This is a genomic window from Mycobacterium sp. 050134 (assembly GCF_036409085.1).
Lineage (GTDB): Bacteria > Actinomycetota > Actinomycetes > Mycobacteriales > Mycobacteriaceae > Mycobacterium.
The window spans coordinates 1-57,671 of record NZ_JAZGLV010000014.1 but is presented as its reverse complement, the minus strand read 5'-3'; the positions used below and the strand labels follow the sequence as shown (position 1 = coordinate 57,671).

The following is a 57,671-nucleotide window of genomic DNA, read 5'->3' as shown; positions in this document are numbered from 1 at the left end:
GCGTAACGGCCAGCCCGCGTTCCGAAGACGGGAGGCCCCGTAAAGCCTTGGACGGCTGGAGGTTAACCGCTTGCCGAGGTCGCGGTGGGTCAATTCGCAACGCAGCGGAAACATTTGGATTCGATATGGCGTCGGCTCCACGGGTTGACCCGCGGTTGACGTCCCGCCTACCTTCGAGCACAGCAGGTGTTGCCGGTCGAACAGCGTCGTCAGTGGGCGAACACGCACAGGCGCACCGCGGGGCGGGAGCCCGCCCAACACGAGGGAGGGGCGATGCTGCGCATCGACGAATCGGGCGGTCAGGCCCCCGCGGGCTCGCCGGTGTCGCGAATCGGCAACGTGTATGCCATCATTCGGCACGACCTGCCATCGTCACTGGTGGTGTTTCTCGTCGCACTGCCCCTGTCGCTCGGCATTGCGATCGCCTCGGACGCGCCCGTGCTGGCGGGCCTGATCGCCGCGATCGTCGGCGGCGTCGTCGCCGGCTGCATCGGTGGATCACCGCTGCAGGTCAGCGGGCCCGCGGCCGGACTGACCGTCGTGGTCGCCGATCTGGTGGACGAGTTCGGCTGGGGCGTAACATGTTTGATCACGATGATCGCGGGCGCGGTGCAGGTTGTGTTGGGGCTCAGCCGCGTTGCGCGAGCGGCGCTTGCGATCTCACCCGTCGTGGTCCATGCCATGCTGGCCGGCATCGGCCTCACCATTGCGTTGCAGCAGACGCACGTGCTCCTGGGCGGCAAGTCTAAAAGCTCCGCGTGGGACAACGCCGTCGGGCTGCCGGGCCAGATCGTCGGCGCCCACCGCCCGGGTGTCGTGCTGGGGGTGGCGGTGATCGCGATCTTGATCGCCTGGCGCTGGGCGCCGGCCCCGTTCGCTCGCATTCCGGGTCCGCTCGTGGCGATCGTGACCGTGACGGCGGCATCGGTGGTCTTCCCGTTCGACGTGTCGCGGATCGACCTCGAGGGATCGGTGATCGACGCCATCGCGCTGCCGAAGCTGCCCGAGGGCGGTTGGGGAGCCGTCGCGCTAGGTGTCCTCACGGTGGCGCTGATCACCAGCGTGCAAAGCCTGCTGACCGCCGTGTCGATCGACAGGATGCACAGCGGGGCGCGCACCGACTTCGATCGCGAGCTGATCGGGCAGGGCGCGGCGAACATGGCGTCGGGCGCGCTGGGCGGGCTTCCCATCAGTGGCGTCATCGTGCGCAGCGCGGCGAACGTCAACGCGGGCGCAAGGACCCGCGCCTCGACGATCATGCATGGGGTGTGGATTCTGCTCTTCACCATTCCGTTCGCGGGACTCGTCCAGCGGATTCCCACCGCCGCCCTGGCGGGATTGCTGATCGTGGTCGGGATGCAGCTGCTGAAGCCCGCCCATATCGAGACCGCACTGCGCAACGGCGACATCGCGGTCTATGTCGTGACCGCCGTCAGCGTCGTGTTTCTCAATCTGCTGCACGGCGTGATGATCGGGCTCGCGCTCGCCGTCGCAATGACGGGATGGCGCGTGGTCCGGGCCACGGTGGAGGCCAACTCGATTGGGGGCGAATGGCACGTCACCGTCGAGGGTGCGTGCACGTTCCTCGCCCTGCCTCGCCTGACCCGCGTCCTGGCGTCCGTCCCGGAGCGTTGCGTCGTCACCGTCGAGCTGTTGGTCACCTACCTCGACCACGCGGCGCGTCAGGCGATCGGTGATTGGGAGCGCCAATACCGTGCCACCGGCGGGACCGTCCGCATCGTGCCCGGTCCCCAGGACAATCCGTCGGGGGCTGACCGGCCCCAGTTGATGTTGGTCGACGCCGTACCGGCTACGGAGTCGCGCTGAGCCCGGTCACATGGGGCTGGCCTGCTGAGCAAGGTTCAGCAAGACGTAGGCGATGCAGAGCAGGAAATTCAGCACGACCAGGACCAGGCCGGCGAACATGAGTGAACGGGTACCGCGGCGCTTGAGGCGCTTGTACTTCGCGCGGCGGGCGTCGCGGTTCAGTTCCATGGCGATCAGCGCGAAATTGACATCGGTCACCTCGGTGTCGGCGACCGGTGCCCCCGCCAACATCGCCCGGAGCCGCTCGGGAGCGGTTCGCACGCCCACTCGCTCGAAGCAGTTGCACAGCCGCCGCGCCCTCCGCGGGCCCAGGGCCGAATATCGCATCCGAAGTTGATGCGAGAGTTGCCGCCGTTGGTCGCCCCAGGGGTTTGACGGGGTCGTCACAAGCGGGATTCTAATTCGCTTCAACCGGATTTCGGGAGTCCCCGGCGGAATCCCCCGATGTCCTTTCGGGCGCGGCGCCCCGGGTCATTCGCTGTGAAGCGGGCGGGTTCAGGTAGCGCTCGAGGTTGCGGTGGGTGTTGATCACGCGCCGCTCCTCGCCGGAGAGCACCAAGTGGGTGAAGCCCGGCTGGTGCATGCCACGCTGCAGTCCCGCCAGAATGCGAATGTCCTGGGTGAGCACCAAGCCGGGTTCGGCTTCGTCGGCGGCGGTGCGGACGTCCGTCGGCTTGTTCCGCGTAGCCCCCGGGGGCATCCGAACCATCAGGAACATGACTAGCTCACCGCGATCCGGGTCCGGACCCGGCCGGGAGCACATGATCGTCAGGTGGTCGGCGCTGGTCAGCAACGTCAGGTTCGGGAACACGTTGTACTGGTGCAGTCGGGTCATCCGATCGGTGTCTGCCCAGTCGAGGCTCACGCCGCGGGCCGCCGCGAATGCCCGCGTGCGGGCGGCGATCAGGTCGGCGACCGTCTGGCCGGGTCGGCGCTCGCCGGCGGGGAAGGGCGTGCCCGCAGCCGCACCCATCAGCGCACCCTGGGTCTCGACATAGGCGTCCCAGACATCCTCGTCGGTGAGCGTGCCGGCCAACCGCGGGCTCGGCGCCCCGTAGGGCTGGTCGGATTTGCCGGTGTGGCCCCAGATCCGCTGCGGGGCGTGCACGTCGTCGACGCAGCGCAGCAGCTCGGGATGCAGCGTCTGGATGTGGTAGGTCTCGCTGTAGCCGTCGGCGATCGTCTTCCAGTTGGCGTCGACCTCGATGGTGAGCGTCGCGTAGCAGCGGAAGTCGACCAGGCGGCACCAGGCGATGTCGTCGGGCACGGCTTCCAGGTACTCGGCCAGCGGCATCGCCGCGACGTCCAGGTTGACGAAGACGAGGCCCTCCCAGGTGTCCACCCGGGCGGGCACCAGCGGAAAGTCGGACAGCCGCAACGCGCCGAACCCCTTCCGGCCGGGCACCCGGACCAGCGTGCCGGCCAGGTCCCAGGTCCACCCGTGGTAGCCGCACTTGATCTCGCGCAACCCCGAACCCGAACCCACACACAATGCGTTGCCACGATGGCGGCAGGCGTTCTGAAAGGCGCGCAACGCGCCGTCGTCGCCGCGGACGATCAGGACGGCGTAAGGGCCGCAACGATATTCGAAGAAGTCTCCGGGTTGGGCGACGTGGTCGGACATGCAGGCGAGCTGCCATACCCGCGGCCACATTCGCTCGATCTCGAGCGCGGCGAACGCCGGGGAGTAGTAGCGTTCGGCCGGCACCAGCGTCGGGCTTTCCGGCGGGATGCCGATCGCATCCTCGTCGCGGGTGCGGGCCGGGTCGCCGGTGGGCACGTGCGGCGGATCCTCAGCGCGCCCCACGCACCAGCCGGCCGGGCCGCGCCCCGGTGTCGACGTCATTGCGCCGCGTGACCGTCCCGCTGACGACCGTCGCCTTGTAACCGCTTGCGCCCTGCAGGATCCGGTTGCCGCCGGCGGGTAGGTCGTAGGCCATCGCCGCCGGGTGCAGCCGGATCGAGTTCATGTCGATGACGTTGATGTCGGCCTTCTTGCCGGGCTCGATGGTGCCGCGATCGGTCAGGCCGAACAGGTGGGCGGTGTCCCTGGACTGCTTGCGGATCACGTATTCCAGCGGAAGCTTCTCGCCGCGGCGGCGGTCCCGGGCCCAGTGGGTCAGCAGAAAGGTGGGGTACGAGGCGTCACAGATCATCCCGCAGTGGGCGCCGCCGTCCGAGAGCCCCAGCACGCCCGCGGGGTGCATGAGCATCTCGCGGATCGCGTCGCAGTTGCCGTCGGCGTAGTTGTAGAGCGGCAGCATCAGCATGGCTCTCGCGTCCGACTCGAGCATCAGGTCGTAGAGGGTGGCGAGCGGATCCTCGCCGCGCGCCTCGGCGATCGCGGCGACCGTGCGGTCGGGCGTCGGCTCGTAGTCGGGGTGATCGCCGAGCGCGTAGAGGCGGTGCAGGGAGTGCTGCACCAGGGCAAACATCCCGTCGAACAGCAGGGTGGGATCGACGGGCAGGTCGGCCTCGGACAGGATTGCGGCCTTCACCGCCGGCTCCGCGAGGCGGCGCGCGAGCTCGTCGCGGCCGCATTCGGTTTTGAGCTTGCGGTAGGTGGGCCGATGGCTGAAGCCGTGATGGCCTTGGAACCCGATCATCATGCCGAAGGGGCGGGCCGCGATCTGCGGGTGCAGTCGGCTGCCCGCCCGGTGTGCGGCGGCGGAGAGGTCCAACTGCTCGCGCCAGAGGTTGGGGTCGGCATCGACCTGGATGAGGGCGAAGGAGACCGGCCGGTCGATTTCACCGGCCAGCCGCCGCATCCATTCCAACTCCTTCTTGGGCGCGACGATGTCCTCGCCCGCGACCCCTTGCGGCGCGAGCTCGAAGACGGCCTGACCGCCGGCCGCCATCGCGCGGCCGAGGCCGAACAGTTCGTCCTCGGCGGCGTAGGTCCCGGGCACGGGTTCGCCGTCCATGGCCCGGTGCCCCAGGGTGCGCGAGGTCGAGAACCCGAGCGCGCCCGCCTCGATCGCCTCCCGGACGAGCCGGCCCATCGCCGCGATGTCGTCGGGCGTCGCCGGCTCGTTGCGGGCGCCGCGTTCCCCCATCGCGTAGGCGCGCACGGGGCCGTGCGCGACCTGGCTGCCTACGTCGACGGCGAAGCGCCGCTTGGCGATCGCGTCGAGGTACTCGGGGTAGGTCTCCCAGCCCCACGTGATGCCCTCGGTGAGCGCGGTGCCGGGAATGTCCTCGACGCCCTCCATCAGCTTGATCAGCCAATCCTCCCGGCCGGGGCGGACGGGCGCGAAACCCACACCGCAGTTGCCGGTGACCACCGTCGTGACGCCGTGACCGCTGGACGGTTCGAGCAGGCTGTCCCAGCTCACCTGGCCGTCGTAGTGGGTGTGGATGTCGACGAAACCGGGGGCCACAACCTGGCCCGAAGCGTCGATCGTCTCGGCCGCCTCGGCGGCGGCCAGACCGACATCGGAGGCACCGCGGCGAATGACGTCGACGATCTTGCCGTCCTTGACACCGATGTCGGCGAGATAGCGCTCGGCGCCCGTCCCGTCCACGACGGTGCCGCCGGTGATCTTCAAGTCGTACATGGGACCTCTTCCTCGTTGACCAGGTCCACCGGGCGCCCCGCCGACGTGAGAAGAGCGGCGAATCGGGTGCCGACGATCATTACGCGACGCAAAGTAGCGTAACTGCAGACGATATGCCCGGCGCCGGACCGAGTCAATGACCGCCAGGACCGGGCCGCCGGCGCGGGCTTACCCCCGTCAGCCTTCGCGGCCGTGCCGCTTCAGCCCCGTCCAGGTGAGGGTGACGCGGGTTCCGTGCGGGGTGCGGTCGATGGTCAGTTCGTCGGCCAGGGCTTCCATCAACGGAATCCCCCGACCGCGAAACTCTTGCCGGCCGCCGGCCGGTTGCGGAACCTTGGTACGCCAGCGGCCGTGGTCGTTGACGGCCACGACGAGCGCGTCGGAACCGGCGTCGTAGGTCGCGTTAACATCCAGCGTCCCGGGCCGCGCGGCGCCGACGTAGGCGAACTCCGCGGCGTTGGCGATGGCTTCGTTCACCGCCAGCAATACGTCGTTGAACCGTTCGGCCCCGAGTGAGAAATGGCCACCGAGCCAGTGCGCGAACCCGGCCCGGGCCTGAGCGGCGTTGTGCGCATCGGCGGAAACGCGCGTGCGTACGAAGCGCGGTCGGTCGTCGGTGTCGGACATGTCGTGCGGCTGACTATCGGAGCATCCCATCGAATCCGGCTGCGTACCCACCACTCTTGACGCTCACCGATCGGCGAGATCGCTCATCGCTGCGTCGAGCGTGCTGTAGAGGGGGAGCACGCTGTCGATTCCCATGAGTTTGATGGGTCTGCTGGTGGCGGCCCCGTGCGCCACCACGGCGAACCGGGTGGGCGGCACAGCCTCCGCCTGCGCGGTGACCAGCACCGTCATTCCGGCCGAGGCGAGGAAGTCCACCTTCGACAGGTCGACGATCAATGCCGCGGGGCGGGCCGCCAGCGCGGTCTGTATCGCCTCGGACAGCTGCGGCGAGCTGAGCATGTCCACTTCACCCGAAACGGTGAGCACCACCGCTTCGTTTACTTGTTGCTTCCCCACTTGGAAGGGCGTCGGGCCAACCGATTCCCCGAATTGTTCGACCATGCTGTTCTCACATTCGTCCCCCGTGGGACACCGCTCGCTATCAAAGCTACCGCTGATCGAGGGCTGTTGATTCAACCCCGCGGAATCCACTTTTCCTGTGGAGCGAACGCGACCCCTGATTCCGCTCAGTGCTGCGCAGCCGCACGCGTTGAGTCGATTGTAGGGCACGCGGGTTGACGGGCTGGCGACGCTGCGTCGGTGCGCCTGACGGTGCATTCGTGACCGTCGCGGCAAACCCGCCGCGGGTCCGGCCCCGCGCCTCGTCACGTGTCATCGAACGGAATGGCCCTTCGGGACGTGATCGGGGCGTGTGCGGCGGTGCCCGCACGAGTTGCGTAATGCGTCAGCCCATGAGTCATTGATCCCAGCGGGGTGGTGCCCCGCAAGGAGCGCGGAGAGGACGGCCCCATGGAGCCGAGTGATCAGCCCGACGAACGCCAAGACGAACCGAGTAAACCCCGACATCAGCTTTTCGCCGCGCTCACCCGCCGGCGCGCGCTGCTCGGGATGACCGCGGTAGCCGGGTTCGCCGCGGTCGATGCGGGCGCCTTCGCCTACGCCGGCGGCTGGCTGCGCCCCGACACGCTGACGCCGAGCCGGTTCGCTGACCGCTTCGAGGCGGTCTACGGACGCCACGACGGATTCCGGCGCAACCACGCCAAGGGTTTGAGCGCGACCGGAACTTTCGCCAGCACCGGCGCGGGCGCCGCGCTCTGCCGCGCGGCCGTCTTCCAGCCGGGCACCATCCCGCTGGTGGGCCGGTTCTCGCTGGGAGGGGGCCTGCCCGACCAGTCCGACAAGCCCGACACCGTCCGCGGGTTGGGGCTGCTGTTCCAGGCGAAGGGACAGCAGTGGCGCACGGCGATGATCAATCTTCCGGTCTTCACCGACAGCACCCCGGAAGGGTTCTACGAGAGGTTGCTCGCCTCCAAGCCCGTGCCGGCCACCGGCAAGCCGGACCCGCAGCGGATGACGGAGTTCCTCGACCGCCACCCCGAGACCGCCGCGGCGATGAAGATCATCAAGCAGGCGCCGCACGCCGCCGGTTTCGCCGACAGCGCGTTTCACGGCCTGAACGCTTTCTGGTTCACCAACGGCGCCGGCACCCGAGTCCCCGTGCGGTGGTCCGTCGTTCCCCAGCAACGGACCCAGGGCGCCGGACAAACCGCCGCCCCGGCGCCGTCGTCCGGCAAGGACTACCTGTTCGACGATCTCATCCGCGCGGTGGCGCAGGGTCCGTTGACGTGGCGGCTCCTGCTGACCGTCGGCGAACCGGGCGACCCGACGAACGACGCCACCAAGCCGTGGCCGCCGTCGCGCCGGTCCGTCGACGCGGGCACCATCACCATCTCAGCGGTGCAGACCGAGCAGGGTGGCAACGCGCGCGACATCAACTTCGACCCGCTGGTGCTGCCCGACGGCATCGCCGCTTCCGACGATCCGTTGCTGACCGCCAGGTCGGCCGTCTACGCCCGTTCCTTCACCCGCCGCGCCGAGGAGCCCAAGTCGCCCAGCGAGGTCCAGGTCAGCGAGGTGATCAAGTGACCACCGATTCCACGGCGGCGCCGACCCGGTTCGCCCTTCCGTCCAGGATCCTGCACTGGCTGATGGCGCCGATGGTGATCGCCCAGCTGCTCATCGGCGTGGCCATGATCGCCTCGCTCGCCTGCTATCCGCTGCTGCTCGCGGTCCACCGACCACTCGGGATCTTGATCCTCGTCTTTGCCGTGGTGCGCCTGGCCAACCGGCTGACACACCGCCTCCCGCCGTTTTTGGCCACGATGAGCGCGGCCGAACGCCGCATTGCGACCTGGTCGGAGTATCTGCTCTACGCGTTGCTGCTGGCGCAGCCCCTGGTCGGGTGGGCGATGCTCTCGGCGGCGCGGTTCCCGGTCACGCTGGTCGGCCCGCTGCGGCTACCGGGCATCACGCCGCACAGTCTCGACTTGTACGCGATGCTCCGGGAGGTGCACGGCCTGCTCGGCCTCCTGCTGTTCCTGGCATTCACCGCCCACGTCTGCGCGGTGGTCTTCCACACGGTGGGGCTGCGCGACCGGCTGCTCGACCGCATGGCGCTCTGGCCCACCAAATCGGAGGCGCCGACCGACGGAATATGATCGGCACGATTAGCTCGAGGGGACCACGAGGGAGTGGAGAGCCATGCCGAACGAGAAGCAATCCGACCGGATGACGTCGGGCAAGGGGTTCGTCGCCGCGCTGGACCAAAGCGGCGGCTCGACGCCCAAGGCGCTGCGTCTGTATGGCATCTCCGACGACGCGTACTCGGGCGAGAAGGAGATGTTCGACCTCATCCACGAGATGCGTTCGAGGATCATCACCTCGCCCGCGTTCACCGGTGACCGGGTCCTGGCGGCGATCCTGTTCGAGCAAACCATGGATCGTGAGATCGAGGGCCGGCCGTCGACCACCTACCTGTGGGAGACCAAGGGCGTGGTGCCGATCCTCAAGATCGACAAGGGCCTGGCCGAGGCGTCCGACGACGTGCAGCTGATGAAGCCGATGCCGGGGCTCGACGACCTGTTGGACCGCGCGGTGGGCAAGGGGGTGTTCGGCACCAAGGAGCGCTCGGTGATCGGCGGCGCGAACGCCGACGGGATCGCCGCGGCGGTCGCCCAGCAGTTCGAGGTGGCGGCCCAGGTGCTCTCGCACGGACTGGTGCCCATCATCGAGCCCGAGGTGACGATCTCGATCCCGGACAAAGCACAGGCCGAGGAGATGTTGCGCGACGAGATCACCAAGCACCTCGAGAACGTGCCCGACGGGCAGCGCGTGATGCTCAAGCTGACGCTGCCCACCGAGGCCAACCACTATCGGACCTTGGTGGACCATCCGAAGGTGATGCGGGTGCTCGCGCTGTCCGGCGGCTACTCGCGGGACGAGGCCAACGCGCTGTTGGCCAAGAACACCGGGGTGATCGCGAGCTTCAGCCGCGCGCTGACCGAGGGCTTGTCGGTGGAGCAGTCCGACGAGCAGTTCAACGCCACTCTGGACAAGGCGATCCAGTCGATCTATGACGCCTCGATCGCCGGCTGAGGCCGGCGGGGCCCCCGAGTAGTGGTGGCGGGCTAGTAGTGGTGGCGGGCCATGCGTGGGCGCGTGGCTTCGACCTCGTCGGACACCAGCGCCGGAACCATCTCGCTGGTCACCAGGCCCTCGCCGCTCGTGACTTCGTCGACGATGTCGAACGATTCGGCGATATTCGCCGGGGTGTCGATGACGATCGTCACGACGGGTACGCGCCGGTCCACTGACAGCAGCTTGTCGCCGTGGGGTTCCCGGTCACCCTGGAAGCCCCAGATGCCGCGCAGCACCGTTGCGCCGTCGATGGCGTCGCGCCGCCACAGGCGCTCGACCAACGCCCGGTGAATGGGGACGCCGCCGTGGCGGGCGGACTCCGAGGTGTAGACCATCAGCTTCTGCCACAGCGGCAGGCCGCGCTCGTCGACACCGGGCAGCGCATGGGGGCGCTCCAGCAGTTCGCCGTCGCGCTTGCACACCCGGACGCGCTCTACGGTGATCATCGGATGTCTGAGCAGGCCGCCGAGTTCCGGTAGCACCCGGCCGATGCGCTCGCCGGATCCGACGGCGATGATCATCACGGGCACGTCGCCGTTGCGCCCGAAGAAGTGGGCCCGTTCACGCCGACCGCCCAGGGTGCCGTCGACGCCCAGGAAGACCGATGCGCCTGCGAGTTGGCGCCGGTACATCAGGTCGCAGATCGCGACATGGGCCGGAACACCGTAAACGCGCTCCCTGCGGCCCACGTAGATCGTCAGCTTGACGGCTTCGTGCAGCTCTTCGTCGAGTTTCAGCGGGTCGATGCCGTCGCGCAGCAGCCGGGCGCGTTCGAGGGTGAGCAACCCCCGCTGCCGGATCGCGAGCACCGGATCGAGCAGGGCCTCGATCTTCGCTCGGGTGTCCACCGCGACGATCGCCACCGGCGGGTCTTCCGACAGGCTCAGGGACCGATCGCACCTGAAGTGTCGTCCCGTCCCGAAACCGCCGATGCCGCGGAGCACGACGCTCGTGGCCAGCTGGTGCTCGCTAAAGAGGCCGAGCAGCACGTCGGAGACGAAGCCGTCGTCGGTGCGCCGCCGCTCGGCCTGGTACGCGGTCAGCTTCAGGCAATCGTCGTCCACGGCCGCTCCTCATAGTGCAATGCAACAAGTTCTCGCGCTGGAGGTTTCCTGTCGCTTGGCTGAGATGGTACTTCGCGCAGTCGCAGCGGGGTTATCCGAGTCCAATGGGCTGACGTAACCTCGTGAATGTGCCTTCGCCCGAACCGATTTGGGAGGATTGCATGAGATCGCTGTTTGCACTGGTCGGTATCTGCGCCGTCGTCGGGCTCGCCCCGCCCGCGTACGGCGACCCAAGCCAGCACAACGACGCGGGGTTCCTGGCCGCTTTGCGGGAGGACAAGATCGGCTATGCCGACCCCGGCCGCGCCATCGATGCGGCGCAAGCAGTGTGCACCTGTTTGAACAACGGGGAATCGGGACTGGGCCTGGTCCACGATGTGAAGACCCATAACCCGGGGTTCAGCATGGACAGCGCGGCGCAGTTCGCCGTCACGTCAGCGCAGTTCTACTGCCCCCAGCAGCTGGCCAAGGCGCCGGCGCGGTAGCGCGACCTCACCGCGCGCGACCCAGCGCGCCGACGATGATGCGCGTCGTGAGTTCGGCCCGGCGCCTCGAATAACCCTGCGCGCCCGAAAGAATGGGGTACAGGGCGCCGCCGACGATAGCGTCCGCCGCCGAGTCCGCTATCGTGTCATCGATCCCCGCGGCCAGCAAGCGGGCCCGCACCCGGTCGTGCAGCGGCGCGCTGAAGCCGGCGCGCAGCTTGACCGCCGTGTCCTCGTGCTCCATGCACGCGACGGTCAGGATCCGCAGCATGGCCGAGCCGCGGCCGGTGGTGAGGCTGCCGACCAGCTTGCCCACCCACCGCACCAGGTCCGCGACCAGGTCATCGGAGTGGTTGACCGACCCGAGGATCTTGTCGGCGTCCTCGAGCATGACGTCCGCGACGAGTGCGGGGCGGCTGGGCCACCAGCGGTAGATGGTTTGTTTGCCCACCCCAGCGCGCGCCGCGACCGCCTCGATGGCCAGGCCGTCGAAGCCGCGTTCGAGCAGCAACTCGCGGGTGGCGGCGACGATCGCGGTGCGCGACTTCTCGCTGCGGCGCCGCGGGGAGCCGGGCCGCTCACCCGCCCGGGAGGAATCGGTCGGCATTCGATGGTCCTCGTTCCCTCGGTTCCGGCCCGGTGGCGCGGTGGCCCGCGCGCTTTACTTCTCTCGAGCGGCGCCGTAATCTCCCCACAAGACGAGACGGTCCGTCTTGTAAAGGGAGGATATCAGTCCGTGCGGCCAAAGCTAGCCCCCCGGCGGGCTTGCTCGAAGATCACGTCATGACGCTCGGCTTGACGCCCGAGCAGCAGGAACTCGCCACCGCCGTCGGGCAATTCGCGAGCCGGCACGCCCCGATCGCCGCGACCCGGGAGACGTTCGATGCGTTGGCGGCCGGAAAACTGCCCGACTGGTGGGACGCGTTCACCGGCAATGGATTTCACGCCGTTCATCTGCCGGAGGACGTCGGCGGGCAGGGTGGGGGGCTGAGCGACGCCGTGTGTGTGCTGGAGTCGGCCGGCAAGGCGCTGCTGCCCGGCCCGCTGCTGCCGACGGTCGCCACCGGAGCCGTCGCGCTGCTGGCAGCGGCGAGCCCAGCCGTCGACCTGCTGATGCGCGAGCTCGCCTCCGGCGCACCGGCCGCCCTCGTCCTTCCCGATGGCGGCGACTTCCGCGTACGTGCCGAGGGTGGAGACCGGTGGGTCACCGGCGTCTCCGAGGTCACCGCCGGCGTGCATTCGGCGCGCACGATCCTGCTCGGCGCGCGGACCGAGGGCGACGACGTGTTGTGGACGCTCATCGACACCGGAACTCGCGGTGCCACAGTCGAATCGGTAGACGGCACCGATCTGGTCACCGACGTAGGCGTTCTGCGGCTCACCGACTACCACGCGCCAGACCGCGACTGGCTCACGGGCATCGACCAGGACCGCGCGCAGTGCGTCGCGGTGGCGCTGATCGCGGCCACGATGGCCGGCATCGCGCAGTGGTGTGTCGAAGCGGTCACGGCGCATCTGCGAATTCGGGAGCAGTTCGGCAAGGTGATCGGCACCTTCCAGGCGCTGCAGCACAACGCCGCGATGTTGCTGGTGAGCAGCGAACTGGCGACCGCGGCGGCCTGGGATGCGGTCCGGGCCGTCGACGAGTCCGTCGACCAGCACCAGATCGCCGCCGCCGGGGCGGCGCTGATGGCGATAGCGCCCATACCCGATCTCGTGCTGGACGCTCTGACGATGTTCGGTGCGATCGGCTTCACCTGGGAGCACGACCTGCACCTCTACTGGCGACGGGCTATCAGCCTGGCGGCGTCCATAGGCCCGGCCAGCCGCTGGGCCAGGCGCCTGGGCCGGCTGACCTGCACCCTGCAGCGCGACATGGCGGTCAACCTGGGAGACGCCGAGCCGGACTTCAGGTCGACGGTCGCCGGGACGTTGGATTCGGCTCTGGCGCTTCGCAATGACGGGCCCGGGAAGCAGGGCGATTACAAAGAATTCGCGACGGGACCGCAGCGGACGGCCCTCGCCGAGGCGGGTCTCATTGCTCCGCACTGGCCGCCGCCGTGGGGAGTCGGGGCGAGCCCCCTGCAGCAGCTCATCATCGACGAGGAGTTCGACAAGCGACCCGGCCTGGTCCGGCCCTCGTTGGGCATCGCCGAGTGGATCCTGCCTTCGGTGTTGCGCGCGGCGCCAAAGGCCCTGCAGAAGAGGTTGATTCCGCCCACGCAGCGCGGCGAGCTCGCGTGGTGCCAGCTGTTCAGCGAGCCCGGGGCCGGTTCGGATCTCGCCGCCCTGACGACGCGGGCCACCAAGGTCGAGGGCGGCTGGCAGATCAACGGGCACAAGATCTGGACATCGGCGGCGCACCGGGCGGATTACGGGGCGCTGCTGGCCCGCACCGATCCGGAAGCCCCCAAGCACCGCGGCGTCGGCTACTTCCTCGTCGACATGCGAGCTCCCGGGATTGAGGTCCAGCCGATCAAGATGGCGACCGGTGAGGCGCACTTCAACGAAGTCTTCCTCGACGACGTCTTCGTGCCGGACGACATGCTGCTCGGTGACGCGACCGGTGGCTGGGATCTCGCGATCGCGACCATGGCCGAAGAGCGTTCGGCGATCAGCGGTTACGTCAAGTTCGACAGGGCCGCCGCGCTGCGCCGGCTCGCGGCGGAGCCGGGACCCGACCGCGATGACGCGCAACGCGCGCTCGGCGAGCTCGACGCCTACACCAACGCGATCAAGGCGCTCGGCGTGCGGGAAACGATCCGGCTGCTCGACGGCCAGGCCTCCGGGCCCGCGTCGAGCATCGCCAAGGTCGCAATGAATGTGCTCTTGCGGCGGACGTTCGAGGCCACGCTTCGACTGACCGGGCGGTTGGCGATGGTTGCCGACTCCGACCCCGCGGTGGTCCGGCCGTACCTGCATCTGCCGGCCGAGTTGATCGGCGGCGGCACCCGGGAAATTCAGCTGAACATCATCGCGCAGCTGATCCTGGGCCTACCCCGGAAGTAAGCAGGTTTGTCGGGCTACCGCAGCTCCTCGGTCGGTACCCCGTAGCGATCCTGGTCGCTGGGTTCCACGACATGGTGGGGGCGCAGTTCGCGATGCTGATGCCAGGCGTCGCGATCACCGTAACGGCCATCGCCGCGACGGCGGAACTCGAACGACGAACAAGCCACCTCATGGTGGAACGACTGTTTGGCCATCCCGATGTTGGCCCACAACGCCACGACCCCGACCAACAGCATTGGGGATGTTTGCTGCCAGCACGATATCAACCACTTTTACATCGGGAGGTCTTGTTGCTCTTGAGCGGACAAGATCCCGATCGCCGGGGCGGCGGGCACGATCGCGTTCCCCCTCGCGGGGCCGTGGCCGCTGCGGGCAATGAGCCAGGGGGGCAGTCAAGTTGCGTGGATTGCTGGCCCCGATAGTCGAGCGGAGCGACGCGGTTTGTCGCCCGAAGTTCACTTTCATAGTGCAGTCCGCGTTGCTTTAATGAAACCCGCCGGACAACTCGCCTCACGCCATGTCTCCTTTGACCTAGGAAGTCTGCGGGCGTATGGGACGGTTCAGCTGGCTGCATAGAGGGCGCGAATGACACTGCAAATCCCTGAGAGTTTGCAATGGTTGGCGTATCTGACCGGTTCGCAGTGGCCAAAGGGCGACGAGTCGGCCATGTTTCAGATCGGAGAGTATTGGCACGGGACGGCCGACGGACTCAAGGCGTTGATTCCGGAGCTGGATCAGGTCAGTCGCACGGTGGACGCGGTCTTGACCGGGGAGGCCGGGGCCGCCGCGCAAGCCGAGTTCGCGTCGTTGCTCAGTGGGGACAACTCGATCGAGCAGGTGGTCGAGGCGATAGCGGCGGTGGGGGATTTGGCCAGCAACGCCGGCACCCAGATCGAGTACACCAAGCTGCAGATCATCTTTTCGTTGGCCATTGCCGGCGCGGAGATCGCCTATGCCCTCGCTTGCGCCCCAGCCACTTTCGGGGCGTCGTTGTCGTGGATTCCGCCGGTAGAAGCGATAACCATGGCCGCAGTGCGCCAGCTGGTGGCGCAGCTACTCAAGCGACTGGCTGCGGAATTGGCGAAGGCGTTGACGCTCACCGGGCTGAAGGTCTTGGCCAAACACGCCGCCAAGGAGGCCGTGGAGGAGGTTATCCAGGAGTTTGTTCAAGAGCTCACTATCGAGGGGATCCAGAAGGCCGAGGGTCACCGGAGCAGCATCGATTGGAAGCAAGTCGGGATGAACGCCGCCGGTGGTGCTGCCGGCGGGGCGGCCGGTGGCCTGGTGCACGGTCCGCTGAAACATGCTCTCGGGGATTCGAGCAGCGTGCTCGGCAAGGCCACCAAGGGGGCGTTGGTCGGGTACGGATCCGGCCTGGTGGGCAACGTGTTCGGGTCGATCGCCTCCGATGGCGGTCTGACCGCGGGCGGGTTGGATCCGCTGTCGGTGTTCGGTGGCGCCTCCACCCAAGCCATCAGCGGTGCTTTGCACGGAACCGGGCATCCTCATCCCGACCCCTCGACCGCCGGGCCCGCCGGGTTGCCACCCCACGGCGACCTGCAGCTCGGCGGCCCGGGACTCGACGATAAGACCGGTCCGGAGATCTCCGATGACGGCACTGAATCCAGCAGCGCGGAGAAGCCCGACACGGCGAACACGAACAACGTCTCGAGCCCGCCGCAGGTGCCGCAGGACCCTCAGACGGCGGCGCCACCCTATTCGCCCGAAAGGCTGCCCGCCTACACGGCAGCATCGGGAAGCGCGACCACCGACGCGGCCGATACCCACGGCTCTCCGGGTGGGTCAACGAACACGGCTGGCGGCGGGGGTTCTGGGGACACCGGTGCAGGCCATGCGTCCAGCTCGGCCGGTGGGTCGAATACTTCTGGTTCAGCGGGCAATCGTGGCGCCGGTTCGCCGGCTGGGGTGCCGAACACTCGTGTGGCGCAGAGCGTTACCGCCGGTTCGAAAACCGCCGCTATAGGTGCCACCAGTAGCGGCTCGAGTGGCAGGACCGCACCGGTCACGCCTGCTGCGGCAACGTCCACGTCGAACGCTCCCGCCCCAAGCACCAGCGGCCTGTCAGCGTCGCCTGCGTTGGATGCCACCAGCCCGGAGCCGGTGGCCCCGCCGGCGTCTGTTGGCTCCAATGGTCTCAATCCCGGGCGCGGCCCAGGCGCGGAGGGCCCACTGTCCACGACCCTCTCGGGTACGGCCGGCTCGGACGGGCTGTCCGTTCTGGCTGAGCAATCCGCGCGGGAGGGCGACAACGACTTCGGCGACCGTTTCGAGGCCGTCGCCGACGGGCATCAGGGAGACGGTCTGCTGGCCGGATGGGGTACTCAGGTCCGCCATGACACGCGCCAGGTCCAGTTGCGCTGGGAGGCCGAACCATCGCACGAGGGCAGCGATGCTGCTGGCAGCAAACCGGCTGCGATCACGCCCAACAACGCGCCGGTTCAACCCCGGACGGCAACGGACACTGGGCGAGCGCCCGGCGGTCCGATTGGAGGCAGTGGCCTGACCGGCACCGGGCCGACGGCCACGGCGGCTACAGCGGCGATCCAATCCGCTCACGCGTCACCCGCTGCGGCTGCAGAATCCTCGAGCGGTGCGAAGGCGGAGTTGCAGGCCCTGGGCGGCACTGGTCGGCCGCGAGGAACACAAGATGCTGATCTGCGGTGGATCGATTCGCAGTGGGAGGCGGTGCGGGGGGATCCGGAGTTCCGGGCTCGGTTGGCGCAGGTGCATCGGTGGTTGTCACCGGGTGGCGCTGAGCTGACTGAGGAAGGTTATCGGCTGGAATACCGCCGCGACCAGCCGGCGGCGCAGGCGGCGTTGCGGGTGTTGTACATGTGGCATCGTTCCGGTCAGGATGCGGCGCGGGAATTCGCGGCGGGCCAGCGGGTGGTTCGGGTCCGCGGCGGCGCTCAGCAGGAGCAACGGAAAACGTTCTCCTCGGATATCGATTCGGAGGGCCGCTCCGACAGAGCGCATCTCGACGGAAATCACACCGATTCAGTTGTGCCGGCCACTCATTCGTCGGCCGATGCGTCACGCGAATCTGCAGATCGGGTAATGCAGAAGGACGAGGCTAGGGCCGGGCAGGTCGAGGCCGGCGCCGAGTCCCCCAAGAGCATTGGCGCGAGAGGTGATACGGGCGCCGCTAGAGACGACCCGGACCTGGTGCCCATCGCCGGTGACGGGTGGTGCTTGTTATCCGCGGTAGCGCTTAGTACGCCGCCGGAGCATTGGCCGGTGCATTGGGTGTCGGGGTCGTCTTCTCCGGCGTACGTGCATTCGATGGCTCTGGACCAGGCGTTCAGCGGAAATGTGTCTCCCGACGGGGTCGGGCCGTTGGAGTTCGCCAGGTCCGCCCTGCATGCGCAGGTGTGGCAGTTCGTCCTCGATCGCGGCGGCCACAGGTTGCCGGACCCCGCGGTGGCGCTGTTCCGGGGCAACCCCCAGGAGCGGACACGTCTGCAGCAATGGGTGTTGCGTGCCACCGAGCAGCAGCTGCGGGATCGTCTCTCCGAGTTGGGGTTGGACGAGAACCATCCCGTGGATTCGGAAGAGTGGTTGTCTCCCGACGAGTTGCGCGGGCGCTACGTCGCAGAGCGGACCCGACAGCTGACCGACGAGTCGGTCGAACCAGGGGCGCGCCAAGCTGCGCAACAAGCGGCGCGTCGCGAGGTTGGGATCCACCGCGACAACCGAGTACACCCGGATCCGATGGTGGGTCGACAGGGCCAATTCCGGTACCTGCGGGACCGTCGCGCGGTGCCGACGATTCGCGACCTCCATGGAGTCGAGGAGTTACGTGCGGCGGTGCGGGCCGCCAGTATGCGACGGCTGACCGATATGGAGTATGCGCACCTGCTGGAGGCAGTGGACTCATGGGGAGAATGGGGGTGGCAGACCACTTACGGAGAGATGTTCTCCACATTGGTGGCACATACGTTGAATGTGCAGGTGCATGACCTCGTCAACCACTCCACTGTTGGTCCCGAAAATGCCCCTCGCACAGTCAATGTAAGGTATAACGGTCACAATCATTACGACGGCAACCTGCCGACTGGCACGCGGAGCGGTAGGCACGGTCGCACAGACAGCCCGTTGGAAGCGCATATCCGCCGAGCCGTGGATGCGGTGTTGCCGGGCCGTGATATCGAAGAGGTGACACGGCCCGAGGCGTCCGGTAGTGGGGCGGGGGCCGGGCGAAGCGGGGTGAATCCTCTGGTCGCCCTCGGAAGGGCGACCACTGCCTACAAGGACATCGCCCGGCGCGACGATGCCGCTTTCATCCGTCTGCTGCGTGAGCAACTGACCGACCCGGAGACGGGCAAGACGGTCTTGACGAGTCTGATGGAGGATCTGGACGATCTGAAAGTCGTTGTGGCAGCGGCCCCTCGCCATTCGCTCTCCGATTCGGAGCAAACGGCGTATCGAGTGCTGCACAACTCTGCGGGCCCGATCATCGACCAGGCGCTGGGCTCGGCGCACGCGTTACTCCGAGATGAAAGCGCCCTCAACCGATTTCGAGACATCGTCCCCACAGTCCTGCCGATGGGACTGTCGTATATCGGGCCGGCTTTGCAGCATCCTCCGTCGTTCAACTTCATCAATTTGGTTGCGGGTACGCACCTGAAGGCTGTGCTCCAGATGGGCGGCATGGCATTCCATTCAAGTTACAGTCGGCGTCTGCTGAGTGAAACCGCCTTCAACTTGGTACTTCCGTTGGCTGTCCCGGGAATCATTGATTTTCTTCCGCACGGGAAGCTGACGGATGGTGAGTGGGCCGCTCTCTCCGGTTCCTTGCAGGGGGCGATCTATTTCGGAGCCGGATTTGCGGACTATATCCCCGCCTTGGCGAACAAAGCTCTTTCACTGGCAATTGGTTCTGGCATACCTCTACCGAAAACCGACTACCATGCGTTGACTCACGGCGAGTTGCGCCTCATTTCCGAGTCCGATACCCCGCCAATGGCCGATGTCGATGGGTCGGAGAGCCAGCCTGCCCATCTGACGCAGGAAGCATTGACTCGTGCGGTCAACAAGATACGTGCGCGTTTCGCCATGATCGAGACTGCGTTGGGGATGTTTGAAGAACGTGGGGCCCATGTCTCGGAGAGCACGGATCGCCAGGTTTCATTGATCGACAAGGATATTCTGAAGCTGGAACGCCTGAATGCCAGATTGGTTGACGCACCGGACGAGCACAGCCTAGACAATGCCGGTTTTTGGCCCAAGTTGGGGTACTCGGCCATCACCGCTGGGATTCGGGGAGGTGGGCTCGCCGCGTCCTTGCTCTCGCACAATCCCTCAGGAGCGGCCATTGTTGTGCCGGGTTCTTCGTATCTGATCATCCGCTCGCTTACCGAACTGCTCGACCCGAACGTTACTGCGCATGATGCGGCCACCTCGTTCAACCATTTCACTCCACCGGCGTTGGTGGCGATCCTCCCGGCTGCGGTCAACTTCGCTACCCACGGCCGCCAATTCGAAAGCCTTCAATCAGCGGCACCGTGGCTCGCGTACTCGCTCATAGCGAACGGATCCTACAGCGACTGGGTCAGTCAGCGCCTGTCACAAGGGATGTCGGCCGGCATCGCAGCGGGCCAGCGCAGCTATCCCGCTTTTCGCGACGCGGTGAAGTCCTGGCTCGCGAGATGGGGCACGTCCGCGGGACCGCACGACACCAGTGGCGGGGATTCACCGCCGAGTGATGACGATGAATGGCGGCAGGGAATGGGGGCCCCTGGCGTGCCGGGCGGGTTTACCCCGGATTCCACCCATCCGCGCCACGGCCAGGCAACGTCGGCGGGTGACGTCTCCGCTACCGGGGGGCCGCAGGATACGAGTGCCGAGGATTCGTCACGCAACCATGTCGAGGCCGCTCCGGATCTGCCGTCCGGCAATCGGCCCCAGGTTGTGGGCCGGCTGCGGCACGCCCACGCAATCGCCGAGAGCTCCCCGGCGTCGACTGAACACGACAGCACCACGCCACCGATCGGTTCGACAACGCACCCTGACCCGGGGGCTGGGTCGGATACCACCACTGAAGACAGTTTCCCGTCGTCGATGCCGATCACCCCGGTCCGGAATTTTGGCGGGTCATTTCGACTGGGGCCGCAGCCATTCTCGACAGTGTCACGCGCCGCGGAGGGCGGCCCGGAGTCGACACCTTCCGCCAGCGATACCGAGGACGACGTTACCGAGGACGACGTTGCCGATCACACCTTCGAGGCTGACCACGAGCCCGACATCACCATCCCAGGCCGGCTGCCTCCAACGACGCTGACCGCCTCAGCGCGACCGCAGTTCGCCCGACCATCACCAGTGGGGCCCGAGCCCCCGTCGGCAGTGGTACACCCGGCCGCGGGCCACTCGCCGCTCGGTCGGGGCGCGACAAAGCGAGTCCGATTCCTCGACGTCAGTAGCTCGTCGAGCTCAGGCGACAGCTCGCCTGACCTGAGCACGGCTAGTGATTCAGGCGTGACGCCACGGACGATCGGTACCAATCAACGGTTGTCAGAGAGCCGACAGCCGGATCCGAAGCCGAAGTCGAACTGGCTCGCGTCGCTGCGGCGTGACCCGGAGGCCGAGTCAGGCGTCAGTTTCCTGGATATGACAGGGTCTCGCGGCGATCACGTCATGGCGCGGGATGTGCCTGGTTTCGAGCCGAACCAGGCGGTCGATTCGGGCACCCGATTGGCGGCCCATGCTGCCTTGCGCCGGCGAGCGCTATACATGAATCCGGCCTTGGGTGGACGGCCCGCGCTTGCTGATGTGTACGCGATACGTCATCCGCTGGGTGATGCGCCGCAGGCTGTTGTGACAGCGCGGCTGAATGCCCGTTGGTGGCAGGGTTTAACGCCGGAAGACCGTGATGCGATGATTGCCGCCCATCCGGATCAGGTGGGTAACGCCGAGGGCCTGCCGCCGCGGGTCCGAGATGAGGCCAATCGCAGGGTATTGCGGGATACGTTGGCTCGAGAGGCGGCCAACAATCTGCGGTGGATCAAGCCGATCAAGCGATTGGATGCCGTCGACAACGCATTACGGAGAGCGGCAAACCGTTTGAGCCGCACCGGCGATGGGCCGCCGATGGTGTTGGCGTTCAACCCGACGGCCTTTAGGCACGACGGCCGCATCCTGGTCGCCGTCGGCGGCGACCCCTATGACTCGGCGTCGGTGTCATGGATCGTGCCCGGCATGACCACCACCATGGCCAGCCTTGACGATCTCCTTAATGACGCCGTCAACCTGGTGGAATCCGCTCGGGTCGCGGGGGCTGAGGATCCGGTGGCGATCGTGTGGATTGGCTATGACGCGCCCAGTGGTTGGCGTTCTGGCCGAGTGACGCTGCAGTCGGCCGCGAACGCGGGCGGTGAGATCCTGCACGCCGATATCAAAGCGTTCAACGCGGGGCGGGACGCGAACTCCGCTGCTGGCGTTCACTTCTCGGACAACCATGTGTTTGGTCATTCGTATGGTTCGACGACCACGGGGTTTGCGGGACGGGGTGGTCGGCTGGCTGGCCAGATCCGGACCGTGACACTGTTGGGTTCTCCCGGAGCGGGACCGCTCCGGCACGCCGGAGACTTCGGCATCGGAACCAATGTCTTTGTCGCCAGCTCTTCACGTGATCCGGTGACTGCGCTCGGGCGTACTCCGGACCCGAGTGCGACGATTGGTCAAGGGATCGATCCCGCGCTGGAAGATTTCGGTGCACGACGTCTGGCGTCTGAGTTTCCGAGGTCCATGGACACTGTGTCGACAGTAGCCACCCATGTGTCGTATTACCGGCAGATCGATGCGATGGGACCGCGCTCGCAGTCCTTGACCAACTTCGGGCGGATCGTGGCGGGTCAGCACGATCGACTCGAACTGCACGACAACCGAGTCGCTGGGCAGCCGCTCCTCGGGATTCGGCGGACGTTCGAACCGGCTCAGGGCCCGCCCGCGGGCCGTCGGTGGTTGGGTGTGAAGTGGGGCGCACCGGTGCCGCACGCGACTGCTCCGGTGGGGCCCTCCCATGTCGCCCCGTCGGATGAATCGTCCGAGCTTCGCTTCCGGGAGAAGGCCAAGAAACTCAACGACTTGGAGGCCGGGATCGTCCAGGCGCGTGCATCCGAGATCGCTGACCAAGCCAGTAGGCAGTATTGGTCCGACCCAGCAAATGCGACCCGCCTGGTGGTGCACGTGGAGGTGGGTGGGAACGGGCGGCGATGGCCATTTCAGGGATGGCCATTCAGCGGCAGGGCGGTGGCCGTGGGTCAGATGCGGGCCATGGAAACCCGCAAAGCCCTGGAGTTGGAGGTTCGCCGCCTACTCGTGCGACGCGGGGTACCCGAGTCGATCGTGACGTTCAGGGAGGAGTCCCGCGGCAGGGGCCTCCCCGATAGCGCTGGCACGGCGCACGATCTCGAGTCGGACGAAGTGGCGCGACGGGTGGTCGTGATTCGAACCGAGGTAGCTGCACCGGTCGCGGACGGATTCCGCGTCGGTTTCGCAGAGAGGGAAAAGGTTCTCGGCGACGTGCAGAAGGATGAACTCAAACCCTTCATCGCCCGCGTGGTCGATGAAGCGGCTCGCCGGCACGCGGCAAACGAAGGCGGCCTGGTCGTGCACGTGGACGGTGGCGGCAACGGTGGGAATCGGTTGGAAAATGCGGATGCGGTCGGCTTGACGCGAGCCCGCAATACTCGAAGATTCCTGGAGAAGGAAGTGATATCACGCCTCGCGGAACGTCACATCGACACGGGCATGGTGAGGTTCAGCCAACCCACGTCGCGCGGGCGATCGCTACCCGGCGGCGCGGTCGCCACGGGCAATCGTCCGGCAGATGCGGCATCGCGGCGAATCGTCGAGATTCGGCTGGAAGATGCCTCGACGCCAAGCGATGTCGGTCTACACGCATCGGTGGCCGACGACCATCCTCCGGTCGACCCGTCATCGCCCGCCACCCGGTGCGACCAACGAACCCCCACAGACGAAATCGTCCCGTCGCGGCCAACCAAACACGCTGCGGCAGCAGAGTCGTCCGATATTGGACCACAACCACAAATCGCCCAGGTCCGGGCAGCTCCGCTGAGGCCATCGTCGTCGGGACGCAGCTCTCTCGGCCGCAACACGACTGACGGTGGCCAACTCTTTGCCGTCAGTCGTCGTCGGGGCCGAGCGAGCTTGACGCCGAGTCAGATTCCGAGGTCGAGTGACAAGTCGGACTGACACCGAACCGGGCAGTCCCCGCGTGCCGGCGCAGCCGAACCAAGTGCGTTTCCGCGCCCCGTTTTTGGTGCGGCGGAACATCGCGGTGGTGGTGCCGGCCGGACACTGTCGCTCGCAGCGGTTGCGCTACCAAAGCTGCAAGGCCTGCGGCGCGGCGGACTTTCCGCCGAGCGAAGATTGCCGCCAATGTCTTTCAGCGCAGCTGAGCTCGGCGCAGAGCGCCGGGCGCGCGACGGTGTACAGCTGGGCGGTGGTGCATCGGCCGGTGACCGCGCAGTTCGAACCGCCGTACGCGCCGGCCATCGTCACGCTCGACGAGGGCTACCAGATGCTGACCAACATCGTCGGCATAGAGCCCACCGACCTGAAGATCGGCATGCGCGTCGAGGTGCAATTCCATGCGGTGGCTCCCGGGCCGACGCTGCCGTACTTGACGCCGTCATCGTGAGCCCGCAGGGGTGGGGGGCCCACACTCGTGGTACGCGGTGCCGCGGGACTCGCGCTCCCAGAGCGTTTCCCCGTCGCGCACGGCGGTCGCCTCGGCGATCAGCTGGCGCTTGAGCACCTTGTGGGTGGCCGTGCTGGGCAGGTCGGCCGCGATGCGGACGTAGCGTGGGCGCCCCTTGGGTGAAAGGTCGGGCTGCGCTTTGAGGAAGGCCTCGAATTCATTCGGCTCCAGCGACCGGCCCTCGTTGAGCACGATTGCCACCATGACCTGGTCGCCGACGCGCTCGTCCGGCACGGCGTACACCGCGACGCGGTTGATTGCGCTGTGGCGCAACAGGATCCGCTCGATGGGGGCGGCGGCGAGATTCTCCCCGTCCACCCGCATCCAGTCGGCGGTGCGGCCGGCCAGGTAGATCCAACCGTCGGCGTCTTTGTAGGCGAGATCTCCGGACCAGTACATGCCGTGGCGCATGCGTTCGGCGTTGGCATCCGGGTCGTTGTAGTAGCCGGTGAAGAAGCCCGAGCCTGCCGCATTTACCAACTCGCCCACGGCGTCGTCGGCATTGACCAGCGCCCCGTCGGCGTCGAACTGGGCGACCGCGCACTCGGTGACCGTGTCGCTGTTGTACACCGCTACCCCGTCGATGCCCCTGCCGATGGAGCCTCGGGGGGTGCCCGGCTCGCGTATCACGATGACGGCGTTTTCGGTCGATCCGAAGCCGTCTTCCACCCGAACACCGAAGCGGCGGGCGAACTCCTCGATGTCCTTGTCGTTGGCCTCGTTTCCGAATGCCACCCGCAACGGATTGTCGGCGTCGTCGTCGCGTTCGGCGGTGGCCAGGATGTAGGCCAGGGGCTTGCCGACGTAGTTCATGTAGGTCGCGCCGTAGCGGCGCACCTCGTCGAGGAACCGGGTTGCCGAAAACTTCGCCGGCACGATCGCGGCCCCCGAGCAGACCGCGGGCGCCCACCCCGCGACGACGGCATTCGAATGGAACAGGGGCATCGACACGTAGCAGGTGTCTTGCGGGCTCAGTGCAAACCGCTCGACCAGGTTGAGACCGGCGAACGTGGCCATCAGATGCGACACCTGGACCGCCTTGGGGCTACCGCTCGTCCCCGAAGTGAAGATCATCATGAACGCGTCCATGGCCGCGACCTGTCGATGAGGAACGAGTTCGCCTGCCCCGCCGACGAATTCGGCCCACTCCGGCGTCGACACATCCAGGATCTGAGTCTCACCCAGATCCAGACCGTCCAGCAGGGGCCGATGTTCGGCGTCGGTCACCACGAACTGGCAGTCGGCCCGCCGGACGTCGGCGGCGAGCGCCTCGCCCCGCCGGGTGGTGTTGAGCCCGCACAGCACGTAGCCCCCCAAGCCGGCGGCCGCCATCTGTGCCAGCATCTCGGGCGTGTTGCCCAGCAGCGCGCCGATGTGCAACGGTCCGCGCTGGTCCGCGGCGTCGATCAGGGCGGCGGCCCGGCCCGCCGCACGTTCCAGGTATTGCCGCCAAGACCATTGCAGATCATCGTGTTTCACGGCGACCGCGGGGTCGTCCAGGCGCTTGCGCAGCAGCGCCTGGATGGTGTCGTCGGTCATCGGGTCTACCCACCCACCATCATCAGGCCGCCGTCCACCGCCAGCAGTTGCCCCGTGATGAAGCCGGACCCTTCGCCGGAGAGGAACACCAGCATCGGGCCGAGGTCGCGCGCGGGATCGCCCAGCGCACCGCCCAGCGGGATCATCATCTTCATCTGCTGGTCGATCAGCGGGGCGGCGTCGGGGCCGAGGAACTCCCGCAGCCGGTCGGCCCCGGCCGTCTGGACCGCCGGCGCCAGCGCGTTGACGGTGACCTTGTCGGCGGCCCAGGCCTTGGCGGCCGATCGCGTCCAGGCCTGCACGGCGCCCTTCGTGGCGGCGTAGACGGCCGAGATCGGGCTTCCCATAACGGCTTCCGACGAGCCGAAGTTGATGATCCGGCCGCCTCCCCCCTTCATCGTGGCGTAGGCGGCCTGATTGGTGAGGATCGTGGCCCTGACGTTGGTGTCCAGCAGGAACGCGATCTCGTCGGCGCCGATGTAGCCGGGAATGCCCGCCTGCCACAGCCCGGCGGCGTTGACCAGGACATCGAGACCGCTCAGCCGGTCGGCGGCTTCCCGCACCATCGCCGAGACGGCGTCCGCGTCCCGGACGTCGCACTGCAGCCAGGTGGCCTCGAGCGCCGCGGGCGGCTCGGTGGTGTGGTAGGTCGCGGCGACCCGGGCGCCCGCCGCGCCGAGGACCTCCACGGCGGCCGCGCCGATGCCGGTCGCTCCGCCGGTGACCAGGATTCTTCGGCCCTGTAGCGGTGTCTCCATGCCGGCAACGCTAGCCGCCGAACGTCGAGTTGTTGCGTGAAAGCCGGCGGAATCAGCCGAATAACTCGACGTTCGGCGCAAGGGAGGGCGACTCGGCGCAGGGCGGCGATTCCCCGCGGGCGGTCCGCCTACGCGCGGACCGCGATCGTCGACAGCAGGTCGGCGAGCCGGTGCGGGCGGTCCACCATCGAAAACGTCCGCGCTCCCTCGATCACTTCGAGCCGTGCGTTGGGAATGGTCGCGGCCAGTCGCCTGCCGTCCTCCTGTTCGAAGAACGCGTCGTCGGCCGACCAGGCGACGAGGGTGGGCTTGTCGAACTCCGGCAACCGGGCTGCGACGGCCGTGGTGACCTCGGTGCGCAGCGAAAGGGTGAGCTGGCGCAGGTCTTCCGCGACGGCCGGGTCGGACAGCGCGGGCCGCACCCAGAGTTGGGTCAGGTCGTCGATGTCGCGGTGTGCCAGCCCGTCGTAGGCGCGCCTGCGCGCGACCGGCGCGCGCATGGCCTGGATCGCGGTGCGGAACACCGTCTTCGACTTCGCGGCGAGGATGACGGGCTTGAGCACGGGGGGCGGGAAGTGTTCGAAGGCGTCACAACTCGTGAGTACCAGTGCGCCGAGCCGCTCCGGGTGGTGCACCGCGACCAGTTGCGTGACGACGCCACCGGTGTCGTTGCCGACGAGAACGACGTCGTGCAAGGCGAGGGCGGCCAGCGTCTCGGCGACGATCCCGGCCACGCCGGTGATCGTGCGGTCGGCGCCGGAACGCAACGGTTCGGGGTGCGCGCCGAGGGGCCAGGTCGGTGCGATGCAGCGCAGACCCACCTCGGCGAGGTGTCGTGCCACCTCACGCCACAGCTGGCCACCCATCATGAATCCGTGGACGAACACCACGGGCCTGCCGTTTTCGGGTCCGGACGCTTCGTAATGAATGGTCCCGGCACTAATGTCGATCTTCGGCATGGTCAACTCCCACTTCGAACACACTTACAAACAGTCTGTCTGTTCGTAAGTTACCAACAGGCTGTATGGAAAGCAAGAGACGGACTCAGGAGGAGCGCTCCGCGGCGACGCGCGACGCGCTGGTAGCGGCCGCGCGCCGGTTGTGGGGTGCGCGCGGTTACGCCGAGGTGGGTACCCCGGAGATCGCGTCCGCGGCGGGCGTCACGCGCGGCGCGATGTATCACCAGTTCGCCGACAAGGCGGCGTTGTTTCGCGAAGTCGTCGAAGTCGTCGAGCAGGACGTGATGGCCCGCATGGGTGCGGTCGTGGCCGGGTCCGGGGCAACCGACCCCGCGGAGGCGATCCGGGCCGCGGTCGACGCGTGGCTCGAGGTGTCTGCCGATCCCGAGGTGCGTCAGTTGATCCTGCTCGATGCACCCAGCGTGCTCGGCTGGGCGGCGTTCCGCGATGTTGCCCAGCGGTACAGCCTCGGCATGACCGAACAGCTGCTGACCGAGGCCATCAGGGTTGGCGAGCTGGCCGGTCAGCCCGTCCGCCCGCTCGCCCACGTGCTGATCGGCGCCCTCGACGAGGCGGCGATGTTCATCGCCACCGCCGAGGATTCGGAGCGTGCGCGGCGCGAGACCTCGGAGGTGCTGCACCGGCTCATCGACGCGATGGTGCGAGGATGATTCGTCCGTGCCTTGTTGCGGCGCTCAGGGTTTGACCCACGCCAGCCGTTGCTCGAGTTCGGCGACGCGAGCCTTCAGGGCGGCGTTCTCGTCCAGCAATTCCTCGCGCGCGAGCCGGACGCGTTCGCGCACCGATTCGGCACCGTACTTGGGCGGAATGTTGCGCCGGCAGTTGTTGTCGAATGCCTCGACGGCGACGACGACGGCGCGATCGCAGTCGGCGTGCACGGCGCCCTGGCGAACGATGAGCAGGCGCTCGATGAGGTCGGGCTCGGCGGACCGCTCGACGATCCGCGCGCGCCCGTAGACCTTGACCCTGGTGCGGGTCGGGTAGTCGACGAAGAACAGCGCCACCCTGTCGTCGGCGTCGAGGTTGCCGACGGTCACGTATTGCTCGTTGCCGGAATAGTCGGCGAACGCGATCGTGGCCGCGTCCAGGACGTGCACGAAACCCGTTGGGCCGCCGCGGTGTTGCACATAGGGCCAGCCGGTCGGGGTCACGGTGGCGATGAAGAAGGAGTCGGTCGCCGCGATGAGCGCGGCGGTCCGCGGCTCGAGCACCTCCGGCGGCCCGATGTCGTCGCCGCGGCGCCGGAATCGGCCGTAAGCGTGAAGGCTGCCCGCCGCCCGCTGCCTCGCCGCCACCGGCGCGGAGAACGCGATGGATCCGTAACGGGATGGAGTACTCACCTACTACAGGGAAACAGCGGAAAACGCCGGCGTCCACGACGATCTCGTGACCACTGGTAAGTTCGGCCTCCGAATGCCGCCGGAATCAGTCGCCGCCGCGGTCGCGGGCATCGGGTGTCGGTGGTTCCGATGCGGCCACCCCCCACAGGACCTCGAACAGGTTGCGCTGCATCTCGACGAACTCGACGCTCTCCACCACCAGCGCAAAGCTCTCCCGCTTCGACGAGATCATCGCCACCGCCGCGTCGCCGATGATCATCGTCATGGTGAAGAGGTACTCGGCGGGCACGTATCGGGTGCGCCGGTACTCCTCGTCGCTCGATGGCCAACCGCCCGGCAGGTCCTTCTCGGGCGATCGCAGCACGTGCAACCAGAGTTTGCGTTCGCGCCGCCCGGCGACGTACTCGTCCATCGCCTCGACGCCCGGCACGGTCAGCAAATCGCGCATCGACAGGACGCCCCGCAGGGGGGACGGCCAATCCAGCGTCTCGAACAGCGCCGTCCTGATCCCGCTAACCCCCTCCAGATACCGCACACGCGGAGCCGTGCCGCCCTTGGCGTACACGGCGCGCAGTTGGGGGATCAGCGATTCCAGCATCCGCCGCCGCTGGCTCCACTCGTCGAGCAGATGTTGCGGATCCGCCGCCCGCACGATTGTCGTGGGGCGACCGCCGGCCCGCCCCCCGCGGTGGCTTCCCCCCTCGATCAGGGAAACCAGGCCCCGCTCGGCCAGGCGCTTGGCGATGTCGTAGGCGTTCGTCCGGCTGATCTGTGACGCCGCCGCGATTTGGGCGACGGTGGCCGAATCCATGCTGAGCGCCGCGAGATAGAACCGGGCCTCCTTCGGTTCGAGACCGGCTTCGACGAGCTCAGCCCACATCGCGCTTCTCACTCACCTCTGTCGCGGCCGCGACGGCGCAGCGTCAGTCCGGCCTAGGGCCCCACGGAAAGTCAGGATCTGTGGAGCATATCGGGTGCGCGGGGCTCAATGGCTCACCGGTTTCTCCACGCCGACGCCCGTAAGGGACCGCACCTCCATCTCGGCCTGCTTGGCGGGGTCCTCCCTGGCGCGCCAGCCCAGTTGCGTGCCGACGACGCCGAGGGCGAACCCGAGCGGGATCGAGACGATGCCCGGATTGGCCAACGGGAACCAGGCGAAGTCTGCATGGGGGAACATCGCCGCCGGGTTCCCCGAGACGGCGGGCGAAAAGACGATGAGCACAAGGCAAGTCGCGAGGCCGCCGTAGATGCTGAACAGCGCCCCGACGGTGTTGAATCGCTTCCAAAACAACGAGTACAGCAATGTCGGCAGGTTGGCCGACCCGGCGATCGCGAATGCCAGGGCCACCAGAAAAGCCACATTCTGTCCCATGGCGAGGATGCCCAAGACGATGGCCACGATGCCGATCACGGCAACGAGGGCCCGCGAGACGCGGACCTGCTGTTCTTCGGTGGCGTTGCCACGCTTGATCACACCGGCGTAGACGTCATGGGCGAGCGAGGTCGCGGCCGTGATCACCAGCCCCGAGACCACGGCGAGGATCGTCGCGAACGCGACCGCGGCGATCACCCCGAGGAAGATGCTGCCGCCCAACCGATATGCGAGCAGCGGGGCGGCCGAGTTCTCCTTACCGGCGGTCGACAGCACCGTGTCCGGGCCCACCAGCCAGGCCGCGCCGTAACCGATGGCCAGCGAGAACAGATAGAAGACGCCGACCAAGCCGATCGCCCAGGTGACCGAGCGGCGGGCCTCCCGCGCCGTGGGAACCGTGTAGAAGCGCATCAGCACGTGCGGCAGGCCGGCGGTGCCCAGCACCAGGGCGACGCCCAGCGAGATGAAGTCGAGCTTGGTGGTCGGTGTGACGCCGTATTTGGCGCCGGGTTCCAGCAGGTTACGTCCGGCGATCCCCTTGGTAAGGGATCCGTCCGCCCTCGCCTGCGCGTGGGCGAGCAGCTGGGAGAAGTTCCCGCGCACCGCGAGCACCACGAGGAAAAACATGATGGCGGCTCCCGACACCAGCAGCGCGGCCTTGACCATCTGGACGTAGGTCGTGCCCTTCATGCCCCCGATCAGCACGTAGGCGATCATCAATGCACCCACGACGGCGACCACCGCGGACTGGCCGACGCGGCTGTTGATGTTGAGCAGCAGGGCGACAAGCCCGCCGGCGCCTGCCATCTGGGCGAGCAGATAGAACAGCGAAACGGTGAGCGTGGACAACGCGGCCGCCGTGCGGACGGGCCGCTGTCGCAGCCGATAGCTGAGGACGTCGGCCATCGTGAAGCGCCCTGTGTTGCGCAACAGTTCGGCGACGAGCAACAGCGCCAGCAACCACGAGACGAAGAAGCCGATCGAGTAGAGGAAGCCGTCGTAGCCGTACACGGTGATGGCGCCCGACACGCCGAGGAATGACGCCGCCGACAGGTAGTCCCCGGCGATGGCGAATCCGTTTTGCGATCCGGAGAACTCACCGCCGCCGGTGTAGAAGTCGGCGGCATTAGTGGTGCTCCGACCCGCGCGGATCACCAGCGCCAGGGTGATGACGACGAAGAACGCGAATACCGCGATGTTGACCGCCGGGTCGCCGACATGAGACGACGCCGCGAGGGTGACGCTCACCGGACCGCTGCCTCGAGCTTGGCGCGGATGGCCGCGGCGCGGGGATCGAGCGATCGGTTGGCGAACCGGACATAGAGCGCGGTGATCACGAAGGTGGAGGCGAACTGACCGAACCCGAGCACCACACCGAGGTTGATGTTGCCGCAGACCCTGATCGCCATGAACCCGTGCGCGTACATGGCGAGCAGCATGAAGGCCAGGTACCAGCCGAGGAAGAAGGCCGTCATCGGGAACGTGAACCTGCGCAACCGCCGCCGGAGATCCCGGAACTCCGGGGTTTCCTGCACCTTCTGGAAGGCCTGCAGGTCGGGCATCCCGGTGGGGGCGTCGATGAGGGGCTGTGGCACGTCTACCTCCGGGTGCAGCGGCGGGGTGTCGAAAATACTCGACCGGGTGGATGAGTGGCCTATCCAGTGATGCGGACCACTATAAAGTCCTCCAGGGCATCCCGCCAGCGTTGCGATGGGCAGATTGGACGACGGTGATGTCGATCGATCTCGACATCACCGTTGCGAGCTGCGACTTAAGGCGTGCCGGCCGGATTTCTGTCGAAATGACTCGACATAGTGGCGCTCGATTTTGCGGAGACACGCGGTTGACAGCCGTTCAAGTGGACGTATCCTGGCAATACGGTGTATTTCCGCGCCGGAACTACTGTCGAACTATCCTGACAACCTTGTCGCCAAATAGCTCACTCAGCTCAAGGAGCCCCACGTGTCCCTACCCCCGCTACCCAAGGTGTCCGTCGCGGCCGTCCAGGCGGCGCCGGTCTTTCTGGACCTCGAGGCCTCCCTCGTCAAGGTCGAGGAGGTCGTTCGCACCGCCGCTCGCGACGGGGCCCAACTGGTGGTTTTCGGGGAGGCGTTTCTCGCCGGGTTTCCCGCCTGGAACGCCGTGCTGCCTCCGATCGATCAGCACCCGCTGCACGAACGCTTGGTCGCCGCGTCCATCGTGGTGCCCGGTCCGCACACCGACCGGCTGAGCCGCATCGCCCGGCAAAACGGTGTGGTGCTTTCCGTCGGCATCAACGAGCGCAACCCGAACAGCCTTGGGCAGCTGTGGAACTCCAATCTGGTCTTCGACCGGAACGGCCGCCTGGTGAACCACCGCCGCAAGCTGGTGGCCACCTGGTACGAGCGCCTGACGTGGTCCCACGGCGATGCCCACGATCTGCGGCCGGTGGAACTCGACGGGTGGCAGGTCGGCACGCTCATCTGCGGCGAAAACACCAACACGCTCGCGCGATTCACCCTGCTCGCACAAGGCGAGCGCGTGCACCTGGCGACCTACCCGCCGGCCTGGCCGTTCGACGGGCGCACCGAGAACTTCGAATACGACCTGGCCGAGAGCATCCGGCTCCGCAGCGCGGCGCACGCATTCGAGGGCAAGGTGTTCGTCGTCGTCGCGGCCACCACGCTGGACGAGGTGGCACTGCGTGAGATTGCCCAGGGCGACAACAGAATCGAGAGGGCACTGACCGCGGCGCCGCCGGCGTCGATGGTGGTCGGTCCCGACGGCCGGCTTGTCGCGGGCCCGCTGACCGGTTCCGAGGGGATCCTGCACGCGGAAATCGATCTGCAGCGCGAGGTTGTGGCCAAGCAGGCCCACGACATCGTCGGGACCTACAACCGCGCGGACATCTTCCAGCTCTCCGTCGACACGCGCCGCCCCGCGATACTTCGCGTGGGCCACGATGCGGCGGAACACCCTCCGGTTAACGGCGCCGCGACCCACACCGACGCTTGGCCGCTCACTGACGAATACGCCCGCACCGCAGTGGAATTGCGCCCGGGCGGCGCGTCCGTCGGATCCGCCTAGCGATCCGACGGATTCCCGTCGAGTCCCCGGAGCAGATCGACATCGGAGACCAGCTTGAGGTGGTCGTCCATCGCGGCTGCGGCGGCCTCGGGGTCCTGTCGTCGGACTGCCTCGGCGATGCGCCGGTGACCTTCGAGCGATGCCCGGGGGCGTCCGCGCTGCGACAGCGACTCGATGCGGCTCTCGCGGATGAGTTCCGCCATCTCGCGCATCAGCTTCGCGAGCAGGGCCGAGTGCGCCGCCACGGTGAGGGCCTCGTGGAATCTTTCGTCGCCCGCGACGCCGCGCTCGCCGTCGGCGATTTCGGCTTCCATTGTCGCCAAGGCCGATTCGATCGCCGCCAGCTCGTCGTCGGTACGTCGCGCCGCGGCCAGTGCGGCGATCTTCACCTCGAGCGCCTGGCGGGCCTCGATGATGTCGGGCAAGCGGTCGGCGTGCTCCCGCAACGCCGCGACTGCCCGTTCCTCGCTCGGCCGCCCGACCAGGACGGCTCCGTCGCCGTGTCTAACCGCCAACACGCCCTGCACTTCGAGGGCCACCAGGGCCTGGCTCACCGAGGCGCGGCTGACGCCGAGTTTCGCGGCGAGCTCCCGTTCGGCGGGGAGGCGATCCCCGGGAGCGAGTCCGGCGTCGTCGATGTAGGCGCAGATCTGTTCGACGATCACCTCATAGAGGCGGGGGCGGCTTACTGGACGAAGTTGCTGGGCCACTGGGTCACTCACTCTCCTCGCAGCAAACGGTACCCCACTTGGCGATCGGGGAGCGCAAAGCGGGTGCGAGCGACGTCGACTTGACGGCGGCGCGCCCGGCGTGGCTAGATTGGCTAGTCCACTGAGTCACTAGGCCAGCGGACGGGAAGTCCAACATCGCGCCAACGACGGAAGTGGGGGACATGACCCGCGTGATCGAATCGGACCGGGCCCTCGCGGGGGTCCTCGTGATCGACCTGAGCCGTGCGCTGGCGGGTCCGCACGCAGCGATGATGCTCGCCGACCTGGGCGCCGACGTGATCAAGGTCGAGGAGCCCGCGGCGGGGGACGACACGCGTGGTTGGGGGCCACCGTTCATCGAGACCGACGGTGGACAACTGGAATCGACGTATTTCCTGTCGGCCAACCGCAACAAGCGGTCGGTCGCGCTCGACCTGAAGTCCGACGAGGGCGTCCGGGTGCTCGAGGCGCTGGTGCGCCGCGCCGACGTCCTGATCGAGAACTTCCGCACGGGCGTGCTCGACCGGTTGGGGTTCTCCACCGAGCGGCTGGCCGAACTCAACCCGGGACTGGTCATGCTGTCGATCACGGGATTTGGTCATGACGGCCCCGAGGGCGGCCGCGCGGGGTATGACCAAATCGCCCAGGGCGAGGCGGGTTTGATGTCGCTGACCGGCTCCGGCCCCGACGACATCCAGAAGGTCGGCGTGCCGATCGCCGACCTGCTGGCCGGCATGTACGGTGCCTTCGGCGTGGTGTCGGCGCTGCTGAATCGGGCGGCGACCGGCCGGGGCCGGGTGGTGCGCACGTCGCTGCTGGCCGCCGTCGTGGGCGTCCACGCGTTCCAGGGCACGAAATGGACCGTCGCGAAACAGGTGGGTCGCGCGCAGGGCAACCACCACCCGTCGGTCTGCCCCTACGGCCTGTTCCCCACCGCGGACGGCGCGGTGCAGATCGCGGTGGGCAGCGAGGGCCTGTGGCGCAAATTCTGCGCCGGTTTCCACCTCGACCCGGACGCTCCGGGAATGGCCAGCAACCCCGAACGCGTCGACAACCACAAGGCCGTCAACCAGGCCGTCGAGGCCGCGTTTGCCGGCTGGGACACCGAGAGTCTGCTGGACGAGTTGAAACGCATCGGAATCCCGGCGGGCCGGATCCGCAGCATCGACCAGGTCTACGAGTGGGAACAGACGCGGTCGCAGGGCCTGCTCGTCGACGTCGAGCACCCCACGTTGGGCCGCATCACGCTCCCGGGGCCCCCGCTGCGCTTCTTCGACTTCGACGGTCGGGAGTCGGCCCCCGTCCAGCATCAGTCGCCGCCGCTGCTTGGCGCCGACACCGAAGCCGTTGTCGCGTGGCTCAACAACGGGGAAGCGAAATGACGCGAACCGGTGCCCGCGAGACCGTCGCGAAGCTCGTCGACGCGGGTTCCTGGCAGTCCTGGGACACGCCGGCCGAAATCGCCGGTGACTCCGCCTACATCGCCGAACTACGCCAGGCGCAGCACCGCACGGGCCTGGACGAGGCCGTGCTCACCGGTTCGGCTGCCATCCGCGGCCGGCGAGTGGCAATCCTGGTGAGCGACTTCGGCTTTCTGGGCGGTTCGATCGGCGTGGTGGCGGGCGATCGGCTGGCCACCGCGATCCGCCGCGCCACGGCTGAGCGGTTGCCGCTCATCGCGCTCCCCGCCTCCGGGGGTACCCGCATGCAGGAGGGCACCACGGCGTTCGTCCAGATGGTGAAGATCACCGCCGCCGTCGTCGATCACAAGGCCGCCCGGCTGCCCTACCTGGTGTACCTGCGCAACCCCACCATGGGCGGCGTCTTCGCCTCGTGGGGCTCGCTGGGGCACGTGACGATCGCCGAGCCGGGCGCCCGCATCGGCTTCCTCGGGCCCCGGGTTTACGAGGCCCTCTTCGGCCGGGAGTTTCCCGCGGGCGTGCAGACCGCCGAGAACCTCTACGGCTGTGGGCTGATCGATGCCGTCACTCCGTTGGACGAGCTCTCCGGACTGGTCGACCGGGCGCTGCGCATCATCGGCACACCGCCCCCCGGCCGCATCCCGACGGTGTCCCGGCAGGCCCCCGCAATCGACGTGTCGGCCTGGCGGTCCATCGCGGCGTCCCGCCGGGCCGACCGGCCGGGCGTGCGGGACGTGCTGCGCTACAACGCAAGCGAGATGCTTCCGCTCAACGGCACCGGACAGGGCGAGACCTACCCGGGCCTGCTCCTGGCGCTGACGCGGCTGGCGGACACGGCGTGCGTGCTGGTGGCCCACGATCGCAGCAGCCAGACGCGCCAGGACCCCCTCGGTCCGGGAGCGCTGCGCGAGGCCCGGCGCGGGATGCGGCTGGCCGCCGACCTGGGCCTGCCCCTGGTCGCGGTGATCGACACCGCCGGCGCGGCGTTGTCCCGCGAGGCCGAGGAGGGTGGCCTGTCCGGCGAGATCGCGCGGTGCATCGCCGACATGATGGCGCTCGACGTGCCCACGGTTTCCCTGCTGCTCGGCGAGGGCAGCGGCGGCGGCGCGCTCGCGCTCCTGCCGGCGGACCGGATGCTGGCAGCGCAGCACAGCTGGCTGTCCCCCCTTCCGCCCGAGGGCGCGAGCGCCATCGTCTACCACGACACCTGCCACGCGGCCGAGATGGCCGCGATGCAGGAGGTGCGGGCCACCGACCTGCTGGCGCACGGCATCGTCGATCGCATCGTCCCCGAGTTTAACGACGCCGCCGACGAGCCCGTCCAGTTCTGCCAGCGCGTCGGCGCGGTGGTCCGTCAGGAGTTGGCGGGACTCCTGCTCGATCCGCAAGGCAGAGAAGGGCTTTCGGCGCGCACAGAGCGGTTCGACCGCATCGGGCGCAGTCGGCCGGCGGTCGACCGCGGCGCCACGCTGCCGCAATTCGCGAGCTGACCCGAGGGCGTCCCGCGAATCTCAGATTGAGACGCTCACCCGGCGCCACCGGCGGTCTCATGGAGGGGTAACCAAACACCCCCAGGAGATGAGCGGGAAATGACAACCCCACACCACCGTATCGCCAAAGTTCTATTCGGCGCCGCAGCGGCGGTCGGCCTCGGTCTGGTGGCGACGACACCGGCCGCGGCGGAGCCGAATTCGGTTGACGGCAGCCTGAACCCGTTCGGCGGATTCAGTTGCACCTGCCAGCAGGCCGCCCCACCCGACGGCCCGGCGGTGCAGCAGCAGATCGCGGCCGGAATCCGCAAGGGGCGGCTCGCCGTGGTGCCGGGACTGCCGGGTCCCGCTATCCGGCCCGCGGCGTAGGCCCGGCATTAACTCCGTCACATCGAGGAACGATCGGGAATCTGAGAGGCTCGCAACCCCGTTGCTTATGTGGTGGACCCAGAGCCAGACCCGGTCGCGCAGGTGCTGCGCGCGCGCAGACAGTTCCTGCGCACCGGGTCGCTCCAGGGTCGGGGCATTCGGGAAGACATCCTGCATTCGTGGCGCCGATCACGGTCGTTACGGGTACACCCGGACCGCGTCGGGCTGCCGTACGTTCGGCAACCCAGGACCGACTCCGAGCTGGTGACCGCCGCCGCCCCGATCCTGCGTCGCATCGCCGACGACATCGCCGGCCAGCCGGTCTGTGTCATCTTGACCACAGCGCAGGGCGTCGTTCTGCAGCGGCTGGGTGGCGACGCGGAGCTCGTCGAGGCGCTGGACGCCGTGCGGCTGGTGCCCGGATACAGCTTCGCCGAGAAGTTCGCCGGCACCAATGGCATCGGCACCACGCTGGAACTCGCGCAGCCCACCTACATCGAGGGCGCGGAGCACTACATGGCGCCCCTCGGGCGGCTGACCTGCGCCGCCGCCCCCATCCGGGACCCCTCGACGCACCGGGTCGCCGGCGTCGTCGACCTCACCGGGTTCGCCGACCAATCCACGCCGCTGCTGTACGCGCTGGCCAAGAGCACCGCCAAGCAAATCGAGGACCGGATGAGGCTCTTGGCCCGCGAAAGCGAAACGGCTCTGCTCGAGGCGTACCTGCAGCACTGCCGCCGGTACCCGCACGGGGTGTTGGCCGTCGGCGGGGACGTCGTCCTGATGAACCGCCAACTGCGTCACACCCTGGAAGTCAATGACCGAACGGCGTTGTCGGAAAGGGCGTCCGAGTTCCGCGCGACCGCGGTGGTGGGCGCCGCGCTGACCGTGGAGCTGCCCAGTGGCGCCACCGCACGCCTGCGGGCGGTGCATCGGTCACCGGGGCGGAGGGGCGGCGAGAACTTCGTCTATCAGGTGCGCGTCGACGCGGGCGCCGAACGTTCTGCGCCCGCGCGCATCCCGGGCCTCGCCGGGACGAGCAGCGCCTGGCGCCACGCCGCCCAGCAGGCCCTCCGATGCTGCCGTGAGCGCGAATGGCTGCTGCTCGGCGGCGAATCCGGGTCGGGCCGGTCCACGCTGGCCCGTGCGGTGGCCCGGCACGTGCGGCCCGAGCGCACCGTCCGTGTGCTCTCCTGCCGCACCCTCGATGCGGAGCAGGTGTTCGCCGAACTCGAAGCCGTTACCGCGGGAACGGACTTCGCCGTGGTCCTCGCCGACCTGGACCACATCGACGGCGCCGCGCTCGAGCCGATCGCCGGCCTGCTGCGGTCCCGCGCCGGGCACGGCTGGCTGGCGGCGACGGTCGGCCCCGGGACCCCCTCAGCCGCCGTCGAGGCGCTGCTGCCGGTGTTTCCGCGCACGGTCGGCGTCCCGGCCCTGCGGCACCGGATCGAGGACCTCGACGACTTGGTGCCCCTTCTGCTGTGCGAACTGACGCGCGGCGCGGCCGTGCGGCTGCACCCGGAGGCCATGTCCCAGTTGCGGAAGCTGCCGTGGCCGGGCAATGTCGCGCAACTGCGCGAGGTGTTGGCCCGCACGGTCGCAACGCAACGCTCGGGGGTGATCCCGGCGCGTCGCTTACCACCCGAATGCTGGTCGGTGTCCAAGCGCACGCTCTCCCGAATCGAGGCGCTGGAGCGCGACGCGATCGTGCGCAGCTTGCTCGAAAACGGTGGCAACAAGGCGGACGCCGCGGAGGCCCTCGGAATGTCCCGGGCGACGATCTACCGCAAGATCAACGAATACGGCATCAGCTGACGCGGACCAACTTCAGCCATGCCGTGGACGCATAGATCGCGCACGTCAGGCATTTCCCCGCGAGGCCTTCCGCTCCTAGCGTGATACCGTGTCGCCCTGTCGCCCAGGCAAACCGGAAGGACCCCGATGAGCACCACCGTTCCCCATTGGGTCAACAATGCGGAATTCGCCGGCAGCAGTACCGCAACCGCGCCGGTCACCAACCCGGCTACCGGCGAAACCACCGGCCGAGTCGCCCTGGCCAGCGTCGACGACGCCCGGGCGGTGATCAGCGCCGCCGCCGCGGCCTATCCGGCATGGCGTGACACGTCCTTGGCCAAACGCACCGCGATCCTGTTCAACTTCCGCGAACTGCTCAATGCCCGGAAGGACGAGCTGGCGGCGATCATCACCCGCGAGCACGGCAAGGTGCTCTCCGATGCCCTTGGCGAGGTCAGTCGCGGCCAGGAGGTCGTCGAATTCGCCTGCGGTGTACCGCATCTTCTGAAGGGCGGATTCACCGAGAACGCCTCGACCAACGTCGATGCGCACTCGTCGCTACAGCCGCTCGGCCCGGTCGCCGTCATCAGCCCGTTCAATTTCCCCGCGATGGTCCCGATGTGGTTCTTTCCGATCGCGATCGCGACGGGCAACACCGTGGTGCTCAAGCCCAGCGAGAAGGATCCCTCCGCGTCGCTGTGGCTGGCCCGCCTCTGGGCCGAAGCGGGTCTGCCGCCAGGAGTTTTCAACGTGCTCCAGGGTGACAAGACCGCCGTCGACGAACTGCTGGTGAACCCGGCCATTAGAGCGGTCTCGTTCGTTGGCTCCACCCCGATCGCCCGGCACGTCTACGCAACTGGATGCGCTGCAGGTAAACGCGTTCAGGCCCTCGGTGGCGCCAAGAATCACGCCGTTGTCCTGCCCGACGCCGACCTCGACGTCGCCGCGGACGCCATGATCAATGCCGGGTTCGGCTCGGCCGGTGAGCGCTGCATGGCCATCAGCGTCGCGGTGGCGGTAGGCCCGATCGCCGACGAGTTGGTCGCGAAGATCGCCGAGCGGGCCGTCACGATCAAGACGGGTGACGGGACCCGGGACTCGGACATGGGGCCGCTCGTCACCCGGGAACATCGCGACAAGGTGGCGTCGTACATCGACAAAGGTGAGGTCGACGGGGCGAAGATCGTCGTGGACGGCCGCGGCGTCAGTGTCGACGGTGCCGACGGTGGATTCTGGTTGGGGCCGACGCTGATCGACCATGTCACGACCGACATGAGTGTCTACACCGACGAGATCTTCGGCCCGGTGCTGTCGGTGGTGCGTGTGGAGTCCTACGACGACGCGCTGCGGCTCGTCAACGCCAACCCGTACGGTAACGGCACCGCCCTCTTCACCAACGACGGCGGCGCCGCCCGCCGGTTCCAGAATGAGGTCGAGGTGGGCATGGTGGGCATCAATGTCGCCATTCCGGTCCCGATGGCCTACTACAGCTTCGGCGGCTGGAAGGCGTCCCTATTCGGTGACACCCACGCGCACGGCGTCGAAGGGGTGCACTTCTTCACCCGCACCAAGGCCGTCACCACCCGCTGGCTGGACCCCAGCCATGGCGGGATCAACCTAGGGTTCCCGCAGAACGGGTGAACCTCGCGGTCGTCGACGATGCCGTGTAGGTGAGCCGCCACGCACCTCGCCGGATATCGGGCTTCCGGTATGGCCACCAACTCTTTTCGCGAAGCAGTGTGGCGATTGCGGGGACGGTCGGCGTCCGGACGACGAAGACGTCGAGCAGCAGCTCGCAGCCGATCACGACCCCGGCCTGAACCATCAGCCGACGGAGCCGATCATGAGCCCGAACATGCCGCGGCGAAGATCGGGCCCGGCGAGGTGATGACGGAACCGGTTTTGGTCACCGTGCGCGGGATGCCCACGCGCATGCCCCGTCCGGACTCCTCGCGTAGGGGACGGGCCGGGCGATCGCTTGGCCGAATATGTGCTGGAACACCAGCACTCCCAGGCCAAGGGCGGCGAAATAGTTCAGCGCCACGGTGCCCAGTAGGTAGAGCGGGGCAAGCACGGCGCGCAGCAGCAGGATCAGGACGATACCGACGATCAGCAGGGTGGTCGTGGCCAGACGGCCGGAGTCGGCAGACAGCAGGTGCTGGGGCCGGAGTCGAGGGCGGTGAACCCAGCCATCCAGATGGTGGCGTCGGCCAACGACGTGTTGGGCCGGGCGGCGTTGGCGGTATCGCTGATGGTCTTGTCCAGCGCCATCGCGTTGGTGGAGTAGGGATCATACGAGGATGCGACGGCGAATCGTGCCGTGCGTCCGTCGGATGAGATGAATCAGCGTGCCACCTCGCCGAATTCGCGATTCTCGAACGCGTCCGGAGGCAGGTAAGCCCGAGGCGGCGTCCGATCCCGATGTGGCACGGGCGGAGTTCTGGGGCTGGGTGGCTATCCGGCCCATGCCGCTGAGCAATTGCTATCGACTCTTACCCCGTTCGCTGAAGCGGGTGGAGCTCCTTTGCCTGTCCTGCGGCTGCCGCCGTGACCTCGACGGGTGCGCGCTCGGCAGTCTGTGTGGCTCCGGCGCCTCCGAAGCCGCCGGCGAGCGTGGCCTCCTCGGTGGTGGCTTCATCGGCGCCCTGTTCGGCGGGCCCCGCAACCCCTCGGCGCTGCTGGGCCATCGGAGGGTCGATCAGGTTCGAGTGCTGGGACAGGTGTCCGGACAGCTTGCCGGCGTGCCCCGACATTGCGGTTAGCTGACCCATGGTTGGCATCATGAACGCCGGCATCGACGGCGCGGCCGTGGTCTTTGACACCTCGGGTGTGCCATCGCCCGCGGTATCACCGTCGCTGCCCAAAGCGCCGAGGCGGGTCCGTCGGGCCTGTAAACCGCTCGCCACACCGAACGCACCGGCCATTGCGGGCGTACCCGACGTGCTGGTTGAGGTAGCCGCGGACCTGCCAACCCTGGATTCCTTCGCCGCGGCCACCCCGACCGGCGTCAACAACGTGGCCGGGCAAGTCACAGCAGTTGCCAACTTCTGGTATTCGGAGGTCAAATCCTCCGATTTTTTTGCGTTCAATATCGAGAGGGTGAGCAGGGTCGTAAGAAAGCTGACGGCGCAACCGATCCCAACCACGGCAGCGGAAACCGCGAAGATTTGCGCCGCGGTGGGTCCCAGCGGAGGGTACCCAAAGAACATCGTCAACTCGATGACGTATGCGATGAGGAGTAACTGCTTCAGTGTCGCAAAAGCCAACCGCATATGAGTGACGAATTCGCACTGATTGTTCACCAGGGCTGCCAGCTGGAGGTCCAGATCGGCCAACGTTTGTGCAACGCCGCGGAACGTCGTGTCCAGATCCGCGTAGGCGTTCGATGCCGAACCTTGCCAGCCGTCATCCGCAAGGGCCGACTTCAGCTGTGCGGCGAGTGCGCCGAATTGTTGCGAACCGGATTCGAGGTCATCTCCCTCGTAGGGTTGCCCGAGTCCTGTTGTTAGCTCCAGGGATTCGACGACGGCGATCGTCCAGAGGATTATACTGAGCGATCTTTTATAGCCTTTAAGACCCTTTTTGAGTTCCGTTTTTAAATCTTTGCCTTTTGGGGGCGGCGACTCCCTGACCTGTATTTGGCCGTCTAGCCGATCTTGTATACCGCGGGCTACCGCATTCCGACCTCGGTATAGTCGGTTGCCAAGCCGATCCCTTGCCTTCTGGCCTTTAAAGTACTTCCTGATTATCGGCGTGGCACTAACATTGAATACAAGGCTTTCCCAGTCTCCGATGTTGCTCGTCAGTTCCGCCGAAAGAGATTCGGGGTTGGTTGCGACGCCATTGGCGAAGCTATTTGCATCCAGGCCTAGGCCGCTCATATTTGCGCCGAGGCCTGCGATGCTGGCGAGGATCCTGGCTCCTTGTTGAAATACAGCCGCTGCTGTTGCGAGGGTAGAAACAGGCATTCGTGGTTCCTTAGATGGATGATTCCGCGGCGCGCGGGACTGGTCGCGCGGCATCGCCCCCCCAGGCTAGCATCGGCCAGGGGTGGCGCCATGCAGTGATTTGTATGCGTTGGCGGCTCAGCGGGATTGGTGTCGCTGAGCCGAGGGGGGCCTCAGCGGGGGCGCTCCCTCTCCTACGCTCGACCGCCGCCGCGACTACGCGCCCGGGTTCTTCGACGACCGCGCCTACCACGGCGGCTCTCCGATCCCAAGGCGCACTAATGAGGGCGTAGACTGCGCGGCTGCCTAAAGTGAGCGGCTTCGGTAGTGGGTAAGGTCGCGGATCCGAAGGCATTGGAGCGTAGGGCTTCCAAGCGTCCGTTGATCGCCTTGGTCGGCCCGTGCAGGTGAGATCGTCAAAGAAAGCCAGGGTGCGGCACAGGTGGGCGTGCTCTTCTAATCCGGTCGGTACGCCGCGGCGGGTCGAGTCGATCAGCTTGCTCACCGCTTCTTGCCGCGGCGGCGGGCCGGGTTGGGGTAGGCGGTGATCTTGCGGTATGTCAGTGAGGCGACATTGACGGCGAGATGTTCGTCAGTGCCCAAAGCGCTTTGGGGCAGGACTATTGGAGCCTGGTCGCGGGTCGTGGTCAGATCTATTGCAGCGCTGACAAATCCGGCCGGGCCGAAGCGCGGTGATGTCGAGCGGCGCGCGTCGGCCCGATCAGGCCCGGGTTGGCCGCCAGGCCCGCGAGGTACTGACCGCGACCGGCGCGGTCGGGGTCAAGGCGCCGCGAGCCAACGACAAACGCCTCCACCCCAATAGCGCTGAGCGGCACCGGTTTTCCTCAGCGATCCTACCCACGTGGGCACGCAAATCACCACAGATGTCTGAGGTGCTGCCGCTGCTGTATTTGCACGGGCTGTCCAGGGGGTACTCGGGCCGGCGCACGAGCAGTTCCTCGGCTCGGGCAGGATTGTCGGCCACGACGATCGCCCGCCTGACCGCGCAGTGGCAAGACGAAGCCGCTGCGTTCGGGCGACGCGACCTGTCCGGGACCGACTACGTCTACCTGTGGGTCGGCGGAATCCACCCCAAGTCCGCCTCGCGCAGACCAACTGCAAACGGCGCGGAATGATCGCAGCGGTGGTGCTGGCCGTCGGCGATGGCGCCCTGGGCTTCTGGAAAGCCGTGGGCGAAGTGTTCCGCGCGACCCGCGAACAACGCCGCTGGTTTCACAGCAGGCCAATGTCCTTGCCGCACCTGAAATCAGCGGATCCGTCGGCTCTGGCGGCAATCAAGGACACCTACAACGCTGAAGGTATCGACAGGGCCCAGGTGGCGGTCAAGGCGTTTGAGGTCGACTTCGGCGCCAAACATCCAAAGGCGGTTGCCAAGATCGTCGACGACCTCGAGACCCTACTGGAGTTCTACAATTATCCGGCCAAGCATTGGATCCACTTGAGACCACAAACCCGATCGAATCGACCTTCGCCACGGTGCGACTGCGGACCAGAGTCCCCAAGGGTCCGGGATCACGGGCAGCCGGTATTGCCATGGCGACAAGCTGATCGACGCCGCACGAGCACGCTGGCGAGCCGTGAACGCCCCACACCTGGTCGCCCTGGTCCGCGCTGGCGAGGCCTTGTGCAAAGGCAAACTACTCGAACGACGCACCGACATAACCCCACCCGAACCCGGCGAATCAACCGCAACGGAGGTTGCTTGACGAAGCGCCGTCGGTGTCGGTGAACCGCAACTGCGCGCCGGGTCTCACCGGTGGCAGCAGCGGACAGTCACCGGAAAGATACCCATCAGTAGCAGCCCGGCGCGCCTGAAACCGACAACGGGCGGGGCATGCGGGTCACCGCGTTCATCACCGACACCCCTTCACACCACCACGGTAGCACTAGTTGCACATGTGCTACCGTGGTGGTGTGAAGACCGTTGGATTGCGCGAACTCCGCCAGAACGCCTCCGAACTCGTCCGCCGCGCCGAGGAGGGCGAGGAGATCACGATCACCGTGGCCGGCCGGCCTGGGGCGCGCCTCGTTCCCGCGACTTCTCGAGCCTGGAGACGGTGGGTGGACGTGGCCGAACTGTTCGCGGGGCCCGCCGATCCCGCCTGGAATGCTGACCGTGAGGCAATAGCCGATCACGTGCTCGACCCGTGGGCCAACCGGTGAGAGCGATTCTGGACACCAGCGTGGTCATCGCGACGGATGTCCAACCCCTCGACGGGGATTTGGCAATCAGCGCAGTCACTTTGGCCGAACTGCACTTCGGAGTTCTTGTGGCCAAAGAGCAAAAGGTGCGCGCCGAGCGGTTGCGACGCCTGATGGTCATTCAGCGTAAGTTCGACGCGCTTCCGTTGGATGAGGCCGTGGCGGCGAGCTACGGCCAAGTGGCCGCAGCCGTCGTTGACGCTGGACGTCAGCCGCGGGCGCGGTCGATGAACCTGCTCATTGCGGCGACCGCCCACGCTCAGGCTGCCCGGCTCTATACCCGCAACGCCGACGATTTTGACGGTCTGGCTGACTTGGTCGAGGTCGTGCCGGTGTGACCAGGGATGCAGGGTATGGCTGCCCCGTTTGGCCGCCATACGCCCCAGGCCCGTTCGTACATTTGATGTGTTGGCTCTATCCCATACCAACACCTGGCTATGGCGGCAAGTAACAGTGCGACTCGCTGCTCGTGTCCAATGAAACATCTTAACCGGTCGATGCGACTACAACGCCAATAAACCCGCTCCGCTTGTTTGCTAAGGGTCGGGGCCATCGGCCCCCGGGCAGCATCAGCATGTGGCAGGACCTCGGCGTTTGGGAGCTTACCCGCTGGACCTCGGGGTCGTCAGAACAATTGGAATGACGTTCCTCTGAAAGAGTGGACATGGTTAGGTTGATTGCTGATTGTCCCTGCGGTGATGTCGAAGTCGATGGGCGAGATCGTCTGTCACGAGTTGGCGGAGGTAATTATCAAGTCCTGCAGTAAGATCCGCGTACAACGCGGAAGGAGTCCCGCTTGTAGTACTCGTGTTTGACACGTCGACCACAGCGATCCGGCCCCGGCGTTGTCTCAACATATGCCGGTGGCGCCCATAGAGCGGCGTAGGCCGTGATGGGAGCAGGCTTTGGCCAGGACATAGCTGGTGTACCGGGCGAATTCAATCGGTGGCGCGGGTGTTGAGTGAGATACTGGGGAAGTGAGAGTCGCGGCGTATCAGGCGCCTCACTTGCCGTTTGGGTCGATGGATGCCGTTGGGCTGATCAATGATCAATTGGAACGGTGTGAGCGCGAGGCCGTGGAGCTGTTGTGCTGCCCAGACGCGGTCATTGGAGGTTTGGCCTATGAGCCCGCAGGTCAATCGCCCGACGATGTTGCGCTCAGTTTGGGTGAGTTTCGCGGTTTGGTGAGGCCATTGATGGCCTCATCAGTCGCGTCGGTTATCGGTTTTACTGAGCGTGCCACCGACGGTCGACTCTTCAACTCGGCTGCATTCCTTGCCGACGGCGATTTGCATGCCGTTTACCGCAAGGTCTATCCCGGTTATTGCACGGCAATCTGCGCGGGCACCGAGCTTCCGGTCGCAACATTCAACGACACGACCTTCGGCCTCATGATCTGCAACGACATCTGGTATGTCGAGCCAGCTCGGATATTGGCATCTAAGGGCGCCGCGTTGATCCTGATTCCGACTAATAGCGGGCATATTCGAAGCGAGGAGGTACTGACGCGATTGCGCCGGCGTGGCAAGAATCTGCCTGTGGCACGCGCCGTGGATAACACCGTCACGATCGTCGTGGCCGACATTGTCGGTGAGCAAGATGGGCGCCAGGCCTTGGGAAGCAGCTGCATCATTGATCCCGACGGTGAGGTCCTCGCGGCAGCCACTGATGGCGAGGATGATCTCATTTTCGCCGATCTCCAGCCACACTCCCGCCCGTATGACCCACGCGGGTGGGACGGGCACCTAAACCCAAATGTCAGTAGGGAATACACGTCCCTATTAACGCCAACAACTGACTAACTCGATTCCCGGCGGGTAGTTCAGTCTGCAGCGACGTGGTGTCGGGCTGGAAGGGACGATGAAACACATGGCTGGTCGTAAGCGGCATTCCGCGGAGGACATCGTGCGCAAGTTGCGCCGCGCGGACGAGCTGGCTGCTGCAGGCAAGACCGGTGACGAGATCGCCGCCGAGTTGGGGGTGTCGGCCGCCACGCTGTACAACTGGCGCCGCGCCTACGGCGGCATGGACACCGACGCCGCCAAAGAGCTGTGGGAGCTACGCGAGCAGAACACGCGCTTGAAGAGGCTGCTGGCCGAGGCCGAGTTGGAGAAGGACGCGCTGCGGGAGGTCACTGGAAAATTCTGAGCCCGACTGCCGAGCGGCGCGCCGTGGACATGCTCAAGGACACATTGAGCATGTCGGAACGGTTGGCATGCAAAGCCGTGGGCTGGCCCGCTCCACCTGCCGCCGCCTTCCACAAGCACAGACCCAGGCAAAAATCAGGTCACCCTGGTCCCATCCTCATGGCAGGCGACAGGGCCAGTTCACCCGCCGTCAACAGCGCCGCGCGCTGCACGACCAGATCAACTCGCGCCTGTAAGGATTGATGAGTTACACCAGAGTCCGGCACCTCGTTCATCGGATTGTCTTGGCAGCACCATAGGATCATGAATTGCACGCGTGGACCGCTAGGCCGAAGGCGGATAGGCCGCCTCGGGATGCGACTTGTTGGGTGCCGGAACGCAAAGGACATCATGCACAACGACGCTTCACTGGCCCCCTCCAAGAGCGATCTCGCCGGTGCGGCGGCTGCGAGCAAGCGTGAGTCGCTCCTGGATACCTTTCCCGGTCGGCTATTTATCGTGCGGATTCTAGAATTTGGCTGTGGGTCCGATTACCGGTCACCGCAAGAAATCATCGACTCCCTAACTCCCGATGACCTAATTCGCGCGGCCGCTTCTGCGGTTCGTGACTATCTTTACTCCGATGAATGCCTAAATGTCACAAACCTTGATGCGTATGACCCTGAGCTTCAAGCCGCCGATACCGCGGCATTGGCGGCTCTCGCGAAGTTGTCTACGTTCGCTTCACCGCAGATTCATCAGGGAACACTCACACAGTTGCGCCCACCGCAGATCTGTAATCGAAAACACTTTTGTGCGTTACCGGGCGACGCATTTTGGACCTCGACACCAATGACTGACAACGAGGATTCCTGGCTCATCTCCGGAGAAAACCTGCGCCACGCTAGTCCGCGGTGGGAAGTCCATTTCGACACGACAAAAGCGCGCGTCGCGCGGGTTAATTCGGCACGCGATTGGATTGACTTGATTACATCTAATTCGGTCACCGCGGGCGGTTGTCTATACCCGGATTGGCCGGCACTTGCCCGGTTCTGGGACGCGGTGCACCTGTCGCCTGCGGGATTGGTGCTGGCCCATCCCACCATCTCCACGACCCCGTTTTTCACCACCGACGGGTCCGGCCTCGCCCATAGTGAGGCCGGACCCTATGCCAGCGTGGCGATCTGGTCGGTGGTCTCAACCGCATGGCTCAACACACCGCCGGGCGTCGAGCTCAAAGCGCTCAACAGCGCCGAGTAAAGCCCATTGCGGCACGAAACGCCCGGCACTTGCGTTCTCGATCGCCCGCCGACGTCAGATCAGGCGCGCCGGCGGGCGCGCTGTGACGAACGGTGCCGGTGCAACCACCGCCTGCCTCGCCGTCCCGGAGTTAACTGGCTCTTCCGGAATTAGAGTGCGTCGATTCGTTGGGCGAGGTTGCCGCAGTGCAGTAGTGAGCGCAGTCGGTAGTGGGTGAGGTTTCTAAATCCCAGGGCGTTGCGGCGTAGTGCTTCAAGGCGGCCGTTGATGGCTTCGGTGGGGCCGTTGGAGGCGTGGTGGTCGAAGTAGGCCAGCACGTCGGCGCGGCGGCGCCACAGGGTGCGACCGAGCTGAGCCAGTTCCTCTAGGACGGTGGGCACGCCGCGGCGCAGCGTGGTGATGATCGCGGTCATCATGGTCTTGCCGCGCCGCCGGTCGGGGTGGGCGTAGGCGGCGATGAGCCGTTGGTAGAAGCCCCAGCAGATCTCGACAGGGAGGTGGTCCTCGTCGGCGAAAACGGTTTCCAGCCTGAGCTTTTGGCGGGCTGTCAGGAGGGGCAACCGGGTGCGAAGTGCGCGCCGGACGCCGTAGAGCCGATCCCCGGCGCGACCGCGGTGTCCGCAGGTCTGCTGCTGGATGCGCTGGCGGCACACAGATCCAACTTCAGGCCCGCTAGTGCCACGACGTGGAACGGGTCCATCACCGGTATGGCCTTGGACAATTGCTCGGTGGCCGCGGTCTTGTAGCCACCGAAGCCGTCCATGGCCACGACCTTGACCTGGTCACGAAACGTTGCGGTCTGAGCTGCCAGCCAGGTCCTCAACGCTGCTGCTGAGCGTTCGGGGACCAGGTCGAGCAGTCGGGCGCGGCCGGTGCCCTCCAAGACGGGTGTCAAGTCAACGATCACGGTGACGTAGCCATCGTCACCGCTGCGGCGGGTGTGCGACCAGCGGTGTTCATCGACCCCGATGACCTTCACCTGTTCCAGGCGGGTGCTGTCGGTAGCCACGATCCCCGCGGCGGCGTCGATGGCGATGGTGTTGACGGTGTCCCACGACAGGCCCAGCTCCCGCGCGACAGCGGCGACGGTGGCCCGGTCGATCATCAGCCGGCGACAGATGTAGCGGGCACAACGCCGGGTGGTAGACCAGCCGCGGCGAGCCAATCGATCGGTGTTATGGGCGAATACTTCTCGCTCGCAACCGGAGGACACGCACCGGTAGCGCGGGACTCGAACGTGCAGCCGCAGCGGATGCCCGACTACGGGCACATCGGTGACTCGGCGGATTACGGTGTCGCGGTAGACCCCCGCGATGCCGCACCCCGGACACTCACGTCGGCCGTCGTCAAGCAGATCGCAGAACACCACCGTGGTCACTGAATCGGCCCGGGATGTCCGGAGTCTCCGGACATCCCGGGGCGATTCACGCAGGCCCATCTGGCATTGGTAGTCTTTACAGACCGCAACTTCGGCGAATGGGCGCTGGACGTCTGGCCAACTCTTTCCGATTCGGTTATATCCGAATACACGAGTTCGGCTGCCGCACCGGGCCTTGTCCCCATGTAGTGGACACGGGATTGTGGTTAGGCGGCTTTGGGTCGCGTAGCAGGTATCACGGCCCCTTCGTAGGTAGCGTGGCTGGTGGGATTCATCCGTAGGCTGAATCCCACGGCAGGTCCCGGAGATTGGTGTCAGTACAGGGATGATCTGCGCCGATGTCGAGCCGTGGTGCGAAGCCGTACGTGGTGACTGATGTGTCGGAGGCTGCGATAGCGGCACTGGCGGGGCACCGGGATCGGCACCTGGGCAATCTCGAACTACTGCAGATGAACGCGGCCGACGCGGTGCGGCATCGATCTGGTCGTGCTCAACTCAGTGGTTCGATACTTCCCCAGCGTCGCGTACTTGTCAGACATTGGCGACCGCGCCATTGAGCTGTTGCTGGATGGCGGGCGGCTGTTTCTCGGTGACATTCGGGATCTTCGGTCGGCCGACATGTGCCGGCTGATGGTGGCACGTTGCTCGTCGCCGGCCGGAACTGCCGAGGGCGACATTTGTGCGGCGGCGGCGAAACTAGCCGAGATGGAACGGGAATTACTGGTGTACCCGGACTTCTTCGTGGGCTTGCTCCATTCCTCACGCTGGTGTCGCAGGTTGACATCCGGCTGAAACGCGGCCGGGGCACGAATGGCGTGACGATATCGCGACGCACTTCGGGTCATCGACGTCCCCAACGGAAGACTGACCCTCGTGGCATCGACCCTGCGGATCTCTACCAGGTCGGTGATGACACAGGCTACGACACGGCCGTCACTTGGTCGACCACCTCGTTATCTCACGTCGACGTGGTCTACCAGGGTCTGCCGTTGTCGGTGTCTCGTCGGCGCCTACCAGCCGACCGTGCTCGCGTCGCCTGTCGCGAATGTTCCAGGTTGACCGCACGTTTGGTAGAGTCCGGCCATGATCTGTGGTCGGCCTTAGACGCTCCGCGGACGCGTTGTCCGCGTTATCGAGTTATCGAGTCACCGACCATGAGCCGCGTGCGCCGCGGCCATCGAAATTCTAGGAGTTAGATCTTGTCCAGTACGTCAAGTGCTGGGAGTTATCGGGCCGTCCACGCCATCCCGAACGCCGCTCCGACGTTTGGCGCCGCACTACTGGGGCGTCTGGCTTTCGGTCTGCTTCCCCTAGCCATGCTATTCACCGTTGAACACGCGACCCACTCGTTTGCATCCGCAGGCGGTGTCCTGGCATGCTATGGCCTCACCACTGTGCTGCTGCCCCTTAAAGCGCGGATCATTGATCGCTACGGACAGGCCACGGTGCTGCCGGCGCTGACCGTAGGGTCGGCGGCCGCGCTGGGGGCTATGGCGGCTCTCGACGGGGCCGGTTTGCACGCGCCGGGCCTGTTTGTGCTGCTTGCCATTGTCTGTGGGCTGTGTGCGCCGCCGCTGGGTCCGGCGATGCGAGCCGTTTGGCGCACCCTCACTGACGACACCAACCTCGTGACACGGGCCTACAGCCTCGACTCGGTCTGCGAAGAGGTCATTTACCTGATCGGGCCACTGCTGGTTGGCGTGATGATCACTACCGTGTCCGCGTCGGGAGCGCTTATTGTCGCGGCGGCACTGCTGCTGGCCGGCACCTTCGCCATGTCGGCGATGCCAGCGGTGCGACGTACCAAGGGCACCGTGTCCGGAGAGCCGGTCCGGTTTGATATCGGCCCGCTGCGCTCGGCGGGCTTTTGTCTCGTAGTCCTCACGATCTTGATCACTGCGATCGGCATGAGTGTTGCCATCACCTGCGTTGCGGCACGCGCGCAAAACCACGGGATGCCAGCAGCGGCCGGGTATATCGAGGCCGCCCTCGCGGTCGGAAGCGTGCTCGGTGGTTTGGCGTGGGGACGTCGGCGCCATGCCCGAGCGGTGTCGACACACCTGACGGGCCTGACCGTGACGCTTGCGGTCGGTACCGCGATCGCGGCGGGCGCCGACAACCTGATCGTGCTCGGTGTTGTCATGGCGCTCAGCGGGGTCGCGGTGGCGCCATTGTTCGTTGCGTCGTATCTTGCGTCCGACCAAATGGCGCCGGCGCACCATCGCACTGAAGCGAGCACCTGGGTCAACACGGCCAACAACATCGGCGCGGCAGCCGGTACCGCCGCTGCGGGCATCCTCGTCGACCGTGTCGACACGACGTTCGGCTTCGCCGCCGGTGCGGTCCTACTCGCACTATCTGCCGCGGTGGTGCGGGCCGGCCGCCAGTCGATCGACCACCACGACCAAAACCACACACTTACCGAAGACGCAGTGCCGCAACCATAGCGGCAGTGGTCGAGGATGCGGTGACTACGCTGCCCGCAGGGGCGTTGACTGCAGAGCTGGCCATACCAGTACGTCCGGTACGGTCAGTCGGTTATGGAGGATGGCCGAAGTCTCTATCCGCTGGTCGAGCAGTATGAGTCGGGTGTGCTCGACGTTGGTGAGGGGAACCGTATCTTTTGGGAGGCGTGCGGCAATCCGGCGGGGGTCCCGGCGTTGGGGGTGCATGGTGGGCCTGGTTCGGGCTGTGTGCCGGGTATGCGGCGACCCTTCGACCCGAAGAAGTATCGCCTGGTGTTGTTCGATCAGCGCGGATGCGGCCGCAGCACACCGCATGCCAGTGATCCGTCGGTCGGCCTGGCGGCGAACACGACCGATCACCTGCTCGCCGATATGGAATTGCTGAGGGCCCATTTGTGTGTGGACCGCTGGGTGGTGGCGGGCTGGTCGTGGGGCACCACGTTGGCGCTGGCCTATGCCGAGCAATACCCCGAACATGTTGCCGCACTGGTGTTGACGGCGATCACCACGACCACGGCGCGGGAGGTGCAGTGGATCACCCGCGATGTGGGGCGGCTGTTCCCCGCGCAGTGGGCTCGCTTTCGTGACGGGGTGCCCGAAGCGGATCGGGAGGGCCTCCTTGTTGAGGCCTACGCGCGGCTGCTGCACCACCGCGATCCAGCTATTCGGGATAAGGCGGCGTGGGACTGGTGTACATGGAAAGACAGCCATGTCAACCTCGGGCCGACGCCGCGGCCGCGGCTGGGCAACGCTGAGCCTGGCTTTCGAATGTGCTTCTCGCGCTTGGTCACTCACTACTCGCGGCACGACGCGTGGCGCGGCGAGGGCGAGTTGCTACGCAATGTCAGCAAGATCGCTCATATTCCAGCAGCCGTGATTCACGGACGCCTCGACGTGAGCAGTCCACCAGATATCGCGTGGCACCTCGCGCAAGCCTGGCCCGCGGCAAAGCTGCACATCGTGCCCGCCGCAGGACACTCGGCCGCAGGAGCAATGGCCGACCACGGTGTCGATGCCCTCGATCACTTCGCCGCCACCTTCTAGCCATACAGACTCGGGTGAACCCGACCAGGGCTGCGGTCGCACGCTGCAGGGCGATCCGCGCCGAGTATCAGGCGTGGGCGGACCGCCAACTCGACGAGATCGTGCGGGACTAATCGTTTTGGTTACCTTGTTTTTTCGGATGGATCCGAGTTCGCCGGTCGAGCCGGTGTTGGTCGCCTGGGGCATCACCACCGAGGGCAAACCGGTGTTCGTCGGATTGTCACCTGAGACCGGTGAGTCCACCGACGCGTCGGCCGACTTTCTGACCGGTTGCGCGAACGCGGCCTTGGCACTGCGCTGCTGGTCGTCCCTGAAGGCGCCGAGGGCCTGACCGCGGACATCGAACAACTCTACCCAAATACATTGCGCCTCGGATCTTTAATTCATCGACTCCGAAACGTGCTTGCCAAGATTCCCGCCGGAGGCAAGCGAGGTCCGCGACGGCTACCGGGCGATGTTTGACACCACCGACCTGGGTATCCAAGCGGGGCCCCAGCTGATGGAGATCATCGACAAGCGGACCGAGGCGTTCGCCGCCAAGTACTGCGACCTTTACCCGGTGGCCATGAGGATCCTGCTCAGCGACAACGCAGGGTTGACCGCCTATCTGCGGTTCCCGGTCGAACGCCATGGGCGCGTTCAACATTCGAGTTTCATTGAGCGAACCTTGGGCAGGCCAAGCGACGGACCAAGGTCATTGGCCGATTCCCCGGCGAGACCAGCGCCATCAGCCGGGATCGGGCGGTCGGCGGGCCATCGAGGACCGCAAGGCGTGAGTGTTATGCCGTGAATCGGCTTTCAGTCAGTGCTGTTTAGCGGTTTGAGCTGCACGCTTGGTGGTGTGTTGAGCCACGCGGTGGAGACCACCGACCAGTGCGCCACGCTGGCATAGGGTCCGGCCTCACTATGGGCGAGGCCGGACCCGTCGGTCGTGATGAGGGGGGTTGTCGAGATCGTGGGGTGGGCCAGCAGCAATCCCGCAGCCGACAGGTGCACCGCATCCCAGGATTGGGCAATCGCCGGCCAATCCGGGTACTGGCAACCGTCGGCGGTGATCGGATGTGAGGTGATCAAGGCGATCCAGTCGCGTGCTGAATCTATCCGCGCCACGCGCGCCCGGGTGGTGTCGAAATGGACTTCCCGGCGCGGGCTATCGCGACGCAGATTCTCTCCGGAGATAAGCCAGGAGTCCTCGTTGTCGGCCATCGGCGTCGAAGTCCAAAACGCGCCATCGGGTAACGCACAAAGCCGTTTTCGATTGCTGATCTGCGGTGCGCGCAACTGGGTGAGCGTTCCCTGGTGAATCTGCGGTGAGGCAAACGTGCCGAACTTCGCCAAGGCTGCCAGCGCCACCGTATCGGCGGCCTCATTCTCAGGATCATGCACATCAAGATCGACAACACCGAGCCAGCGATCAGAATATAGGTAGCTGCCGATCGCTGAAGTCGCTCCGCGGATTAGGTCATCAGGGTTTAGCGAATCGATCTTCTCTTGCGGTGAACGGCGATCGGACTTCCCCCCATATGCCAGGATCCTGACGAGGAAGAGCCGGCCGGGAAAGGTCTCCAGGAGCGATTCACGCTTGCTCACAGTCGCCGCCTCACCGACGGGATTTGTCTCGACGGGGCGTCGATGAATGTCGCTGTGCATCATGTCCTTTGCGTTTCGGCTCGCACACGGTTCACGCCGTGCTGGCGCAATCCTATGGGTGTGCGTCGAGGCATCCGGCTGTGAATTTTTCCCGAATTCCTCTGCGGTAGCGGATTGGTGGGTCGTGCAGTGCGCGGACCCGTGCCGACCGACAGTCGATAGCCCCCTTTGGGGTTAGCCTAGAATTTGCGCGTCGGCGTGCTCCGGTGATGCTGGCCCGCGGAAAGCGTTGAGGGATAGCTGTTTTGGGCTTGGGGTGTGTTTGGCCCGCCCGTGTCGCCGGGTGGGCGGGCTTTCCGGGGCCGGTGGGTCTTTCGGGTCGGCGGGGCACGGTGTTGCGGCTGTTTAGGGGAAGGCGGTGCGGAGGCGTTGCCAGGCAGTGCTGATGGCGGTGGCCCAGCGCCAGGTGGTGTCGATGCGCAGCCGTAGTTGGCGGGCGCCGCGGGTGATGCGGGCCGCGACGTGCAGCACCCGGTAGCGGAAGGCGTGGATTTCGCAGCGAGCCAACTCGGGGGTGTCAGTGAAGCCGATCAGTTGGGCCCAGGCGACCAGGTCGGCGGCGGCCAACACGATCTCCAGCCAGGCGGCGTTGGACTGGAAGTCATGGCAGGGCAGGTTGGCCAGGCCGGCGGCTTTGGCCTGGCGGATGCGGTCCTCGACGCGGGCATGCTGGCGGTGTCGTAGTTCCAGCCCGGCCAGCTGGCCGGGCACGGCCCCAGGGGCGGTGTCGGTGATGAACGCGGTCACCCGCATGCCGTCGATGTCGGTGAAGCGCAGCTGCGCACCGGGGTGGGGCCGCTCTTTGCGTAGCACCAGCCGGGTCCCGACCGGCCAGGTAACCAGGTTGACCAGGGGCGTAGCCTCAGCCACCCACGCCCCCTCACGTATCTCGCCGCTGGAGTCGATCGCCGGGTACCAGCCCTCGGCGGGTGCAGGGTGTCCACGGCATCCCAGATGCGGGCATCGACGGGAAATCCGAAGGAGAACCCGACCCCGCGATCACGGCAGGCCTGGGCGAAACGGTGGGTGGCCCGGCGGTGTCGGAGCGCACCACCACCGCCGGCGCGCCCGGATCGTGCGGGTCGGAACGCCACTTCGCTGGTAGCGAGGCCAGCGCCTGGTCAAGGACCGTGACGTGGTCGGCGGCGGTGTTCGAGCCGGCGTTGCCGGCCCGCAACAGCCCGGCCAAAGCCTCACCGCCGGCGATCTCCGGGCGGTCCAAGAACGCCAGCAGCCGGTGGTGGCCGAAGGACTTCTTCCACGTCGGGGCCGCCTCAGCCTTGTTGTCGGAATGGTCGATCACCAGGGTGGCGTCGAAGTCGATATACAGCGGCTGACCACCGATGGGGGCGGCTCCGGCAGCCCAGGCCGCCGCCCGCGCCGCCGCCCGTGCGGCGCGAACCTTCGGCAGGTGCGCGGCGCTTGAGCATCAGCTCAGATGAGAACGGACACCTGCGCGGCAAGTGAAAACGGGGGGACGGCTGCTGACGTGTCACCCACAGCAGTCGACTGCGACCTCGATTGCCGCGCAAATGGCGCGCATCCGCGTGTCGGCCAGGCGACCAACCCGATTGACCAATAGCCCGACCGAGACGCTTTCGACTGAGTCCAAATTCACCGCAGAACGGCGCGGGATCGGGTCGGAATCGGGTTCAAGAACAACTTCGCTGGCCAGCCCACGGATGATTGTGGTGCAGGGGGCGACCAGGGCGCGCCGAAGCCGAGGAATCGCCGCGTCGCGCGACAGTACAACCACCGGACGCCGGCCGATCTCGGCCATCTCACACCACCACACCTCTCCGCGTGCCGGAAGTGCGCTCACGAGTCGCCGGCCGCCCGCCGCCATGACGCTCGGTCGCCCCTAGATCGTCACTGCACCCTGAAATGCGAAGGGGTAATAAGTTGCCGCACCGCGCCACGTCCGCACCGTGCTAGGTTGCTTAATGCGGTTACCTCGAGAGCGCTCGATGCGCTACGATTTATCACTAGGACCATCATGATCGGCGACGTCTCTGGCATCATTATGACTTTAACCAGTCTATGTCAGCAATTTTCTGGTATAGGGCTAAATCTCTCCGGCGTCACCGATTCCGAATTCAGCGATGAATATGTCGCCACACTGGCCACCAATATGGGTGGATCGGTATTGTATGGCACGGGTGGCGCTAGCAAATTTCTATACTCCCGGCTCGATAATCGTGTGATTAAGCAAGCGCGCAATTTTAGTCCATCGGTGGAGAGTAAGAATCCGGCCGCAGCGCGCCCCCGGTATAACGACGACGCTCTAAATAAGCTAGACGAGCTCTTTGCGGAGGCTAAGAAACGTTCCGAAGCAAAAAAGCGGCGAGCCAAAGGTGAAGCAGAAGAGCGGCAAGCCAAAGGTGAGCAGAAGGGCGGCAAGCCAAAGGTGAAGCAGAAGAGCGGAAAGCCAAAGGTTATGACACCATCATCGCCTGGACTATCGTTGCCGTCGACGCTTTGGCGCTGACGACTGGATTGGCAGAGCCGTATCCAGGGAGTAACTTAAAAGCCGGCTCGGCTCAGTGGATGGAAATCCATGAATTGTTGGGGTCGGCATATCGGGGCGACAGTTGGCAGGGCTCGGCGGCGCAGGCTTATGCCGGCCAGATCGCCGATCAACAAGATCGTGCACGGGTGATGGCCGATCTGGACAGCAAGCTGGCAGACATCGTGAAGGATCAGGCCGACTGGACTAACCACGTGCGTATGAGCCTGGGGATCTTGACCGCTGTGCTTTCCGCAGCATACGTCGTCGAGCAAGTCATCAGGTTTAATCCGGCACTGGGCGGCACGGCCGTAGCGATACCTTTCGCGGTTGTCGTTTGCATGCTTGGGATCACTGCTGCGATGGGGATGATTACTACTTT

General features: G+C 66.5%; 47 protein-coding genes and 4 pseudogenes (1 of these 51 running past the window's edge). 29 read left to right on the top strand and 22 right to left on the bottom strand.

Going from position 1 to position 57,671, the window contains the following annotated elements; genetic code table 11:
• A protein-coding gene (locus SKC42_RS17695; RefSeq protein ID WP_330965695.1) for a sensor histidine kinase crosses the window boundary here: on the top strand, positions 1 to 6 show its end. Its footprint begins 1,323 nt before the window's first position; only the last 6 of its 1,329 coding nucleotides appear in the window; the start codon falls outside the window, past its left edge; it ends in the stop codon at positions 4 to 6.
• 267 nt (positions 7 to 273) lie between these two features.
• Positions 274 to 1,827, top strand: a complete 1,554-nt coding sequence (locus SKC42_RS17690; protein WP_330965580.1) for a SulP family inorganic anion transporter — start codon at positions 274 to 276, stop codon at positions 1,825 to 1,827.
• A 6-nt stretch (positions 1,828 to 1,833) separates the two neighbouring features.
• On the opposite strand, the gene SKC42_RS17685 is transcribed toward SKC42_RS17690, so the two are convergent.
• From SKC42_RS17685 to SKC42_RS17665, 5 genes are all read right to left on the bottom strand, one after another.
• Positions 1,834 to 2,214 (bottom strand): hypothetical protein, encoded by a 381-nt coding sequence (locus tag SKC42_RS17685; protein WP_330965579.1) that lies wholly within the window; start codon positions 2,212 to 2,214, stop codon positions 1,834 to 1,836.
• A gap of 10 nt (positions 2,215 to 2,224) precedes the next feature.
• A complete protein-coding gene (locus SKC42_RS17680) occupies positions 2,225 to 3,607 on the bottom strand; it encodes an aromatic ring-hydroxylating oxygenase subunit alpha (RefSeq protein ID WP_330965578.1) in 1,383 nt (460 codons plus the stop codon).
• 13 nt (positions 3,608 to 3,620) lie between these two features.
• Positions 3,621 to 5,384, bottom strand: a complete 1,764-nt coding sequence (locus SKC42_RS17675) for an N-acyl-D-amino-acid deacylase family protein (RefSeq protein WP_330965577.1) — start codon at positions 5,382 to 5,384, stop codon at positions 3,621 to 3,623.
• A gap of 177 nt (positions 5,385 to 5,561) precedes the next feature.
• Positions 5,562 to 6,011, bottom strand: coding sequence for an ATP-binding protein (locus SKC42_RS17670; protein WP_330965576.1), 450 nt, complete (start codon positions 6,009 to 6,011; stop codon positions 5,562 to 5,564).
• A gap of 63 nt (positions 6,012 to 6,074) precedes the next feature.
• The gene (locus SKC42_RS17665) at positions 6,075 to 6,452 is read right to left on the bottom strand and encodes an STAS domain-containing protein (RefSeq protein ID WP_330965575.1); all 378 of its coding nucleotides are present in this window, start codon (positions 6,450 to 6,452) and stop codon (positions 6,075 to 6,077) included.
• Positions 6,453 to 6,860: 408 nt separating this feature from the next.
• Between SKC42_RS17665 and SKC42_RS17660 the strand changes: the two genes are divergently transcribed.
• Genes SKC42_RS17660 through SKC42_RS17650 form a run of 3 tightly spaced genes read left to right on the top strand, consistent with a single transcriptional unit; the run spans position 6,861 to position 9,506 of the window.
• On the top strand, positions 6,861 to 7,997 hold the full coding sequence (locus tag SKC42_RS17660) for a catalase family peroxidase (protein WP_442932181.1): 1,137 nt from the start codon (positions 6,861 to 6,863) through the stop codon (positions 7,995 to 7,997).
• Positions 7,994 to 8,569 carry a cytochrome b gene (locus SKC42_RS17655; RefSeq protein ID WP_330965574.1) on the top strand — a complete coding sequence of 192 codons (576 nt, stop codon included), beginning with the start codon at positions 7,994 to 7,996 and terminating at the stop codon, positions 8,567 to 8,569. Before SKC42_RS17660 ends, SKC42_RS17655 begins: the two co-directional genes overlap by 4 nt.
• A 43-nt stretch (positions 8,570 to 8,612) precedes the next feature.
• Complete coding sequence (locus SKC42_RS17650; RefSeq protein ID WP_330965573.1) at positions 8,613 to 9,506, top strand: fructose bisphosphate aldolase; 894 nt, start codon at positions 8,613 to 8,615, stop codon at positions 9,504 to 9,506.
• Between the two features lie 32 nt (positions 9,507 to 9,538).
• Here the strand turns inward: SKC42_RS17650 and SKC42_RS17645 are convergent, their stop codons facing one another.
• Positions 9,539 to 10,612, bottom strand: a complete 1,074-nt coding sequence (locus SKC42_RS17645) for a DUF190 domain-containing protein (protein ID WP_330965572.1) — start codon at positions 10,610 to 10,612, stop codon at positions 9,539 to 9,541.
• 161 nt (positions 10,613 to 10,773) lie between these two features.
• Between SKC42_RS17645 and SKC42_RS17640 the strand changes: the two genes are divergently transcribed.
• Positions 10,774 to 11,097 (top strand): DUF732 domain-containing protein, encoded by a 324-nt coding sequence (locus tag SKC42_RS17640; RefSeq protein WP_330965571.1) that lies wholly within the window; start codon positions 10,774 to 10,776, stop codon positions 11,095 to 11,097.
• A 7-nt stretch (positions 11,098 to 11,104) separates the two neighbouring features.
• Here SKC42_RS17640 and SKC42_RS17635 read toward each other — a convergent pair whose 3' ends face one another.
• The gene (locus SKC42_RS17635) at positions 11,105 to 11,704 is read right to left on the bottom strand and encodes a TetR/AcrR family transcriptional regulator (protein WP_330965570.1); all 600 of its coding nucleotides are present in this window, start codon (positions 11,702 to 11,704) and stop codon (positions 11,105 to 11,107) included.
• A gap of 176 nt (positions 11,705 to 11,880) precedes the next feature.
• On the opposite strand from SKC42_RS17635, the gene SKC42_RS17630 reads away from it, so the two are divergent.
• On the top strand, positions 11,881 to 14,106 hold the full coding sequence (locus SKC42_RS17630) for an acyl-CoA dehydrogenase (protein ID WP_330965569.1): 2,226 nt from the start codon (positions 11,881 to 11,883) through the stop codon (positions 14,104 to 14,106).
• 14 nt (positions 14,107 to 14,120) lie between these two features.
• On the opposite strand, the gene SKC42_RS17625 is transcribed toward SKC42_RS17630, so the two are convergent.
• Entirely contained in the window at positions 14,121 to 14,342 is a 222-nt protein-coding gene (locus SKC42_RS17625) for a hypothetical protein (protein WP_330965568.1), read from the bottom strand.
• Between the two features lie 349 nt (positions 14,343 to 14,691).
• Here SKC42_RS17625 and SKC42_RS17620 point away from each other — a divergent pair, with 349 nt between their 5' ends.
• Both SKC42_RS17620 and SKC42_RS17615 read left to right on the top strand, forming a co-directional pair.
• Entirely contained in the window at positions 14,692 to 23,340 is an 8,649-nt protein-coding gene (locus SKC42_RS17620) for a WXG100-like domain-containing protein (RefSeq protein WP_330965567.1), read from the top strand.
• A 64-nt stretch (positions 23,341 to 23,404) separates the two neighbouring features.
• Positions 23,405 to 23,788, top strand: a complete 384-nt coding sequence (locus SKC42_RS17615; RefSeq protein WP_330965693.1) for a Zn-ribbon domain-containing OB-fold protein — start codon at positions 23,405 to 23,407, stop codon at positions 23,786 to 23,788.
• Here SKC42_RS17615 and fadD1 read toward each other — a convergent pair.
• From fadD1 to SKC42_RS17600, 3 genes are all read right to left on the bottom strand, one after another.
• The gene (gene fadD1 / locus SKC42_RS17610; protein WP_330965566.1) at positions 23,780 to 25,387 is read right to left on the bottom strand and encodes a fatty-acid--CoA ligase FadD1; all 1,608 of its coding nucleotides are present in this window, start codon (positions 25,385 to 25,387) and stop codon (positions 23,780 to 23,782) included. The two genes, SKC42_RS17615 and fadD1, sit on opposite strands and share 9 nt — an antisense overlap.
• Before the next feature lie 5 nt (positions 25,388 to 25,392).
• Positions 25,393 to 26,145: an SDR family NAD(P)-dependent oxidoreductase gene (locus SKC42_RS17605; protein WP_330965565.1), complete on the bottom strand. Its 753-nt coding sequence runs from the start codon at positions 26,143 to 26,145 to the stop codon at positions 25,393 to 25,395.
• 128 nt (positions 26,146 to 26,273) lie between these two features.
• Complete coding sequence (locus SKC42_RS17600) at positions 26,274 to 27,104, bottom strand: alpha/beta fold hydrolase (protein WP_330965564.1); 831 nt, start codon at positions 27,102 to 27,104, stop codon at positions 26,274 to 26,276.
• Positions 27,105 to 27,169: 65 nt separating this feature from the next.
• Between SKC42_RS17600 and SKC42_RS17595 the strand changes: the two genes are divergently transcribed.
• Positions 27,170 to 27,775, top strand: a complete 606-nt coding sequence (locus SKC42_RS17595; RefSeq protein WP_330965563.1) for a TetR/AcrR family transcriptional regulator — start codon at positions 27,170 to 27,172, stop codon at positions 27,773 to 27,775.
• 24 nt (positions 27,776 to 27,799) lie between these two features.
• Here the strand turns inward: SKC42_RS17595 and SKC42_RS17590 are convergent, their stop codons facing one another.
• From SKC42_RS17590 to SKC42_RS17575, 4 genes are all read right to left on the bottom strand, one after another.
• A complete protein-coding gene (locus SKC42_RS17590) occupies positions 27,800 to 28,465 on the bottom strand; it encodes a pyridoxamine 5'-phosphate oxidase family protein (protein ID WP_330965562.1) in 666 nt (221 codons plus the stop codon).
• 85 nt (positions 28,466 to 28,550) lie between these two features.
• Positions 28,551 to 29,345 (bottom strand): TrmB family transcriptional regulator, encoded by a 795-nt coding sequence (locus tag SKC42_RS17585; protein WP_330965561.1) that lies wholly within the window; start codon positions 29,343 to 29,345, stop codon positions 28,551 to 28,553.
• Positions 29,346 to 29,450: 105 nt separating this feature from the next.
• Complete coding sequence (locus SKC42_RS17580; RefSeq protein ID WP_330965560.1) at positions 29,451 to 31,085, bottom strand: solute symporter family protein; 1,635 nt, start codon at positions 31,083 to 31,085, stop codon at positions 29,451 to 29,453.
• A complete protein-coding gene (locus tag SKC42_RS17575; protein WP_330965692.1) occupies positions 31,082 to 31,399 on the bottom strand; it encodes a DUF485 domain-containing protein in 318 nt (105 codons plus the stop codon). The genes SKC42_RS17580 and SKC42_RS17575 overlap by 4 nt, the downstream gene beginning before the upstream one ends.
• A 400-nt stretch (positions 31,400 to 31,799) precedes the next feature.
• Here SKC42_RS17575 and SKC42_RS17570 point away from each other — a divergent pair, with 400 nt between their 5' ends.
• Positions 31,800 to 32,903, top strand: coding sequence for a carbon-nitrogen hydrolase family protein (locus SKC42_RS17570; RefSeq protein WP_330965559.1), 1,104 nt, complete (start codon positions 31,800 to 31,802; stop codon positions 32,901 to 32,903).
• On the opposite strand, the gene SKC42_RS17565 is transcribed toward SKC42_RS17570, so the two are convergent.
• Positions 32,900 to 33,613, bottom strand: coding sequence for a FadR/GntR family transcriptional regulator (locus tag SKC42_RS17565; protein WP_330965691.1), 714 nt, complete (start codon positions 33,611 to 33,613; stop codon positions 32,900 to 32,902). The genes SKC42_RS17570 and SKC42_RS17565 overlap by 4 nt on opposite strands.
• Positions 33,614 to 33,795: 182 nt before the next feature.
• On the opposite strand from SKC42_RS17565, the gene SKC42_RS17560 reads away from it, so the two are divergent.
• From SKC42_RS17560 to SKC42_RS17540, 5 genes are all read left to right on the top strand, one after another.
• Positions 33,796 to 34,995: a CaiB/BaiF CoA transferase family protein gene (locus SKC42_RS17560; protein ID WP_330965558.1), complete on the top strand. Its 1,200-nt coding sequence runs from the start codon at positions 33,796 to 33,798 to the stop codon at positions 34,993 to 34,995.
• The gene (locus tag SKC42_RS17555) at positions 34,992 to 36,524 is read left to right on the top strand and encodes a carboxyl transferase domain-containing protein (protein WP_330965557.1); all 1,533 of its coding nucleotides are present in this window, start codon (positions 34,992 to 34,994) and stop codon (positions 36,522 to 36,524) included. The genes SKC42_RS17560 and SKC42_RS17555 overlap by 4 nt, the downstream gene beginning before the upstream one ends.
• Before the next feature lie 99 nt (positions 36,525 to 36,623).
• Positions 36,624 to 36,893: a hypothetical protein gene (locus SKC42_RS17550; RefSeq protein ID WP_330965556.1), complete on the top strand. Its 270-nt coding sequence runs from the start codon at positions 36,624 to 36,626 to the stop codon at positions 36,891 to 36,893.
• A gap of 72 nt (positions 36,894 to 36,965) precedes the next feature.
• Positions 36,966 to 38,711, top strand: a complete 1,746-nt coding sequence (locus SKC42_RS17545) for a sigma-54-dependent Fis family transcriptional regulator (RefSeq protein WP_330965555.1) — start codon at positions 36,966 to 36,968, stop codon at positions 38,709 to 38,711.
• A gap of 126 nt (positions 38,712 to 38,837) precedes the next feature.
• Positions 38,838 to 40,331 carry a CoA-acylating methylmalonate-semialdehyde dehydrogenase gene (locus SKC42_RS17540; protein ID WP_330965554.1) on the top strand — a complete coding sequence of 498 codons (1,494 nt, stop codon included), beginning with the start codon at positions 38,838 to 38,840 and terminating at the stop codon, positions 40,329 to 40,331.
• On the opposite strand, the pseudogene SKC42_RS17535 reads toward SKC42_RS17540, so the two are convergent.
• Together SKC42_RS17535 and SKC42_RS17530 are read right to left on the bottom strand one after the other, a co-directional pair.
• A pseudogene (locus tag SKC42_RS17535) lies at positions 40,303 to 41,172 on the bottom strand (MMPL family transporter); the annotation flags it as partial. The gene SKC42_RS17540 and the pseudogene SKC42_RS17535 overlap by 29 nt on opposite strands.
• Before the next feature lie 10 nt (positions 41,173 to 41,182).
• Positions 41,183 to 42,658 (bottom strand): EspA/EspE family type VII secretion system effector, encoded by a 1,476-nt coding sequence (locus SKC42_RS17530; RefSeq protein ID WP_330965553.1) that lies wholly within the window; start codon positions 42,656 to 42,658, stop codon positions 41,183 to 41,185.
• Between the two features lie 674 nt (positions 42,659 to 43,332).
• On the opposite strand from SKC42_RS17530, the gene SKC42_RS27790 reads away from it, so the two are divergent.
• From SKC42_RS27790 to SKC42_RS17500, 7 genes are all read left to right on the top strand, one after another.
• On the top strand, positions 43,333 to 43,773 hold the full coding sequence (locus SKC42_RS27790) for a transposase (protein WP_442932180.1): 441 nt from the start codon (positions 43,333 to 43,335) through the stop codon (positions 43,771 to 43,773).
• The gene (locus SKC42_RS27785; RefSeq protein WP_442932179.1) at positions 43,770 to 44,387 is read left to right on the top strand and encodes a transposase; all 618 of its coding nucleotides are present in this window, start codon (positions 43,770 to 43,772) and stop codon (positions 44,385 to 44,387) included. Before SKC42_RS27790 ends, SKC42_RS27785 begins: the two co-directional genes overlap by 4 nt.
• A 185-nt stretch (positions 44,388 to 44,572) precedes the next feature.
• Positions 44,573 to 44,821, top strand: coding sequence for a type II toxin-antitoxin system Phd/YefM family antitoxin (locus tag SKC42_RS17520; RefSeq protein WP_330965552.1), 249 nt, complete (start codon positions 44,573 to 44,575; stop codon positions 44,819 to 44,821).
• Positions 44,818 to 45,198, top strand: coding sequence for a type II toxin-antitoxin system VapC family toxin (locus SKC42_RS17515; protein WP_330965551.1), 381 nt, complete (start codon positions 44,818 to 44,820; stop codon positions 45,196 to 45,198). The genes SKC42_RS17520 and SKC42_RS17515 overlap by 4 nt, the downstream gene beginning before the upstream one ends.
• 639 nt (positions 45,199 to 45,837) lie before the next feature.
• A complete protein-coding gene (locus SKC42_RS17510; protein ID WP_330965550.1) occupies positions 45,838 to 46,662 on the top strand; it encodes a carbon-nitrogen hydrolase family protein in 825 nt (274 codons plus the stop codon).
• Positions 46,663 to 46,729: 67 nt separating this feature from the next.
• Entirely contained in the window at positions 46,730 to 47,008 is a 279-nt protein-coding gene (locus tag SKC42_RS17505) for a transposase (protein WP_330965549.1), read from the top strand.
• A 389-nt stretch (positions 47,009 to 47,397) separates the two neighbouring features.
• Positions 47,398 to 48,246, top strand: a complete 849-nt coding sequence (locus SKC42_RS17500; protein WP_330965548.1) for a hypothetical protein — start codon at positions 47,398 to 47,400, stop codon at positions 48,244 to 48,246.
• Between the two features lie 149 nt (positions 48,247 to 48,395).
• On the opposite strand, the pseudogene SKC42_RS17495 reads toward SKC42_RS17500, so the two are convergent.
• Positions 48,396 to 49,684, bottom strand: a pseudogene (locus tag SKC42_RS17495) (ISL3 family transposase).
• A gap of 426 nt (positions 49,685 to 50,110) precedes the next feature.
• On the opposite strand from SKC42_RS17495, the gene SKC42_RS17485 reads away from it, so the two are divergent.
• The 4 genes and pseudogenes from SKC42_RS17485 to SKC42_RS27780 all read left to right on the top strand — a co-directional run.
• Positions 50,111 to 50,416, top strand: a complete 306-nt coding sequence (locus tag SKC42_RS17485) for a hypothetical protein (protein ID WP_330965547.1) — start codon at positions 50,111 to 50,113, stop codon at positions 50,414 to 50,416.
• Positions 50,417 to 50,823: 407 nt separating this feature from the next.
• On the top strand, positions 50,824 to 52,071 hold the full coding sequence (locus SKC42_RS17480) for an MFS transporter (RefSeq protein WP_330965546.1): 1,248 nt from the start codon (positions 50,824 to 50,826) through the stop codon (positions 52,069 to 52,071).
• 93 nt (positions 52,072 to 52,164) lie between these two features.
• Entirely contained in the window at positions 52,165 to 53,133 is a 969-nt protein-coding gene (pip, locus tag SKC42_RS17475) for a prolyl aminopeptidase (protein WP_330965545.1), read from the top strand.
• 44 nt (positions 53,134 to 53,177) lie between these two features.
• A pseudogene (locus SKC42_RS27780) lies at positions 53,178 to 53,886 on the top strand (transposase); the annotation flags it as partial.
• A gap of 45 nt (positions 53,887 to 53,931) precedes the next feature.
• Here the strand turns inward: SKC42_RS27780 and SKC42_RS17465 are convergent.
• The 3 genes and pseudogenes from SKC42_RS17465 to SKC42_RS17455 all read right to left on the bottom strand — a co-directional run bounded on the left by SKC42_RS17465 (position 53,932) and on the right by SKC42_RS17455 (position 56,605).
• Positions 53,932 to 54,723: a hypothetical protein gene (locus SKC42_RS17465; protein ID WP_330965543.1), complete on the bottom strand. Its 792-nt coding sequence runs from the start codon at positions 54,721 to 54,723 to the stop codon at positions 53,932 to 53,934.
• A 405-nt stretch (positions 54,724 to 55,128) separates the two neighbouring features.
• Positions 55,129 to 56,203, bottom strand: a pseudogene (locus SKC42_RS17460) (IS1380 family transposase); the annotation flags it as partial.
• A 72-nt stretch (positions 56,204 to 56,275) separates the two neighbouring features.
• Positions 56,276 to 56,605 (bottom strand): type II toxin-antitoxin system PemK/MazF family toxin, encoded by a 330-nt coding sequence (locus SKC42_RS17455; protein ID WP_330965542.1) that lies wholly within the window; start codon positions 56,603 to 56,605, stop codon positions 56,276 to 56,278.
• A gap of 174 nt (positions 56,606 to 56,779) precedes the next feature.
• On the opposite strand from SKC42_RS17455, the gene SKC42_RS17450 reads away from it, so the two are divergent.
• Both SKC42_RS17450 and SKC42_RS17445 read left to right on the top strand, forming a co-directional pair.
• On the top strand, positions 56,780 to 57,271 hold the full coding sequence (locus SKC42_RS17450; protein ID WP_330965541.1) for a hypothetical protein: 492 nt from the start codon (positions 56,780 to 56,782) through the stop codon (positions 57,269 to 57,271).
• A partial coding sequence (locus tag SKC42_RS17445) for an EspA/EspE family type VII secretion system effector (RefSeq protein WP_330965540.1) occupies positions 57,262 to 57,671 on the top strand: 410 nt, incomplete at its 3' end. The genes SKC42_RS17450 and SKC42_RS17445, both read left to right, overlap by 10 nt.

Excerpts from the sequence above, each read along its gene's own strand:
- SKC42_RS17620 (WP_330965567.1), top strand. The coding sequence starts at position 14,692 with ATGACACTGCAAATCCCTGAGAGTTTGCAATGGTTGGCGTATCTGACC.
- SKC42_RS17585 (WP_330965561.1), bottom strand. The coding sequence starts at position 29,345 with ATGTGGGCTGAGCTCGTCGAAGCCGGTCTCGAACCGAAGGAGGCCCGG.
- SKC42_RS17660 (WP_442932181.1), top strand. The coding sequence starts at position 6,861 with ATGGAGCCGAGTGATCAGCCCGACGAACGCCAAGACGAACCGAGTAAA.
- SKC42_RS17595 (WP_330965563.1), top strand. The coding sequence starts at position 27,170 with ATGGAAAGCAAGAGACGGACTCAGGAGGAGCGCTCCGCGGCGACGCGC.
- SKC42_RS17670 (WP_330965576.1), bottom strand. The coding sequence starts at position 6,011 with ATGTCCGACACCGACGACCGACCGCGCTTCGTACGCACGCGCGTTTCC.
- SKC42_RS17690 (WP_330965580.1), top strand. The coding sequence starts at position 274 with ATGCTGCGCATCGACGAATCGGGCGGTCAGGCCCCCGCGGGCTCGCCG.
- SKC42_RS17650 (WP_330965573.1), top strand. The coding sequence starts at position 8,613 with ATGCCGAACGAGAAGCAATCCGACCGGATGACGTCGGGCAAGGGGTTC.
- SKC42_RS17555 (WP_330965557.1), top strand. The coding sequence starts at position 34,992 with ATGACGCGAACCGGTGCCCGCGAGACCGTCGCGAAGCTCGTCGACGCG.
- SKC42_RS17450 (WP_330965541.1), top strand. The coding sequence starts at position 56,780 with ATGATCGGCGACGTCTCTGGCATCATTATGACTTTAACCAGTCTATGT.
- SKC42_RS17640 (WP_330965571.1), top strand. The coding sequence starts at position 10,774 with ATGAGATCGCTGTTTGCACTGGTCGGTATCTGCGCCGTCGTCGGGCTC.
- SKC42_RS17500 (WP_330965548.1), top strand. The coding sequence starts at position 47,398 with ATGCACAACGACGCTTCACTGGCCCCCTCCAAGAGCGATCTCGCCGGT.
- SKC42_RS17625 (WP_330965568.1), bottom strand. The coding sequence starts at position 14,342 with ATGCTGTTGGTCGGGGTCGTGGCGTTGTGGGCCAACATCGGGATGGCC.
- SKC42_RS17530 (WP_330965553.1), bottom strand. The coding sequence starts at position 42,658 with ATGCCTGTTTCTACCCTCGCAACAGCAGCGGCTGTATTTCAACAAGGA.
- SKC42_RS17540 (WP_330965554.1), top strand. The coding sequence starts at position 38,838 with ATGAGCACCACCGTTCCCCATTGGGTCAACAATGCGGAATTCGCCGGC.
- SKC42_RS17505 (WP_330965549.1), top strand. The coding sequence starts at position 46,730 with ATGGCTGGTCGTAAGCGGCATTCCGCGGAGGACATCGTGCGCAAGTTG.
- SKC42_RS17635 (WP_330965570.1), bottom strand. The coding sequence starts at position 11,704 with ATGCCGACCGATTCCTCCCGGGCGGGTGAGCGGCCCGGCTCCCCGCGG.
- SKC42_RS17600 (WP_330965564.1), bottom strand. The coding sequence starts at position 27,104 with ATGCCGAAGATCGACATTAGTGCCGGGACCATTCATTACGAAGCGTCC.
- SKC42_RS17560 (WP_330965558.1), top strand. The coding sequence starts at position 33,796 with ATGACCCGCGTGATCGAATCGGACCGGGCCCTCGCGGGGGTCCTCGTG.
- SKC42_RS27790 (WP_442932180.1), top strand. The coding sequence starts at position 43,333 with ATGTCGAGCGGCGCGCGTCGGCCCGATCAGGCCCGGGTTGGCCGCCAG.
- SKC42_RS17605 (WP_330965565.1), bottom strand. The coding sequence starts at position 26,145 with ATGGAGACACCGCTACAGGGCCGAAGAATCCTGGTCACCGGCGGAGCG.
- fadD1 (WP_330965566.1), bottom strand. The coding sequence starts at position 25,387 with ATGACCGACGACACCATCCAGGCGCTGCTGCGCAAGCGCCTGGACGAC.
- pip (WP_330965545.1), top strand. The coding sequence starts at position 52,165 with ATGGAGGATGGCCGAAGTCTCTATCCGCTGGTCGAGCAGTATGAGTCG.
- SKC42_RS17630 (WP_330965569.1), top strand. The coding sequence starts at position 11,881 with ATGACGCTCGGCTTGACGCCCGAGCAGCAGGAACTCGCCACCGCCGTC.
- SKC42_RS17665 (WP_330965575.1), bottom strand. The coding sequence starts at position 6,452 with ATGGTCGAACAATTCGGGGAATCGGTTGGCCCGACGCCCTTCCAAGTG.
- SKC42_RS17675 (WP_330965577.1), bottom strand. The coding sequence starts at position 5,384 with ATGTACGACTTGAAGATCACCGGCGGCACCGTCGTGGACGGGACGGGC.
- SKC42_RS17550 (WP_330965556.1), top strand. The coding sequence starts at position 36,624 with ATGACAACCCCACACCACCGTATCGCCAAAGTTCTATTCGGCGCCGCA.
- SKC42_RS17575 (WP_330965692.1), bottom strand. The coding sequence starts at position 31,399 with ATGCCCGACCTGCAGGCCTTCCAGAAGGTGCAGGAAACCCCGGAGTTC.
- SKC42_RS27785 (WP_442932179.1), top strand. The coding sequence starts at position 43,770 with ATGATCGCAGCGGTGGTGCTGGCCGTCGGCGATGGCGCCCTGGGCTTC.